The organism is Paenibacillus solisilvae (assembly GCF_042656405.1).
GTDB classification, from domain to species: domain Bacteria; phylum Bacillota; class Bacilli; order Paenibacillales; family Paenibacillaceae; genus Paenibacillus_Z; species Paenibacillus_Z solisilvae.
The window spans coordinates 57,672-115,342 of record NZ_JBHSOW010000130.1; the positions used below are offsets into that span (position 1 = coordinate 57,672).

The window sequence follows — 57,671 nt, forward strand, 5'->3', positions numbered from 1 at the left end:
AACGGAAGACGGTTCAATTTGCCGAAATCATTCGAATCGTTAAATTTGACATACCCGGCTGCGCCGCCCGAACTGCGCCAGCGGTCGTCCATCGCATTCGTTTTCAGCCGGATGATTTCGTCCATCGTCCAAGGCTTCGCCCCTTTTGGCTCAAACAGCTGCCAGCCCTTTCGGACGACCTCGCGGAACCCCCATCCGGATCTGGGCAGCTTTCCCCAATCGAGTGCGTAACGTTTGGAGAGCGTTCTGCCCGCATTGACGTTCAAATACCCCCCGGAATAAGGCGCGATTTTGCTTTTGCCTACATAATAGATGTCCTTCTGTCCATTAAACAGCACGGTTCCGCTCGTGGCGGCTAATGAGGACCGGCCGCCTTGCCGGAGCACGCCAAGCGCCCCGTACTGAACAGCACCGTCCTCCGTTTCGGTGAAGGACGGAATGGAAAATAACGAAATGAAACCCGCATCATCGCCATCCGTCCATTCCGCGTTGACGCACGGTATCGGCAGCCGATGCTCTTCACAGACGAACCCCTCGTTGTCGCCAAGCTTCGGAACGACCCTCTCGGGATCCGAGGACGGATTGTTGTTATAGATCATATGGGGGATCGTAATTTTCTCCCCTTCCCTGGCCTCGAGCGGGAATACGAGACCGACAGCGGCATCGGAGAGCGGTTTCCCGCTGCTATTGGTCCAGTCCGCATTTACATTCAGCATATGATGCTTATCGAAAGTCAGCTCGATCGTGACGGCGAACTGTAATATAAAGCCGCTCAGCCGAATCGCCGAGGAATCGGAATCGACCCGGGGATTCAGCAGCCGGACCGGTTCATCGTTCCACGGCTTTCCGAGCGAACAGATCAGCATCCGATCGAGCGTTCCTGCATAGTACGGCGAAGCTTCTCCTGCCCCCCGCAGAATAAGCTGAATGCCCGCCGGCGTTTCGATGCATTCGGCAATTTTACTCCCATTCAGGCTTTGGATCATGTGGACCGCCATTGGTGTCCTCCTTGTCTTATGGAATTTCTTCAATTAATGTAAACAAGCTTAATAACAATCATTATACGTTGCGGATATTTGCATTCTATAGGCGTTCTTGGTTGAATCTATAGGTGAAATGCGCCTCAAACCTCCGATTTCGGCTCCGTTTACCGATTTCAAGACTTGAATTCCCTATGAATGCGTCCTACAATTAAAAAACGCCGGCTCCACTCGGCTATCGATTGGAAGAGGGTGAGGGTTATGATCGCACGAACCCGGCATTATAAGGGGGATCGGTTTTTCAAGGGAAAAGAAGACATTTATGTAAACCGCGTTACGGAAGCGTTCACAATCTGCGAGCATATGCATGATTTTATCGAAGTGAGCTATGTGGCGGAAGGAAACGGCTACCATTACATCGCTAATCGAATCATCCCGGTTAAAAGCGGAAATCTGTTTATTATTCCCGTCGGAACCTCTCATGTCTTCAGGCCGTCATCGCCGAACCAGAGTGCTAAGCTCATCGTCTACAACTGTCTGTTCCGTTACGCAACGTTCGAGAAATGGAAGCATCTGTTCTTCGGCGGTTCAGACATCGATCGCGTCATGCACAACCAATTGAACCCGGGAATTCCCTATCTCCACGTCTTCGACAGACATGAACGGCTGCAGCCCTTAATCACAACGATGCATAAAGAATTCCGTCAAAAAGATGAAGGCTATGAAACGATTCTACTGGCGATCCTCATTCAGCTGCTCATGATAATAAACCGTCTCGGGAACGAGGCGGAATCGGCCGACGCGAACGGCAGAAGAGGCAGGCAATCCGATATGCTCGGCGACGCCGTGCGCTTTATTCAGGAGCATTATGCGGAGAACATTACATTGAAGCAGCTCGCAGCCCAAGCGTTTATGAGTGAAAGCCATTTTCATCGCTCCTTCAAAAGGTTGACCGGCTTGACATTTACCCAATACTTGCAAAAAATACGGATTGAAAAATGCTGCGGTCTGCTGAAAACATCTGACCAATGCGTCAATTACATCGCCAACCGGATCGGCTACAAAGATATGAAGTTCTTCTATGCCCTGTTTCTGAAAAAAACCGGCATGACCCCGCAGCAATACCGCAAATATCATCAGTCGGCCGAATCTTCGGCGTATCCGGTGTAAACTCGCCGGAGCATGCACAAAGCGGCTGTCCCAAATCTTAACGAAGTTGGGGCAAACCCGTATTGCACTTGTGTGAACAACTTGCAGCGTGCTTAGCATTCGCGGTTTAATTCTGCATTGTGCGCAGCTCCCGGCGCGTGGCAGGCCGATAGGTGTCGGCAGTCAACCTCATGACGCATGGGCATCTATACTGGATTGTTACAGCTATTTCGGGCTTTAGATGTACGAATGAGCGCTATACTGGAAATTTCCAGTTATAAATGCCAAATTGGGCTCCAAAAGGCTCATTTGGGGCGATATAGCTGTATGGAATGCAGTATAGAAACAGTCTTAATCGGATGGAAGTCTTTTAACTGTACGAATTCCAGTATAGGCTGGGGTGTAACAGGTATCTGATGCTAAAAAACAAAGGGTCTGTCCAAAAGCCTATTGGCTCTTGGGACAGACCCTTTGCTGCTTGCAGGGATTAATTTCGATTTCAATTCCGCTACGGCGTTATTAATAGAAGCTTCAAGCTCCCGAAGTGCGGTATCCGCAGCCCGGTTTTCAAGAACGATGTTTAAAATCGCCTGCTTTGCGATCCGACAGTTCAAACTCATATTTTGCTTACCTGGGAAACGGGCGCGTCTTGATCATTATGAAACAATGCCTTCACGTTTTTCCCGTTATAATGGGACGATCCGTTACCGAATGCCTGGTGGATGTCCCCGTTTCAGCGGCGACCGGCTCCCATGCTTGCTGATTTCCAATTGGTGTTCATCGGAAATCAGATACGAGATGACCTGGAAAGGCTCTTCCTTCTGTTTGCTTAACAGGCTTATCGCAAGAAACGAGCTGTCAGGCGCCTTTGGCTTCAACATCGGAAACGCGCGAAAAACCGGATAGGTGACGATATCCCATTGGAATGCCGGATTATCCATGCAGTTCCCGCACACAATTGCCGGTTTCTTTCCATTTATCGATCAGAAAACTAAAATAAATGGCCTCGTTAAGAGGTTCCAGTCGAATATGAGGAAATCTGGCTTCCACCGGTTTTTGGATCATGTTCAAGAAATACGAGTCTGTCAAGCCGTCGACGCAGCATGTTAATGTAACCTGGCGTTCACCGTTCATCATTTACCCTCCGCGTTACGAATGGTTTGAATCCCCCGAGGCCTATTACAGGCCGGCGAAGCTGTGTTTCTCCGCCCATTCCGCATCGACGCGGACGTATTTGATCGCTTTGCGCAAATAGGAGAACGCGATATGAAGCTTCCCGTCGCCGGTTGCAATAATCGACGGGTAGGAGTAGCCGACCTCACGTTCCTTATACTCCAAATCCGCGGTTTGGACGTTGCGAATAATCGGCCACGTCTTCCCGTCATCCTCCGAAATAGCCAGCGTAAGCGGCGTCCGGAGCGTTTTGCGGCGGAAATTGTCCCCCTTCTTCACCCATCGGAACTGGTCCCTTTCAATTGAAGCGTTATTGAAAATTAGCGCAAGCCGGCCGTTCCCGAGTTCCGTCACCTGCATGGAGGAATTATTGTTCGGCAGCACGCTCTTCTCGGGAACCGTCCAGCTCCGGCCGTTATCCGCAGATACGCTCGTATAGATGCGGTCGGCTTGGCGGCTGCGGTACATGGCCAGGAGCGTTCCGTCGCTCCGCTTGACGATATTCATTTGAACGCGGTGCAAACTTTCCGGGACTTCATGCTGTTCCCAGGTGCGCCCTTGGTCCGTACTGATCTGGACGACGCTGTAATGCCCGCCGGGCTTGCAGTAGTAAGCAGGCAGCAGCCAATCTCCGTTTTGCGAAACGACGATTGGATGCCGAAGAAAAATACCTGGGCCTTCAAACAGCACTTCCGGAGTCCCCCATGTATGTCCCCGATCCCCCGAGATGCGGCGGACGACACGGGACGTTTTCTGATCATGCGGCTCATTGGACGTGTGAAGCAGCCATACTTTTCCGCTGCCGGGCTCCTGAAACAGGACGGGATTTTGCTCGGAGCGCTCCAGGTCATTAGCCAGCAGAACAGGCTCGGACCATATGTCCGATCCTGCCGGCAGTCTCGACATGATGACATTCGTATCCGGGTTACCCTCGCCGCTCCCGGAAAACCAGACGCACAGCAAATCTCCATTGTCCAGTGCAAGCAAATTGGCTGAATGGCTGTCCGGTTCATATTTAATCGGGATATATCCCTCCGTTACCTCCGGATCATTCTCAGATGCTGCAATCCTTCCATTAAAACGTTCCACTATATCCCACGCTCCTTTATCTCATCAACGCCGATATTCGGCGAATATTCCATTTATAAACGAATCTCGAATGCATATGTTCCAGAGCCTATTTCTACCTTAGTCTCAGCCCCCGGGAGCTGAACGGCAGCGGTCGTATTAATCGGAATGCGGACCTGCAGCCGGAAACGGCCGTCTTGAATTTCCCATGCGGACACGATCGTTCCGTACATGGACTCGTATTCGGCATACACGCGGGTCAAGCCGCCTCCGGGTCTCGGGGCAATCCGGATATGCTTGAAGCCAGGCTGCAGCAAGTCGGTATCAATGCCCGCCATATAGCGGTACAGCCACTCGCCGACTGCGCCGAACGCATAATGATTGAACGAATTCATCCGCTCTACCGGATGAAAGCCCCGCTCCTTCGACCAACCGTCCCAACGCTCCCACATCGTGGTCGCCCCGCTCTTGATCTGATGAAACCAGGACGGAAACGATTCCTGCATGAGCAAATCGTAGGCCGTGTCTATATAACCGTAATCGGACAATGCAGGAAGTAAATGCGGGATACCGAGAAAACCGGCCGTCACGTGATTGTCCGAAGCCTTCACCTCTTCGACAAGACGGCACGCAGCGAGCCTGGCCGCAGGTTCGGGCAGCAGCCCCATGGACAGTGTCAAGGCATAGGCCGTTTGCGTTCCGCCCTTCAGCCTTCCGCCTGGGTCTGCGAACTTGACGGCGAAGGCTTCTTTAATTCTTTGCGCCTGTTCCCGGAATTTGCTGGCATCTTCCTCCCGTCCAAGGACGCTTGCAATCCGGGCCATCAAACCGGTGCTGTGTGCGTAGAAAGCGTTCGAAATCAACTCCTTAGACGTATCGGCATGGATCGACAGCCAGTCGCCATAGTTGCCTGTCCGCGATTCCGGGATCATATCCCGCTCGCTGATGCCTTCCAGATAACCCATATAGGACACTAGTAAAGCAAGGCTCGTAAATTTCCGTACCTTCGCCTTTTGTGCGCCGGAGCCGAAATGGCTTGTTACTTCATAGGTTTGATACTGGATCCGCTTCTTATAATCGGTCCAGCCCGGAGCGAATTCATGATCGCTGACACGGCGGCCGCCGATAAACAGTCTGTATATGCCAAGAGCCGTTGCATGAACGATGGCGCGCTTGACCGGCTTGCGGATAACCAACGCTTTACGCAAATAGGCGACAGAACGGTAGTCATCGGAATGCGGCACATCCATGCCGATCCATTTCGCCTGCCAATCGGCTTGGTTCAGCGGTCCCATGGACCACGAGGACATCCGGCTCCATTCGGAGGGGACATCCCGCTTATCCCATACGCGCACTTTCCAATAATAATGCGCGCCGGATTCAAGAGGGCTTCCCGCATATTGAACGTGGATGGATTGGTCCGACTCGATTCGACCGCTGTCCCACATGTCCCCCTCATCGCGTTCCAGCTTGTTCGGGCACGTAGCGACAAGTAACCGGTAGGCGGTTTGCAGCTGCTCGCGTTCCTCCGCTTCGAGCCTCCAGCTAAGCCGGGGACGCCGGTTATCGAGTCCAAGCGGTGCATCCGCATATTCCGTCAGCAAGCGGCTAATGTTAAGCGTCATTGCTTCCAAGGACCTCTTCCGTAAGTATTCGAACTTGCGAGATGTCCGTTTCCGGCGCGCATTTCACTTCGTACACTTCCCCCGCGCTGCCGCGGATCACAATATCGGAAGTGCCCGCTCCGCCGGCCTCCATATACAATTGACCGGTATCTGGACGTTTCGTCCGTTCGATCCGGATTCCTGAGCATGCCTGCAGGGAGAAAAGCGGTCCTTGCGCCGGGGTGATGGAGACGTCAGTGAAGCAAACGTCCCGCACGTTTTCCAGCGAGATGCCTTTCTTTGCCTTGATGTTGACATGCCCGAAGCGGATGTTCTCGACCGGCATCTCCGGAAGCCCTTTCATTTCAATCGCTTGATGGGCGCTTGTGCATTGAATATGCTCGATCAGAAAATCGCGGAAAACGGGCGTCTTCTCCGATACCGTCTTAAAGGCCGGGTGATCGGGACCTTCGTGGCTGTAGAACATGCTGAACGTAATCGCATCCTTCGGAATGCCGGTCATCCGGATGTTGCGGATCCGGATTTTCTCCACAACGCCCCCGCGCCCTCTCGCGCTCTTGAAGCGAAGACCCGTATCGGTTCCGATGAACAAACAGTCCGATATGCTTACATTCCGCACGTCGCCGGACATTTCACTGCCGATAACGAAGCCGCCGTGACCGTGATAAACGACGCAATCACGGATGCTGATATCCTCGCACGGCACGCCAAGCTGTCGTCCGTCCGCATCCTTGCCCGATTTGATGCAGATGGCGTCGTCCCCCACATCGAACTGCGAATCCGATACTTCCACATAGCGGCAGGAATCCAGATCGAGCCCGTCGCCGTTTTGCGAGAACCATGGATTCTTCACTGTTATGTTCCGGATGGTCACATGCTCGCATAGCCATGGATGAAGGCACCAGCTGGGCGAGTTTTGAAAGATCGGCCCATCCAGCAGCACGCGCCTGCACCGGTCCAGCTGCAGCAGTGTCGGCCGCAAAAAGTCGCGCGCCTCCTCGAAGGCTTCCAGCTGCAGCACCCCTTCGGCAAGCAAACGTTTGACCGCCCCTGCCCCCTGTATAGCCCTCTCTGACGGCCACCACATCCGGCCGGACGGATCCGTCACTCCGCTGGAAGACGTTAACGCCTTCCACTGGTGTTCCGTCATCTTCATTCGTTTGACCGGCCGCCAGGCATCGCCGGAGCCGTCGAACACCCCTTTGCCTGTAATGGCGACATCGGTCAGGTCTTTCCCGTAGATGTTCGGCATACAGCGTACCGTTCGAATGCCTTCGTAGCTAGTATGAATGAGCGGATAATCGTCGAAATTCCGGCTGAACAGCACAAGGGCCCCCTGCTGCGCATGCAAATTGACGCCGCTCTGCAGCTGAATCGGTCCGGTAAGCCAGATGCCTGGAGGAATATGGACCGTTCCTCCTCCCTCAGAGGAGCAGGCTTCGATCGCCCGGTTAACCGCTTCGGTATTCATCGTTAAACCGTCGCCGATCGCACCGAAATCGACGATAGAATATGGCTTCTCCGGGAATGAAGGCGTTTCCAGCGGCTGATGTGTCTGCGGGCTTGGCCCGGATGCGGACAATCGGTTCAAGACAGTTCCCCCTTCTTATTGAGCAGCTCTATCCGGTAGAAAGCGATCCGCTCCCTTTTCCATGTATAAGTCACATACAGGACATTCCCCATAGCCACTACAGCCGGGTAAGAATATTGCTTCTCGCCCTGATCGAGCAGCAGCTCATGATGCCATGTCAGTCCGTTGTCTTTGGACAGCCGCAGGACAAGCGGAGTACGCGGACCTTTGGTGCTGCCCTCCTCCGGACGTACGGGATTGTAAACGAGAGCCAGCAAGCCGCCATCGGTCTTGACGAGATCGATCCCGCTGTTATTATTGGGAATATCCGTCGCATAGGCCGGACACCACGTATTTCCGCCGTCTTCAGAGTCGCTCCGGTAAACGGCTGCTTCCGTGCTTCTGGTCAGCATATGGACGCTGCCGGGAGCCGATTCCCACAAGGCGGGCTGAATGATCCCTTTCCCGAGCAGGACGCTGTGATCCAGCGGAACCGTTTCGCTGCGGGTCCACGTTTCTCCCCCGTCCTTGGACAGGTCCACGAAGGCGTCCCAACCTGGCTCCAAAGACGCCGGCGCTGCAATGGTGCCGTCCGACAGGACGACCGGTTTGTTTTTCACCGGGCCTCTTCCCCCGACATCCCCTTCAACAAGCTGTTTCGGGTTCGTCCAGGAATGGCCGCCATCCGAGGAGGACATCACCATCGTCGTCCATGCGGAAATGCGTTCACCGATTTTAAAATATAACAAGAGAATTCCATCTTCTCTGCGATACAGGACGGGATTCCAATGCGGCATGCCCTCCCGGTCCGCCAGCTTCAGCGGCTCCGTCCAGATGCCGTTTACTCTCCGGGACGCCCAGATCGCGACATCCCCCGCACCTTCTCGGGATCCGCCAAACCAAGCCGCAATAACTGTCTCGTCCGGCAGCACGACGAGCGTGGAAGCGTGACAGCTGCGGAATGGCCGCTCTTCTTCAAAAATGTATTCCTTCGTTACTTCACCATAAGTTATCATCGCTTCTGCTCCTTTGCCCGGCTTCTTGGAGTTCGCCGGGTTTCCCCCTCCGACACGCCTTGATTGCAGGGGATCGTCAAGTTTCTTCCGTTTCATATTCATTATAACGTGGGTAAAATAGCGGGTTTTAGGCGAAATCCGCTGTATCTATAGGGATATCCTGCACTGCTGCTGCGCATGAACGGGAAAAGCCGGCAGCTGTATGCGGCCGGCTACAATGACGGATCTAGGTTTGGAACACGCATGGAAGGTAATGGCCAGCATCCGATTGTGCTGCGGCCAGATGAAGAAGGGCGAGAGGTGCCGGATCATTGATCAGCACTCTGCCCTTTGTTTCAAAACGTCTCTTGTGATAACGGGAAGCCAGCAATCGATCCGCCACCTGGTCAGCAATACGGATATAAGCATCCCGGCCCGTCGCTTTGTACAGCTCAAGCATACCGAAAATGATGCGGTGATCGGCAGCCGCAAGACCAGAGCCCGGCAGCATATCGCCCGGCATCCCCCCGTCCGGTTCGCCGATATCTCCCAAACCAAGTCCAGAAGCGATATTCTTGGCCATCGTCCAAAGGAACGGATCTCCTGACAGCCGGTACCCCATGGCGTACATCCAGAAAAACTCTGCGCCAGCCGGAATTGCCTTGAAGACCGTTCCTTTTGGGCCGAAATACCCCTTCCTGTCCAGCGTCACACCTTCCAGGCTCCATCCGTCCGTAAGCATCGGGACGAAGCTGTTGTCTGCACTGCGGTAAGCCGCCCGTCCCCAAGCAGCCATTTCCTCGCATGACCACTGCCGGAATCGTCCGCCCTGCGCACCCAGTGCTTCCCCGATTGCAAGCTGGCACCGCTGAACGGCGGGACGCGGTTTAAACAGCGTACTCTCGTATACAGTGTGACCTTCCGGAATCAATGGGGCCAGCTGATATTGCGCCCGGTCGCCTCGGACTGCCGGACCGTCGCACCATGCCGAAGCCGATTGGCTGAATTGGTAGCCGCTGATTCCGACGCCGCTCCGGCGCGTCTCTACATATCGTTCCGCCAGACGCTCCGCCCAATCGAGCGGGGCGGCTTCGCCCGACAATTTCGCCAGCATCGCCGCTCCGTAATACAGGTCGCTGCCCGCGTTGACGAACGTAAGGCCGCTGCCCCAGAAAAAAACACCCTTTCCTTCGTAACCGTTTGCCCACAACGCTCCGTGCGGCGCATCGTATGGTCCGTGACGGTTGAAGTCCAGATTTGTCCAATCAATTATATGGGCATTCCATACCGCTTCGATATAGCGTTTCGTGCCGGCGCGATCGGCGGTCCACATCAGCTCGTAATCCGGATAATGGCATTTGAGCTCGTGCACAAGTGCTTTATCGGCGGCGAACGCCGCTTGCTGCTCTTCCAAATCGTAAGCGGTATGGCCGCCCCAGTAAACAAGACCGTTCCGGTCCGTCTGCTCCCTCAGCATATACCGGCAGACGTTTTCGGCTGTATCTCTATACCCGGATTGTCCGGTTATGGCAGTCAAAGCGGCAAGCGTCCGAAGCCAGTTTTGCTGGCTGGCCGGACTGGACAGCATTGCCGTTTTGTTGACATGATCATAATCGTGCCGTGCAGGCTCCCCGCTATCCGAATCCAGAGCATTGACAAACAACGGCGTCCTGCCGGTACGGTCTGCTGCGCGTTTGAGCAAATAATCCGCATGATCTGCAGCTGCCCTCACCAGTTCGCCCGAACGCCCCCTTGCTATCGACATGCGCTGCCTCCCTCTACTCTCCGACTCGTTTGTTTTGTTTACCTTTCCGTTATAAGGTGGCGGCCAAGAGACATCACCGGATCCCAGCCGTCGCTTCCCTGCAGCGCGGCGGACTTTATGCCTTCGGCTTCCTCTTTCCCAAGCCGCTTGGCCCATGGAGCCCGCCCTACCAGCCGCGCACCCGGACCTTTGCTGCCATACTCGGCAAACGAGGCGGTATTCTCCCGTTCCGGGTCGCGCCAATTGTCCCATCCCTCCGGCCGGATATGGCGTTCCATCCACGAATCGATGAACGCAACCTTGGCGTAAGGTTTCCACGGTCTTCCAAGACAGACGGTATGCTCCGGCGCGGCGCCGGTCAGTCTGCAGTTTAGAAACACGTAGCCGTAAAGCTGTTCCTTCGTCGTGGAAGCCGCCGTTATATAACCGTTATGCCTTCGGATGCTGTGCAGTTCGCACTGCTCGAACACGGCAGTCGCCGAACCGAATATAAAATCCACCGTGCCTTCGATGAAGCAGTTCTCGTAATACTGCCGTCCTTGCCCCGGCGTATACAACGTATCCTGATTTCCGCGAATGCACACATCGCGGAAGACGGCTCTGTCGCCGGAGACGGCAAGCGCGACCGCCTGTCCCTTGTACAAGCCCGCTTGATTGGAAAACGTGAGCCGTTCCGCGTGAAAATCGTCGGCGTATACGAACGTGCTCGCGGAATTATCATTGCCTATTTTTGCACCGTCTGCTCCGATCATGTTCGCGTAATCCGAAGAAACGAGCACGGTGCCCTCCCAGCTTTCGCCGATGAAACTGATCGCATTCCGGCTGACCGGAACGATAATTTTCTCTTCATAGATCCCTTTGCGGATTTCGATCACGGTCCGTTCATCCGAATGTTCCGGAGCCGCCATTACCGCCTCCTGCACGGTTTTGAAATCCCCGCCACCGCGCCAATCCACGACAATCTTCGCCAATCGGTTCATCTCCTTCCATTACAGCCATACGATTACGACTTCAAGAACAATTCGATGACCGGAACGGTCACGTCGGGTTTCTTCACCGGAATCGACAGCATGAGCGTCGATTCGTCCCGGCTCTCGCGGTACGCCCCGTCGATCATGCTGCTTTCCACGACACCTTCTTTGAATTTGATTTCGGAAGCATCGTTAAGCAGCTGGGCGTATTCCACCTTGCCGGCAAATCCCTTCAAATGAATGTTTTTGAACGGCCAGCTGTATACGTGCACGTACATCCGGTTCGTCGACGGATTGTAGGTCAAACGGCAGTCCTGCGGGCAATCGAATGTTCCGGGCGCTTCGGTGCAGCCGTAAATGGAACGGCTGTGGCGCTTCATCCATTTTCCGATGCTCTTCAGCCTGTCGATCGAACGCTCATCGATTTCTCCGCGGGCGTTCGGTCCGATGTTCAGCAGCAAATTGCCGCCTTTGCTGACTGCGTCAATCAGCATTTTGACCAGCGATTCCACGCTTTTCCAAGACTCCTCATCGCGGTAATAGCCCCAAGATCCGCTAAAGGTGTGACATGTTTCCCATACGACCTTCTTTCCGTTCAGCTTCACCCATTCCTTCGGCATATACTGCTCAGGCGTCGTGATGTCCCCGCCGGTTTGAAGCCGGTCGTTGAGCAAAATTTGCGGCTGCAGGGAACGGATCAGCCGAACGAGCTCCTCGCTGCCCCAATCCTCCTTGCCTTTGCCGGGAAGTCCGGCTTCTTCAGGGAACGAGAAGTCGTAAAACAGCAGATCGATGCTGCCAAACCGTGTCAGCAGCTCTTTCGTCTGCGCGTGCAGGTAGGCTCTATACTGCGCGAAATCCCGCCGCTTGCTCTCTTCGATAAACTGCTGATCGAAACGCAGCGGATGCTTCGGATCGACGGTATAATGAGGATGATGCCAATCGATCAGCGAATGGTAAAATCCGATTCGCATGTCCCGTTCGCGGAACGCATCGACCATCGGCGACAGCAGATCCCGCCCCGCCGGTGTATTCGTCGCTTTATATCCGGTATGGGCACTGTCCCATAAACAGAAGCCCTCGTGATGCTTGGTCGTCGCAACCATATATCTCATGCCCGCTTCCGAAGCGAGCTCCGCCCACATATGCGGGTCGTACAGATCGGGATCGAACCGTTTGAAATATTTGCTGTATTTCTCAAGGCCCATCCGTTCACGGGACTGCAGCCATTCATGCCTCGCTCCCATGGAATAGAGCCCCCAGTGGATAAACAAACCAAAGCGGTCTTGAGTAAACCAGGCGCTGTCGCCCGTCGTCTGCAAAACTTCCGGATCATGGTCCTTCATCGTCATCGTCATGGACTCTCCCGACTCCTTCATTTTAACTCCTCCTTCCGGCGGACTGATCGTTAAGCTCCCCGCGTATATAGCCGAGTTCCCGGTAATGGCGAAGCACGCGGTCCAGCTCTTCCGAGGCATCCGCAGGCAGCGGAGCGATCGGCGACCTGCACGGACCCGCTTCCAGGCCCATGCGGTTCAGCGCTTCCTTGAATACCGAAGGCAGCGTCGCCATCCGGTAAGCCTGCGACAACGGTTGAAGCTGGGATTGAGCCGCTTCGGCCGCTTCCATATCACCGCTTTGCCAGTGTGTGTAAATCGATACCATCAGCTCCGGCAGCACGTTGGCTGAGCCGCTGACGCCGCCTTTCCCGCCTGCCTGCAGCGTCTTCAGGAGCAGGGCGTCCGAGCCGGCCAACACGGCGAATTCCGGCCCTGCCGCCGATATATACTGCTCGATCAATTCGAAGCTGCCGCTGCTGTCCTTAATCGCGACAATATTCGGTATTTTCGCCAGCTCCGCGACCGTTCGGGGCTCAATTCTCACACCTGTACGATCGGGAAAATTGTACAGCACGATCGGCAGCGATACGGAAGCGGCAACGCTTCGGTAATGGCCGATCAGCTCGTTCTGGGTAAGAGGCAGGAAGTACGGCGTGATGACCGACAGTGCATCCGCGCCAAGCTCCTCCATTTTCTCGGACAGCTGTACGACTTCTTTTGTACTGATGCCGCCGGTACCCGCATAAATCGGAACTTTACCCTTCGCTTCCTCAACGGCGATTTCCATAATCCGAATTTTTTCCTCCGTTGTGAGAGAGAAAAATTCCCCGTTCGTTCCGAGGCAAAAGAGACCGTGTACCCCGGCGGTCAAATAGCGGCGGATGAAATTCCGAAGCACCCGCTCGTTAACTTCCTGCTTATCCGTAAAAGGGGTCATGAGTACAGGGATAACGCCTTGCAGCAGTGTCATGTAATCCTCTCCTTTCGATTCATTCCTTAAGTTGGCAGCTCTGCGGGTTCACATCCGGAATCGGCGGCCCGCTAAGCAGACGTCCCTCATCGGCAAGCCACCGATCCATATCCGGCAGGTCGAACAAACGCAGCATGCCGGGGATGATAAAACTGAGCGAATCCTCCGGATCATAATCCGGATTGCGGATCCACTCCGCCAGGCTGCGGAAAGGGCGGTCCATCCGGACGCCCCTGATCTGCGGATCGAGCAGCGCGGCCAATCCGGCGTAAACGGCATAGCGTCCGAAGCCATACAGCTCCATGTTCTCGCCGTCCAGATAAGCCGACCCTCTAACGACTTCCGCCGCACGAAGAACATCATAAACGCGCATGGCTGCCATGCTGTCGCCAAGCCACATTAATTCATCCGTATGCTTGTCGAGCACTCCGAACATCTTATAAGGATCGTCGCCCGGAACATCAAGATGCGGCAGTAGCGGCCCGACACCGGTCGGATTGAGCACCATCACCGTTCTGCCCGAATCGCATACCTCTCTTATCCATGCGGCATGCGGCTCGAGACTGTTTGTCCCCCGGTCCCAAATCGCAATCGTTACGGGCCGGCTGCGGTCAGCCACCTGTCCGCCTGCGAACAGCAGAGCATGATTAAGCATGCCTCGCTGACTCCACCAGACGATGCGGCTAACCTGTAACCCGTCCGCCTCCCCGGCGCCCGCATAGCGCGGATTCGGATCGGCCGGTTGTCGTCCCTCCTGTACGGCGGCCCGCAGCCAGTCCATAGACTGACTTCTGCGATTGCTTGCCGGCATGGACAGTCTGGCTGCCTCGAACTGCGCCAGCCGCTGCGCATTTTCGTCATAGACGGTTTTCGCCGACTCCAGCTCCCCGATAACCTGACCGCTGCGGGTACATAGCAGCTGCTCCGGCGGGAGCAGCTCGATCCGGTCATCCGGCATCACTGCGGAGGCGCCCAGCAGATGGGTGGAGAAAAAGCGGGCAGCCGCTCGGATCAGAGGTACGGTAAAACGGTGCGCGTTCTCGTCCTCGGCCAGCCCGAGCCGTTCGCCGTGCCCGAACAATTCCCAGAACCTGCGGTTTACGGCCACCGTATGCCGGGGTCCCTCGATCGGAACCGAATCATACGTCGTCGCAAGCACGAGAACGGGCCTGGGAGCCATGGAGAGCACGATATCTTCATGGTCGAAGCCGAGCGCCGAGAAGCCGGGCCATTTCTGCTCGGCGTCCTGCGTTTTGCCGGTAAGCAGAAAATAGGGCCGGTTCATGATGAAGCCGCCCGGGGCGGCCGCGGCAATGCGGGGGTCGTACATCATTACAAGCGATGTCTGCATGCCTCCCCCGGAATGGCCGGTTACCCCGATCCGGTCCGGATCGACCTCCGGCCGGGTGCATAAATAATCGATCGCCCGCACGGCGTCATGAAGCATATAGCGCGCCAGGCTGTCGCCGAGCGGCAGACACTGGCGGCCGACGTTCTCATGATCCCGCACGCCGGTCATACCAGCATGCTTCGTTTCCGGGTCATACCGGTTGAACCGCTCCCCCTGCCCGGTCGGATCGATGGACATAACGACAAGTCCCGAATGGACGAGGTAGTGGCAGGCGGTTTGGTATTCATCGCAGTGTTTCGCCTTCTCGCGGTGGCCGCAGAGCAGCAGCACCGCGCCCCGGGGCTCCCGAATCCCGTCCGGAATGTACACATTTGCAGTCACATAAACGGATGGCCTCGATTCGAAGATCACATTCTCCATTCGAAAGCCGTTTCCGCGGACTGTTCCGGTAATGCGCGGGTTTAGCGGCGTTCCCCTTTCGGGCATGCCGCCGACGCATCGCTCGATCCCTTCGCGAATAGCCCTTTGGCGTCGTTCCAAGTCCGCGATACTATGAATGCGTTCCCGTTCCCGCTCCCCTTCGAATGAGGCTTTCATGGCTCTTTCGTACGTCCATCTCGGCAGCATGCTTTTCACATCAAAACCCGAAATTTGCATATTTCCCCATTTATTCATCAAAGACGATTCAACTCCTCGCAGCCATCATTGACCGCTGCCGCTGCTGCGGCGCCATCCCTGTGCGGGGAGGGATGATTAAACAGAGCGTGCAGAAATTTGTCCAGTGTCGGATTATGGCCGGCCCACCCGTTCAGAGGCAGTCCGACGAAGGTGACGATGCCGTCTCCGAAACGTTTGGTGGCGACGACAGGAAGCGTTCCTTTCTCCTTTAAAGAGCGCTTGTAATAATAACTGAAAACTAGCGGCTCAAGCCCTTCGCCTTCCAGATGATAATCGGCAATCCCTTCGATCCGGTCCTTAGCGGCGTCATAGAAGTAGGAGAAATCGTCTTCCTGCAGCCATTCCAGCCCGGGCGCGCCGGATTGAACCGCCAAAACATATCTGCTTTTCATTTTGACTGTCTTGACCAAAGTTCCAGCGATGTCCCACATATCCGGTTCTCCGTCGTTTCCCCGGAGGAGGACAACCGCAGCTCCTTGCTTCACCCGCTCCAATATGAGCGTTTTATGGGCCTCGAACAGCGTGCCGGAGGAAACGACAAGAGGTCCGCAGCTGCCGGTCCAGCGCTCCGAGTCAAACGGTTCTGTCAACAGATGAAGACAGGTGCAAAGCCGCTCTGCCTCGTCTCCGAGACAAGTGACCAAAGGCACTGCCCCGTCTTCTGGTGAAGCGATAGCAGCGAACGCTTCGAATGTGAACCGTTCCCGGTTCAAAATTTCCCCCCGCTCGTTCAGAAGACTTGCATCTACGTACAGCTTCCCCCTGCCTGCTGCCGGCTCCGGCACGTCGATCCGGATCGTACCCGCATATTGCGATGACGTATGCGGAACGCCGCAGGCCGGCAATTCATAATGACCGTAATCGCGGACATCATCCCTCAGGGTCGCTATTATGCGGCATCCGTCCAGCGTTTGCGCCGAATCGTTCAGCAGCCAGGCTTCCACCTCAAGCTGTTTACCCTCGTATACTTTCCATCTGTCGCTCCGCAAATGAACGCGAACCGGCTCCAGACAGGATTGATAAACGAAATAGGCGGGCTTGGGTAACCGGTCCACGCCGACGAGCGCCTTCATCCAGCCGGCCGGCCAGGCGTCGATCAGCAGATGGATAGCGGTGGAAACGATATAATCGGCTCTTCTTCTCCATGCATCGGTCATCCATTTTGTCGCCAGGCTTTGATGCTTCTGGCTGACGCGGATCCACTCCGTGATCGTTTGCTGCTCCGCGAACCAATCGCCGTGCAGCGTGTAGGTCTGCGCTTTGACAATATCACCCGGCGACCACGGCTCATGCAAGCCAGTCGGAAGCCATTCCGGCGGGTAACGCTTCATCATGACTTCGAGATTGTCCAGCCCTTCGGTCCCGTATTCGCCGCATCCCGCCTTCCACCCCTCTTTAATCGGAGGCAGGAAGCCTTTGTGCATTTTTCCGACGGTCATCATGTTGTCGGTGTACCACATGTTATAGCAATGAATATCCGGAAGCCCCTCGCGAGTCGGCGGATTGTAATCCCCGTCAGTGTTTTTCACGACGCGGTCCGGGTTTTCAATATAAATCGCCTGTCTGGCTGCGACGAAGAACGCTTCCAACTCGTCCCGGTGCAGGAAGCGGTGTCCTTTCTTTCTTTTCTCCGTCCGCGAAGGTTCATTAATGAGCGATACCATAATGGAGGACGGATGGCTGCGGATCAGCCGTTCCATCTCCGCCGTCTGCCGGACCGCTTCGCAAAATTGGTTGCGGCGGATAAATCCGAATGCCGGCAAATCGCACTGGTGCATCATTCCGAGCATGTCGAAATAGTCGTAAATTTCTTCCTGGACCGGCCGCTGTGTAATCCGGTAAAAGTTCATGTTCGCCATTTTGGCGATGAGAATATCGTCAATTAATTGCTCGGTATTATTTTGCATGACACACTGCTGCAAATGCCCCATCTCGTTCGCGCCTCGCAGTATGATCGGACGGTTGTTAAAATACAGCGTTCCTTTGGGCACTGTCTGCTCGTCCTGATGAAACTTCCGCATGCCGAAATGTCGGTCCCGGCAGTCCGGACATTTGCCGCCGGCCTCGAGACGGACCCTGGCCAAATACAGGAAAGGCGACTCCGACTCCCACAGCTTGAAGGACGGGAGCTCCATCCGGTACCGGAAATAATTTAATCCCGGTCCTGCGTACGCCGCCGAGAAACGGAAAGGGCCGTAAGCGTCCCCGTTGAAGTTTTTCGGCATGATGTCGATTGTAAGCTCCGCATTCTCGATCAGCTTATCCGTCGTATTTACCGCATCAATCCATATTTCCACACAACCCCCGTCAATATCGGGCCTGACGAATAGATCATGAATGTAGAGCGGGGGCCGCTCTTCCAGATAGACGGCGCCATAAATACCAGCTCCTGGCGGGCAGTGGTGCCAGCCGCTTTCCGGATCGTCCCAACCCGGACCGGTCGCCGCATAAATTTTGTCTCCATCGAGCAGGGAGCCGCCTACACCCATCATGGGATAGTCGTTCTGCACCTCGACGATGAGCGTATTGTCCGCCTGAAGCAGTTCCGTCACGTCGAAATCGAAAGGCGCGAAGAATCCTTCGTGACTGCCCAGGCATTTACCGTTTAAATAAACGGAAGCTTTATAATCGATGCCGTTAAATTGGATAAAGACGCGGCTGCCGGAACCGTTCGGGCAGTATTCGAATTCGGTTCGATAATAACCGGTCCATCTGCCCTCTTCATCGGTCGGTCCCCGAAAATCTGGAATCGTTACCTTCTCCCACTCGCCGCTTCCTTCCAGTACACGCTGGAACCGGTTGTCTTCCTCCGCCTTGTAACGGAACATGAATTCGGTCAAATTTTGTTTGCTGCGTCTAATGCCGGGATCCGGCGCCAGGTTTCGCAGAAAAGGGGCATAACGGCTGCGAAGTTCCTGCAGCTGCTCGTGAAAGCGGGACAAGCTTTCTTCATAGGATGCTTCCTTCGGCTTATCCGCCTGTTCCTTCCCCGCCCTAAAATAAACGGTCTCATGCGCTATCGGCGGAATTTCGTAAATGGAATGATCGTAAGCCGGGTGTTCGCGGAAAGCGATTTCGGCGAACTGGTCATGTTGGTGATGCTGGTCCAACCTCTCGTCCTCCTTTTTCTGGTGTTTCGCATCTTCAGCTGCCCAAAAGCGTTTGCACGGCGCGGCCGATACGTTCCGGCTCAAGGAAATACGTTTTTCCCGCGACGGCTTCGAATTCCATAACCGGCCCGTCCTCACGGCTTGCGACGGTCAGACCGTCCGCGGCAATATGAAACGGTTTATGGGGACGCTCGCATACGATCCGGCACAGCCCGTTTCTTGAAACTTGAATGCGGCAGCCGATCAGCTCGCCTTCCGCCCATTCGAGATCAACGGTATATCCGCCGCGCGCCCGCAGCCCCTGAACGCTGCCCTGCTTCCACGCATCAGGCAGCGCCGGCAGCAAATTCAATTCCCCGCGGTGCGACTGCAGCAGCATTTCAGCAATTCCTGCCGCCCCGCCGAAATTCCCGTCAATTTGAAACGGGGGGTGGTTGTCGAATAAATTCGGAAGCGTCGAATCGGACAGAAGCAGCTTTACGCTCTCGTACGCCTTCTCCGGTTCTGAAAGCCGCGCCCAGAAATTGATAACCCATGCCAGGCTCCAGCCGGTATGCGCCGCGCCTTTATCGATACGGCGCTCAAGCGCGCGGCGCGCCGCCTCAGCCAGCTCAGGCGTTTCCCGGACATGAATGATTTCGCCCGGATATAAAGCGAACAGATGGGAGATGTGTCGATGACCGGCCTTCGCTTCATCCCAATCCTCCAGCCACTCCTGGAGTTGCCCGTGTTTCCCGATCTGCGGCAGCGGCAGCCTGCTGCGAACATCCTCCCATTGACGGCACAGCTCCTTATCCGTCGGGACCTGCTTCGCCGCTTCCAGACATGCGCTCAGCAGTGTATAGATGATTTGCGTATCCATGGAAGGACTCATACAGAGGGACCCGACCGCACCGTTGGAACGGATAAACCGGTTTTCGGGCGACGTGGATGGGCCGGTCAACAATCGGCCGTTCTCATCCTCGGTCAAATAGTCCAGAAAAAACGCCGCCGCCTCGCGCATGACCGGAAACGCCCGTTCGCGCAAGAATGTCTCATCCATCCCGAAGCGGTAATGCTCCCACAAATGCAGCGACAACCAAGCTCCTCCCATCGGCCAGACCGACCCCGGGATGAAGTTTCCTTCGATTTGGGTCGAACCCCACATATCCGTATTGTGATGAGCGACGAAACCTCTGCAGCCATACACCTTCGAGGCTGTTTTTCTGCCGTTAACCCGCATACGCTCGATCAAATCGAATAAGGGCTCATGGCATTCGGCCAAGTTGCTCACCTCGGCAGGCCAATAATTCATCTCCGTATTTATGTTTAACGTATATTTCGATTCCCAGGAGGGAGTATAGCTCTCATTCCAAATCCCCTGCAAATTCGCGGGGTTGCATCCGGGTCTGGAGCTTGACATCAATAGATAACGGCCGAACTGGAAATACAGGGCCGCTAGCGAAGGATCCGCTTTTCCGTCTTTGAAGCGCTCCAGACGTACGTTCGTCGGAACGGACTGTGCCCGGACGGCTTCCTGCTCGGTGCCAAGCTGAACCCGGACGCGGCTGAACTTGGACGTATGCTCGCTAACATGGTCCTCCCTTACCTTCTTGAAGCCTTTGCGGGCTGCCTCTTCCGTCTGCCGGATACATTCCGCCTGCGGATTGTCATGGCGAAACGTCGTGGCGGCGGAAAGGTACAGGGTGACTTCATCGGCGTGGCGAACGAGCAGGAAATCACCGATCGTTTGGACCGAGCCTCTCTCGGATACCGCTTTGAGCGCTGTACAAAACGTTATACCGTCCTTCCCGCACTCTCCGTTCATCAATAAAGTATCGCCGGAAAGAGTCTCGGCTCCGGTGTCGAAAGGACGCCTGCTTAATTGAAGCCGAAGGTTTAGTTCCCCTGGCACTTCGCTCGTAATCCGAATGGCGATGACTTGATCCACCGCGCTGCTGAGCATTTCCCGCTCGTAACGGATGCCGTTTAGACGGTATTTGACGCGGGCGATTCCGTGCTCGATATCAAGATCCCGATAATAATCCGCGATCATGCCTTTCTCCCCGTTATGGTAAAGGTTCAAATCCCCCAGCGGTTGATACGGATTGAGCGATTTCGGAATCGACATCATCGCCATCTGCGCCAGCTCTTCCGCTTCCTGCTGCCGGCCTTCCATAAGCAGCCGGCGTACCTCCGGCAGATACCGCTTCGCTTCAGGGTTGTCGCCGTTCTTCACGCTGCCGTACCACACGGAGTCTTCGTTCAGCTGCAGCCGTTCCGCGTACACCTTCCCGAATATCATGGCCCCAAGGCGTCCGTTCCCGATCGGAAGCGATTCCTCCCATATTTTGGCAGGTTTGTCGTACCAGATCTTATTCGCCGAATTTTTTGCGGCTTCTCTTGTTTTGTCCAAGGCCGTTTCACTCTCCCGTTTCTGCGTTTTCAGCCGCAACCCTTTGAATTCTTAATGCATAATAGAGTTTCGCAGGCAAATCGATGCGGAACGATCCTTCTAACCGTTCTCTGATCGGCGTAACCGTCATATTCCATGTGTCGATCAGTTCCGCCTTGTATTTCCCTTCCGGCAGCGAAAACTCGCGGGAAGCGAAACGGTGCGGACCAAAATATTGAAAGTAATGTTCACCGGGAATTTCCAGCGTCGAAGCATCATGGCGGGCGGTGCAGTATTTAATCCCCTCGGGTGATTCCTCCAGCAGCCGTTTCATAAATGCGATCCGCGGGACGCTTTCTCCGTGCAGCGTTCCGCCATGAGACCACCATAAAACAGAATCCGGTCGTGCATAGGTCTCCCCATGCGTCACATAGCCCCCGCGAAACGTCCCTTCCCAAACCCGGCACACCATTTCCTCCGGCGTCAGACTGCCCCACTGTTTATGGATGTTGCCCTCATAGCCGCATTCGTCGACAACGACCGGCTTGGCATAATTCCTCGAGTATGCGGAAACCGCTTTCACATCACTGGTTTGAATGCTGATATGGGTAACCCACGGCTTTCCGTAATCGTAACAAGCTCTGCAATTGTGAATGGATCGTAAATGTCTCCCGTAATCGTAATCCTGAACGATCCGGAAGAAACGGTCCCAATCCTCTTCCGTCTTCTCAGTCATCTGATCGTATTCATTTGCTAGTGACCACCATATGTTGCGGAATGCGGACAGTCTGGCCATGACGTAACGCAGGTACCGTTCATCCTGCTGGGCTGACATCCGGTCGAAGCCCCATCGCCCTTCATCGTAAGGATGGAACAAAATCAGATCCGCCTCGATCCCAAGGTCCGACAGTTCCCCGATTCTTCGCTCCAAATGGGCGAAATAGGACGGATTCATCCGCGACAGGTCGAAGCCCTCCTGCGGCGACCCTTCAAATGGATAGCAGGCGGGTTCGGTATGATTAAACAAATACGTTTTCGGAAACACGCACATTCGAAGCTTGTTGAAAGGGGATGCCTGCAGCGAACGAAGCGTTTTCTCCTGCAGCTCACCGCTTTGCAAATGCCAGACGTAACATGTTGTGCCTACTGGAGAGTAGCGGGTACCGTCCGCATAGTTGAATTTTACCTCGTTCTTGACCCGGACCGGACCGTGATTCCCTTTAGATGGCGGGATAACCTTGAATTCCCCGGTAATTTTATCAAGCGACCTGCAGCTGCTTGAAGTCGAGAAAGTCCATGTCCCTTCCGTCTCCGGCATGAAACGGACTCTGTACGTTCCGCCGCCGTCATAGAAGCCTTCGGATTCATAAACTTGCTCCCCTTGTCTGAACTGGGCGCCGAACCTTATATCGACAAATGGATTGCCTTCTGCCGGACCGTTCAAGCTCAGCTCGAATATTCCCCATCGTTCCACTTCATTCATCATCTTCATGCGCTCTCGCCTCCCCCTGCCCCTGCCCCTGCCAGCTGTGCCGCTTTTCGTATGCGCAGCGCCGTATATGGATTGCCCGGAAGCTCGATCCTGCTTGGTCCGCTGAAGGTTCCGCCAAGCGGAGTGACCGTCATATTCCAGGTATCGATGATCTCGACGGAATACTCCGTCCCCATAGGGAGAGCCAGCTCGTAATAGGCGTGCTGATGACGGCCGAAATAGTTCAAATAATAGTCGCCGTCTTGGGCGGCTTGCGACCAATCGGCGGGACCTTCCTCCATGATCCGGCGCAAGAAAGCCATTCTCTCCGAGCTTTCGCCTTGCAGCGTTCCCCCGGAAGAAATCCAGGCCCGTTTATCCTGATGGGTATACGCTTCTCCGTGGGTAACGTAACCGCCCCTTGTCATCGTTTCCCAGAAGCGGAGTGTCATTTCCTCGCCGGAAATGTTGCCCCATCTTCGGGAGCTGTTGCCTTCATAAGAGATTTCATCGATCACGACCGGCTTACGGTTCGCCATTCTCCACTCCGTCGTCAGCTCGGGATCCCAATGCTGAATGCTTTGATGGGTAATCCATGGCTTTGAGAAATCATAAAGCGGTGAAGATTCATACATTTTGGTGCCGTTGTGGATCGAACGAAGATGCTGGTAAGGATCGCGGCGCTGGACGAATTGAATCAGCCGGTCCCAATCCTCCACCGTCTTGAATTTATTGAAGTCATACTCATTGGATAAGGACCACCAGACGTTGCGGAACGCTGCCAACCGGGCAATGACGTAGCGCAAGTAATACTGATCGGTCTCCCGGTCCATGCTGTCAAAGCCCCAGTCCCCTTTATCGTAGGGGTGGAACAGAATCAGGTCCGCTTCGATGCCAAGCCTGCACAAATCCGCGATACGCCCCTCCAAATGGGCGAAGAACGCCGGATTAAAGCGAGTCCGGTCCGTATCCTCAGGAGTGGTCCCGGTAAAGGCCAGCTGCGGCGGCCTCATGCCGCGGGTCGGAAGTATGCACATCCGAACCTTATTGAAAGGCGAGGACTCGAGCGTTTGCAGTGTCAGTTCTTCATTCCGCTCATCGCCGTGATGGGTCCAGTGGTAGCAGGTCGTGCCGAAAGGCATATACGCCGTGCCGTCTTCATAGGCGAAATGATAGCCGTTCTTCACCCTGACCGGTCCATGATTGCCAAGTGACGGCTGTAAGCAGATAAATTCGCCGTGATGCCCGTCCAGCTCGGGTATGCTGCTTGTCGTTATATAGCACCAGATGCCGATTTCATCGGGCATGAACCGGATGCGGTAAACGCCGTTTCCGTCGTAGAAGCCATCAGGTTCAACAATTCGGTTTTTATACTGAAAGCGGGCGGTTAGATTAACCTCTTGATACGGATTTCCTTCGGACGGCCCGTTTAGGCTGAGCTCGAAAATCCCCCATTTTTCCACACTCGTTGGTTGTTTCAGAAATTCCGTCAAATCAATGAGCACTCCTTTCCGGTTGTAGACGCGCGTTTATAGCCGATAAGAAGCAGCTCCCGCGCGCGATTGCAGGTGCTGCATGCGGGAACCGATGGTTTCATTATACTGCTTCCGATTTCACCGATTATAGGTGGCGGGCACTTATTCTATAGGTGATTCATGCTTTCGCAAGGTTGACGGTTAGCGCCACCCGATAGAGAAATGGGGCGCCGGAAGCGCCCCATTGTGCAAGAATGCGTAAAAACGATACGGCTCGATGTTCAACATAGGTGATATCGATCAATCCCGTGCAATTTGCTTATTGATATTGAGTACCGTCGCCTCCGGCTTCGACAGCCGCTTTCGTTTCCGCAAGCTGCTTGTTGATCATTTCGTTGACGACCCTAAGGGCCGTTGCGCTGTCTTTGGACTGCTCGAAAATATTCGGCTGGAATACCTGCTGCACCGGCGGGTTGATGAATGTAAGACCCGGCTTGCGAGGCGCCGGCATTGCGCTTTTCAAAGCGAATATGCCCGCGGTATGTTTGTCTTTCAGCTGCGGGACATTCTGAGCGAATGCCTCCTGCACCTTCGAATCGTTCAGCGGGCTGATAATCCCCTCTTTTGCTCTAGCTTCCTGGACTTCAGGTGAAAGCAGATATTGAATGACCTGGAAAGCAAGATCCTTGTGCTTCGATTGTTTTGTAATGAACAATCCGTTCACATTGGCCTGATATTTGTTATTCGGCGCTTCCGGAAATACGGGAACCGAGGAAATATCGAAATTGAGGTCCGGATAATCCTGCGACCATTTCAGGACATTCTCGATGACATCCACGGACATCCCCATCTGCCCTTTCGGGAAATCGCCGGTCGTAATGAACTGGTTGCCGGGAATTTCATAGAAACGGCGGATATTGTTTACGATTTTCAACCAGGAATCGGTATCCAAATCGCCTTTGTCTTCATTTGGATCCAGCACGGCCTCGGAAAGCTGATTGTAATACATATAATGGCTCGGATGCTGCTGGTAACCTTTATAGGTGATATCCCCATCCTGACGGGTCAGCTTTTTGGTCAGCTCGTAAGCCTGGTCGTATGTCATGCCGTCCTTCGGATAATCCAAACCATATTTATCGAAAATATCCTTGTTATAGACCAGCACAAAATCGCTCTGCTCAAATGGAAGCGCGTATATTTTGCCGTTCGAAGCCGTTTTGATCCGCTCAAGACTGCCTTGGTCCAGCACGCTTGTATCGAAATTGAATTTTTTGATCAATTCCGACATATCGTACTCCAGGTCGAACTTCTCGATCATCCGGTGCGCATTGCGGTAAGTCTCCTCGAATACGATATCCGGAATCGTACCTTTGGCAATCAAATCCTCATACCGTGTACCGTCGTTCCAATGCACGTGCTTCAGCGTAATATCCGGGAACTTCTTCTTAATGAACTGCCCGATCAGCCGGTCAAAATTCGCTTCATCCTCATAAGTCTTGTTCTGCGCTGTATAAAAAAACAATACGTTATCGTCCGAAGTCGAGCCGGAATTCCCGGTTCCGGTCTCGCTTGTAACTTGGTTTCCACCCTCATTCACGCTTTCGGTGTTCGTATTGTCTGTACAGCCGGTAAGCGCCGAGAATGCCAGGATTGTTAAAAGTGCGTATGCTGCGGTCTTCTTCATTTTCATTAATCCTCCATTTTTAGGTGTAAAGGCCTCTCCGATTTGGAGAGGCCTTCCTACAGAACTCGTCATTGATACGCGGTACCGTCGCCCCCGGCGGCAATAGCCGCTTTTGTTTCTGCAAGCTGTTTGTTAATCATCTCGTTAACAACCCGCAGCGCCGTCGCGCTGTCTTTGGACTGCTCGAAAATATTCGGCTGGAACACCTGCGCTACCGGCGGGTTGATGAATGTCAGGCCCGGTTTGCGCGGCGCCGGCATTGCGCTTTTCAGAGCGAATAATGCTTGAACGTGTTTGTCCTTCATTTGCGGAACGTTCTGAGCGAAAGCCTGCTGGACCGCAGGGACATTCAATGGTCCGATAATGGCTTCTTTCTCCCGTTCAGCCTGCACTTCGTCGGAAAGCAGGTATTGAATAACCTGGAACGCCAGCTCTTTATGCTTGGATTGCTGTGTAATGAACAGTCCGTTCAGGTTCGGCTGATACTTCGAGCCCGAAGCTTCCGGGAATACGGGTACGGACACAAGGTCGAAATTCAAATCCGGAAAATCGGTTGCCCATTTGAGGACGTTCTCCACGACATCCACGGACATCCCCATTTGGCCTTTCGGGAAATCGGACGTTGTGGTGAACTGATTGCCGGGAATTTCATAAAAACGCCGGATGTTGTTTACGATTTTCAGCCAGGTATCTGAATCCATGGCGCCTTTGTCTTCGTTAGGATTGAGTGAAGGCTCGGATATCTGGTTGTACATCATGTAATGACTTGGATGCTGCTGATAGCCTTTATAGGTGATATCCCCATCCTGACGCGTCAGCTTCTTGGCCAATTCGTAAACCTGGTCGTACGTCATGCCGTCCTTCGGATAATCAAGTCCGTACTTATCAAAAATATCTTTGTTATAAGCAAGAACGAAATCGCTCATCTCGAACGGAAGCGAATAGATTTTGCCGTCCGAAGCCGTCTTCACGACTTCCATGCTTGCCGGATCCAATTTACTCGTATCGAAATTGAACTGCTTGATCAGATCGGACATATCGTATTCCATTTTGAACTTCTTGACCATTCTGGAGGTGTTCCGGCGAACCTGCTCGAATACGATATCCGGGATGGTCCCTTTGGCGATCAAATCCTCATAGCGCGTACCGTCGTTCCAGTGCACGTGCTTGATCGTGAGATCCGGAAACTTTTTCTTGATGTACTGTCCAATCAGCCGGTCGAAATTCGCTTCGTCTTCGTAGACCGGGTTTTGCGCAGTGTAGAAAAACAGCGTGTTGTCATCCGAAGTAGTAGCGCCTGTACTTTCATTAGCGGGTGCGTTATTGGTCGTTTCAGGGTTTCCCGCGGTGTTCGGTTCTTCATTAGTAGTATTCGTGTTATTGTTTGTGCAGGCTGCCAGGCTTGTAACGGCAATACCTGCTGCAAGCGCTGAGATGAGTACTTTTTTCATACGTTGTAAGGACCTCCTGTTTTTATTTGACTTACACTGCAACCTTCGGCATAACCGCAAACGCTCGGCCCGACACAATAGAAGCGCTTTCAATGCATCAAACATAAGTTTTCCGTTTTAACGTTTCGGCGTATTCCCCCTCTTTGGAATCTTATCTTATGGGCAATGCGTGACTGCTTAACCTAAAGCTAACATAGCAGCCTGGCGCTTTTATGGGTCTTTTAATCCACCTTTATAGGCTGATACCTTCATCCATCCGTACTTACTTCTCGCCGACCGCCCATTGGACGGCAGAATCGAAGAGCTTCCAGCCGTTGTCGGTCGTATAAATGAGATCCTCCGGTGCCAAATACATAAACACGCGCCGGGCCGGCGCAGCATTGCCGATACCGTTCTTGACGCCCTTGTCGTAAACGGCAATGAGCGCTTTCTTATCGTCATCCGCAGCCGTTGCAATGACGGCGGCATCGCCGGTAGGAACGATAAATTCGAATCCGCCGTTCTCTTTGTATACATCCACACTGCCGCTCAGACCTGATGCTATTGGATGCTTGCTGTCTTTTATGTTCAATTTCGTCCCGAGAACTTTGCCGAAATCGGTGTTTTCCTGCGTCCCCGTCATGTCATTGTAGCTCGTCACTTTAGAAGAAGCGTAAATGACGGGCACGGCCGTATTGTACAGTTTTGTGCCGATATTGCCCGCGCTGCTGATGCTGGAGTTAATATAAACCAGCGAATAGTTTTTTGCTTTTGTATCCGTAATTTCCCGGTCCGTCATTTCGGTCACTTCAAACCCGAGTTTCTTCAAGTGGTCTTTTGTCAGCGTATCGCCGATTGTGTCATTGCCGACATAAACAACCGATTTCTCTTCCGGCGTTTCGTTAGCGGTTGTGGAAGGAGAATTAGAAGAACACGCTGATAATGCGGCAGTCGCCGCCACCAAAGCTGCGAACAAAATAATAAAACGACGTTTCATGGATACGTTTCCCCCAGTTCATAGAATAAGTAACTGCATGATTGATGAAAACTGCCCCCTGGTCCGCCGTTAAGGCATGGGTGGCGATAAGACGATTTTCCCTTCTTCCAGCATGACACGGATCTTATTCTTGCTGCTCATCCCGATCGCTTCCAAATAGGCTTCGGGAATTTGCAGCCGGCCGGCCCTGTCCAGTACAGCGTATTCGATATGCGAGTCTTCCTCAGCCTCAGCGCTCCCCAGCTCGTTCAGCTCTTGCGCATAAGACTTGCGCCTGACCATTTCCGACGACGTTTTGCCGTCGCGGATCGCGACGACGCGGTCCACCTTTTGAGCAAGCTGCGGATCGTGGGTGACAATGACGACCGTCAGACCGAGCGTATGCGATAAATGCCGGAACAAATCGAGAATCTGATTGGCCATGTTCGAGTCGACCGACCCCGTCGGTTCATCCGCGAGCAGCAATTTCGGATGGTTCGCCAGCGCAATGGCGATGGCGACACGCTGCTGTTCACCGCCGGAAAGCTGGCTGAGCCGGTTGCCGCGCCGATGGCTTAAACCGACCGCCTCAAGCAGCTCCAGTGCGCGTTCGCGCTTTCGCCGCCCCTTAAGGAGAATAGGCAGCTCCACGTTTTCCTGCGCTGTCAAATACGGAATGAGATTACGCGCATTGTTCTGCCAGACGAAGCCGACGCTTTCCCGCTTATACTGAACCAGCTCCTGATCCGTTATCTGCAAGAGGTCCTTGCCGTCTACGGTGACCTGTCCAGCTGTTGGCCGGTCAAGTCCACCGAGCACGTTCATCAGCGTTGATTTTCCGCTGCCGCTGTTTCCGATGATCGCCATTAATTCGCCTGCTTCCACCTGCAGGTCGAGCCCCTGCAGAGCGACTACTTCCAATTCGGCCTGCTTATAAATTTTCACTACATTTTCACACCGGATCATCTTAATCCTCCCCCAGCTTAACGGCCTGATGGATACGGATCCGGGACACGGTAAAGCCGAGGATACCGATTCCAAGCACCATCATCGCCGTCACGATCACGTATAACCCAACCTGGTCGCTGGAATTGAACGTCACTTCGAACGGTAAAATTTGCGTCTTCGGATCGAAAGACATTTCGAAGAGCCTCACGAACAGACGGCTCGTCAAATTTCCGGTTAAAACCCCGAGTAATATTGCCGCCCCGGAGATGAGCAGCTGTTCGGCGACCAGCATGCCGAGCAATTGGAAAAACGATATCCCCATCGCCCGGAGAATGCCGAATTGGAGCGTCCGAGCGAGCAGGGAAAGCACCCAGTACAACAAAAACCCGACAAATGTAATGACAATCGAAATCAGGAAATCAAGCGTCATGACACCGTTAATCGCTAGCTGGAACGGGTCGTTGACCGCCGCGATCCGCTCCTGGTTCGCATCCGCAAGCGAAAGGATGTCGTAGCCTTTGCCTGCTATCTCTTGATAGAAACGCTCGCTGGATGAACCCGCCTTCAACTTCAGCCATACTTCATACGGCTCAAGGGAGATGCTGCTCTGGATATAAGAGAGATTACCGATCACCAGATTCGGGATATCCGCCCTGGCGGCGTTCCCTCCATCCTCCGCTGCCGGCTGCGAAGACCCGCCGGCGCCCGGATTCCAGGTCGGCCAATAATCGACGATTCCGTAGACTATAAACTCCGCCGTATTGGCTCCGTACCAGCCGATTTGGATCAAATCACCCGGTTTCAGGCCATGCTGCCGGGCCATCGAGCTGGAAATTAGAACAGCAGTCGGATCAGAGGCGAGCAGGTTTAAATAGGAATTGAACGAATAGTCGAGCAGCCCGTCTCTCAGCCAAGCCGCATTGCCAAACTCATAGGTGTCGATTCCCATCAATTCGATTTTATCCTGTTCCTGCAGCTTCGAACCGCCTGCGTCCTTCCCCTTCGCAGGAGCAGGAGCATAATAGGAGGCGTTTTTCTTGATGAACACCTTGGCTGCATGCTCCACGTCCGGCATCTGCGTAAACGGCAGGAATGATGGCTCGGTGTACTGCGTCTTCTGTGGAGCCGCCTTATTCGATGACGCGGTCTCCCCAGCCGTATCCCCATCTTCGCTATTGGCCCCGCCGGATAATAATATAGGCGGCGCGTCATTATCCCAATGAATTTGCATCGTGATGTCAGCGCCGATCTTGTAATCGATTTTGTCGGCTACATTTTTGTTAATGGTGCGGTTTGCGCTCGCGCTGAAAATACCGGTTGCGATCGTAATGATCATAAACACCATAATGAACTTGAACGAAGCCGACGTCCGTCCGACCTGGATTAACGTATAATAGAGCGACGGCGGCCACCATCGTCTTCCAATCAAATAAATCAAGCGGATGAACCAAGGATAAAGCCGGAGCAGGCATAAGCCCAGCCCCAAAACAAAGAACGCCGGGATGAGAAACAAGAGCGGATCGATCGACATATCCGATGTATTTGCGCCGAGTGAAAGCATCCGGCTCATCCGCGTTTCATAGCTTTGCAAGCCGTACAGCGATATTGCGATCAGAATGAAATCGATATAATACTTGTGCCAGAACGACTGCTTCTGAATGCGTGCCAGCTGCTGCTTATGCGCAACAATGGAGTAACGGGTCGCAAGCAGCACTGGTATCAGCGTCATTACAAGCGATCCTGCCACGGCGATAAGCGCATATTCGAACGCTTCCTTGTTCACCTCGGCATGCAGCTTGGCCCGCTGCACGAACTCCAAAAAACCGCTGGAGGCGCCCAGCACCTTGGTGATCATGACCCCGACATACGGACCGGCGAAAAACGCAATCACGCCAAGCACCAAGCCTTCGATGGTATAGCTGAGTATGATTTGCAAGCGGCTCGCGCCCCTGCTGCGCAGAACGGCGATTTCCGTCTTCTGGCGGTCCGTAATCAAGTTGGCCACCATATACAAGTAAAATCCGAGCATCAGCATGACCGGCACATTCAGCGACAACAGCAGGATCTTGAGCTTCGTTTCCTTCTCCTTGTAGAGGCTGAGGGTCCGTAGAGCCGGCGCATTTTTCGAATACGTGTCGTACTGCCCTTTCATATGAGCGGTAATCCGCCCGTTCTCTGCAATGAAATCCTTCGCCGAACTCAGCGTCATTTTCGTGTAATCGAGGGCAAAGTACCAATAGCTTGCTTTGACGGTCAGCGCATTGCCTTTCGTAAACGACTTATCGAACAAATCCAGATCGATCAGGAAGCTGCTTTTGTAGCCGACCGTGGAATTGTACCAAAACAGATCCGAATAATCGCTTGGTTCGATCACACCGACAGGCTTGACGCGGATCTCCGACTTGACATTGTCGTCTTTAATCGTAAAGACGTTACCGAGAACCAGATTCAACTCCGTCAGCGCGTCTGGAACGACAAGCGCCTCGTATACGCCGCCTTCCGGCTCTTTCTTCGGAAGCCGGCCGTCCTTCAGCTTCACATGCTTCTCCACATCACTGATTGCGGTAAAATTCGCCCAGCGAATCTTATTGACATCCATTCGCTCGGTGTCAGACGGCAAAAAGCTGTAGACAACCGTAGATCTCTCCCGAACGAACTGCTGTACCGGCAGCCCGAAACGGCCGGACGCTTTCTCGCTTAAATAGGCATCCGTGGTGAAGAATCCGGCGTCCTGAGGGTCGTTGCCTGCAGTACCGGGATTATCGGCAGACAGCCAATACGTGCCCGGATACTGTCCGCTGCCGGTCTGCAAATTCTGCAGCTCCTGACTTAGCATTCGCTGCAGAATGGCGTTCGTATAGATCGGCATGCTGCTTGTTAAAGCGACGGTTAAGACGAGGCCGAACAGCAGGCTGAGCTCCAGCCATTTGTTTTTTATCATTTTGCGCAAAATCATAATCAACAGCGCCAATGCGTAAGCCCCCTAACTAGCCAAAATCACTTTTTGCCCTGCGGACAAGCCCTTTCTGATCTCCACCTCGGTATCAGTTACGATTCCTTTCTCCACATCGATCTCTTTACGGCTTTCCCCATCCAGCACCTGCACATAGTCGCGGTCCAAATAGGAGCGCAGCCCCGATCTAGGTATAACCAGCACCTGACTCCGTTTCTCCGTCACGATTGTGATGTCCGCCTGATCGCCGATGTTTACCCCAGGCGGCAGTCCCTGCACGTCGATTACGATCGATTTAGTGTTCCGGGCTTCGATCGCTTGGTTATCGTTTTTCGGCGCCGTTGACGGAATTTGCACCACTTTCCCTTGATAGATTTTGTCCTTTAGCTTGACGCTGACATTCATATTGATTTGAACACCGGCAAGATTGTTCCGGTCTGAAGCTTCATATAGGAGCTTCCTCTCATTAGGGTCTGAAATCGTCACCAATTTCTTGTAGGCCGCAACCTGCTCGCCAAGCTCCATCGGTTCGATATAAGTGACGATGCCGTTGACATTCGATACCAGCCTTGTATGGTCGAGCTGCTTTTTAAGAAGATTCATCTGAATTTGGGCGCTCTCCAGATCGAGCGATTTCGTCTTGACAGACGGATCGTTCTGTCCCTTTTCGGACTTTGCCTGCTGAAGATCGATCTTGATTTTCTCGATGGCGATTTCCTGCAGCTTCACCTCCGCTTCCAGTTCGTCCGTCTCAGTTGAAACCAGAACGTCACCCGCCTTCACCTTGGCGCCCAATTGAACGTTGATCTGTGACAGCCTTCCGCCGGATTCTTTGAAAAACAAATAGTCCATTTTGTCCGATACGAAAGTAGCCACGCCGGTAACCTGTTTTACGATGTCGCCCTTTTTCACTTCCGTCGTCTCAATATTCTGTTTAGCCGGTTTGACGAGCGGCGGCTTCAATTGCTTCTCTTCGGCCGGAAGCAGCGAGCAGCCCGACAGAAACAGCATAACGGCGGATGCGCCGATAACGATCCGGATCCATTTACCTCTCCTCGGCAATTCGACCATCCTCCAATGCATAAACATGATCCACTATTTCCATAATTGCTGCGTCGTGTGTCGTCAAAATAATGGTCAATCCCTCGTACTTAACCAGATCCGTGAACACCTTCATTACCTGAAGCCCCATTTTGCTGTCAAGCTCCGCCGTCGGTTCATCCGATAGAATGAGTGAAGGCTTGTGGGCAATCGCCCTTGCAATCGCGACACGCTGCTGCTCGCCTCCCGACATTTCGAACGGACGGTGCTTCATCCGCTGTTTAAGGCCGACAAGCTCGAGGGCTCTCTCCGCATATTCGCGATGGCAAGCGGCAGGAATTCCTGCGATGCGAAGACCAAACTCGACATTCTCGTATGCCGTCATCATCGGCACAAGGGCAAATGACTGGAAAATCAGCCCGATATCGGTTCGGCGGATCTTATTCCGTTTGTATTCCGTAAGCCCGCCGATTTCCGAATCTTTAAAATGCACCTTACCTTCAGTAGGCCGGTCGAGCGCTCCCAATATATTGATGAGCGTCGTTTTTCCCGAGCCGGATCTCCCTCTGATCGCCACAAGACTCTGCGGCTGAATGGTTAGGCTCGCGCCTTTCAAAACCTGTACGCTGCCAGCGCCGTGTCCGAATACTTTCGTAATTCCATCAGCCTTTACAAGCGGACTCCCGATAAGAGATCGTTCAGCGGTCGTCATTCGCACTCCCCCTCATCTAACACATTTGATCGTTCCGTATGGGTAACACACTCCTTTCCTGCTTGCCATCAGTTCAAATGTATATCGAATGTATGCTTTACTTGTAGGCGGTTTATTTCACATTTGTAGGCTATTTTCACCACTTTTTTCCTATTCGACAAGCCCTGTTCTTTCCACACCCTCAATGAACCAGCGCTGGGCGAACACATAGAGGACGATCGGCGGCAGGATCATCAGGAAGGTTGTAGCCATACTGATCGGCTCGGTGAAGATGGACGGTCCGCTAAGTTCGGCCTGATCCCGGATCATGGACGCAATGCGCGAGATGCCAAGCGAGAGCGGAGGCGTTCCGGCATTGGCCAAATACATGCTCGGTAAGTAGAAGTCGTTCCAGGTCCAAACGAAGGAAAACAGGAATACGACCAGAATTGCCGGCTTGGCCAGCGGCATCATAACTCTGAAGAAGACTTTGTAGACGCTTGCGCCATCGATTCTAGCAGCTTCCTCAAGCTCCTTCGGCTGGGTCGAGAAGAACTGCCGGTAAATGATGATGAACAGCGCGCCTTTAAGCCCAAGCCCGAACAGGGCGGGAACAATGATCGGAATTACCGTATCCAAAACGCCCAGCACTCTGGCGAAGACCAGATTCGGCAGAATCGTTAATTGGAGCGGCACGATAAAGGTGATCAGCAGAAAGAAAAACAGAACCGATTTGAAAGGCACTTTCAGCCTTGCAAAGGCATAGCCGGCAATCGCGCAGGAGCATGTTTGCAGCAATGCCACGGAAACGGACAGCAGCATGCTGAGTCCGAAGGCCTTCGGATATTTGAGCCATTCCCAGGCATCCTGAAGATTGCCGAAATAAATAACCCGCGGAATCCAATTTACCGAAGGGTCCAGCAAATCCGGTCCGTCCTTAACCATGGTCGTGACCATGTGCAGAACCGGCTTTAAGTAAATGTAAGCCGCATCAATCAGAATCAGATAGATGAACACTTTATATAAGAGCCCTTTGTCGGCCTCCCTGCCGAAAATTGAATACCGGACCTTGCTTAACCAACTTACAACAGCGGACATTTCCGTGCGCTTTGGTCCCAAACGCGTGGAAATGTCCGCGCGTTTGGTCCGCAAACCGATCTTGGCCAGCATTTTGTCCATCCTGCTTCACCTCTTTCATCATTTTTGGCCGCTAAGAGGCCATCCGCTGCGATCTCGTCGCCCTGCTGAATAGAATGAAAATAAAACTCAAAAAGACGCTGATGATAATAAAGTAAATCCAGATGAGCGCACTGAACTGCCCGTACTCGCTGTCGCGCACCCGCATAATAATCGGGTTGGTGGGAAACGTGAACAAGTCTACGACCGTATAGATCATGTTCAGGAAAATAAACGGCGTCATCGCCGGAAGCGTAATCTTCCAAAAAGTCGCCCACGGTCCCGCCCCGTCGATACGCGCCGCCTCATACGCCGAATTGGAAATCGTCTGGCGTCCGCCCAGGAAGATCAGAATTTGAACCCCGGAGTACCATAATATCAAGACGAAGGAATCAAGTATCCATATGAGCGGATTCGCCCACGTCCCTGGCAAGTTCCCGCTGATCAGTCCGGACACGTTAAATTTGGACATAAAGCCGAGGGCGCCTTCGCCCTGCGTCAGCAGCTCGCTGACGACCTGTCCCGTGGACAAAATGACCGGCAGGAAGAAAATGGCGCGGAACAGCGAACGGCCGACAAATTTCTGGTTCAAGACAATCGCGATCAGCAAAGCGAATATGACGATAACTGGAACCATAAACAACGTCTTCTGGAGGAACGGGATCAAATCGTTATACAGCAGGCTGCCGTCCTCCAGCAATATATCTTTGTAATGCTTCAGCCCGACGTAAGAGCTTGTCATCCCCGTCGCCACCACATTTACTTTGCGGAAGCTCATGTATAGGGAAAATCCGAGCGGAAAGCCCATGAACATCAGAAAGCCGATAAACCAGGGAGCTATGAATATCGTCCCTTCGACATATTCCATCATGGCCGCTTTGAGTTTTGTCGCTTTATTCATGGCTTCGCCGCCTCCTTGTCCAAGAGGATGAAGTTTTTCGCCGGGACTTCCAAATCGCCGTATCGATAAGGCTCCGTATTGTAATTGACGATAATCCGCTTGCCGCGCTCATATTCCGTTTCCTTCACATTGTGGTCGAGCGTCCTGTGTGCGACGATGAATTGGTCCTGCACGTCGCCAAGCGTTTCGTTGAAGCGTTTATACTCTTCCGCCGCATACGAGGTCCAGTCTGAAAACTTCGTGCTGTAGAAACGGATGCCGTAAGCGCTCAGGAAATCGCTTGTGTCCGCATGGGTAAACACGAAAGAAGGGACGGCTCCGTATTCGATTTCCCGCAAAAAGCCGTTGCCGTTCTCATCCCGGTTGTTCGAATAATCAAACGAATACGTAATCAAGCCATGCGTCGCGATTTGCGCGAACGGTACCGCCTCGTCCGCGAACAAATCGTAAGAATAGTCCGATACCATATTTTGAATATGGTGAACGTAAGGCAATGCATAGAAATTCGACCTTAAGCCCTGCACGCCGCCCAATTTGCTCTGAATGGTTTTCAGGATATCGACTTGAACATCCTTCGCTTCATCCCGTGACGATCCGTATTTAGTATTATAATCGCTGAACAGTTCCTGTCCCGTGCGGCCCACGACAAGGCCGTCGATGCCCAGCTTCCTGTAACCTTCCATGTCGCCTTCGACCGATTTCAAATTGAATTTATCGCTTACCGCAGAAACATTATCCTCGTTGTACGGCATGCGTACATCGATGGTTTGACCGGCCAAATTCGTCACGGCGGCAAATTTCTTCTCAAATCCTCCCGCGCCGGTATTGTTCAAGGCGTATTCTGTATCCAGATATACCGGAACGCCCAGGCTGTGGGCATAGTCGACGAACGACTTCATTCCTTCGTCGCCGCCGATGCTGGGATCGGCCGGCAGCGTTCGCCCGTATTCGCTGTAGCCCCCCTTCTGCCATCCCGTATACGTGACAGACATGTTCGCAATTCCAAGCTCGTGCAGCGTTTTCACCATTTGCTCCGCTTCCGAGGTCGTTGTGCCCTTGATGTACCGGCTGGCCAAGGTTCCCTTCTCTTGATCGCCGCCGACAACGGTCAAGTAAAGCGGTACGCCGGAAGTTCCGGCATCCATCTTCTTCAGCCCTTTTTCTTCCATTAAATACTGACGGTACCGCTCTGCCATCCCGACATAATCCGAATTCGCCTTGTCAAGAATGTAGTACCGGACGACCCGGTCGCCGCCGAACAGCTCATCCCGGTTAAAATCAACGAAACCGGAGTCTGCGAAATTTTTCCTTGTATATTGAAGGAAGCTCGACCTGAAGTTCATCTGTGCCGTTATCCAGTTGTAATTGCTGAATACGCCCGATGGCGACGCAACGATGCTGGCATACGCCTCGCCGTCATTCAGGACGGCAAGAAACCCTTTATTGCCGGATTTCATTCCGAAGACTGGCATTGAAACCGGATTCCGGTTGTTGTCGAGTCCCTGATAGACCATATCCGATCCGTACACGCTCTCGTCGTACACCTTGTTGACATTCAGCTCGTTATCCTTGAAATTGATGAGCGCCCCCGGTCCGTCCGGGATAAACAAATAGCCTTCCTGTCCATCCGTATGGGTCGCGCCGAAAAACGGATACAGCCTGACCCAGATGAGTCCCAGCTTGTTCTCCTTAGTGCCTTCCCGAATAATTTTCGTCTCTACGTAATCGCCGTCGATGGTAACCTGAACCGGTATGGTAAAGCCCGCCTCAGGAAGCTCGAACGTCAGTTGAAAACCTCCGGGAATCGTCTTCAAGTCCTTAATGCGGTCGACGCCAGGGGTAAAGCTCAATTCCTTCGGATTCAGGATCGGTTCCGAGAAATCGACGTACTGAATCATAATTGGAGAGGCCAGATGCTGTTTCCAGGTCTTGGATATCTTTTCCTTCGACCAATACTTAGGATCAGGATAGGAATAATAAACCTCATTGTCTCTCTTGTCCTCCATAATAAAATGGCCGGTTGCGGCATTCATCTTCAGGCGGAGAACATCCGACTCCGCAACCTTGCTGAAGCCGCTCAAATCGGGCAGTGTGGGATTTTTATCGGTTTGAACGGGACTAGGGCCGTTATCGGTCGACACCGGCGCCGCATCCACCGTCGTTTTCCAAGTAAATCGAGTATTGGCGGCAATCAGAATAACGGCAATAACAATCAGGACGGCTGCGATTACGGCGGGCAGAGACCGTTTAGTGAGCAGCAATTTGATCCACTTCATCGCAAAGTCACCTCCTGGAAGATTTCATATAGGAAGGAGAACAAATCGCTTGTAAGTCCAACCGTAATAAAGAGAAGAATACCGATGACAATCATCGTTACCAGGGTCAGCCCAATATTGATGAGCGTTTCGCCGACGCTGTAATTGTGAATCCACTGCGTATTCCAGAACATCAGCAGGCCGATCCAAATGACAAGGCCTTCGGAAATGAAATTGTAAACCGACGATTCCGATAAGGTCATGACGTTCGACAGCATGGCAAGCGGAATGCCGATCAGGATGTATGGAACAAGTGCGTAAGCGCTTCCTATAAAGATATCCCGGAACCTGCCCTCACCCCGGTAGATCGAGCTGACCAAATAATTCGCAATGACCCACATGATCCACACGACGAAAAACTGAGTAAATACATTGTATACGTTGACAAAATGAACGAGTTGAAACGAGAAGCTGGTGACGTATTCGCGAATCAAGAGGGCGGAATAAGTCCCGGCGATAATAATCGCTGCGCTCCAATACGTTCCTTTGCCTTCATACCGGATGGCGGTGAATCCGTCGACCGGATGGCGGAGGATATAGAACGCATGCTTGAAATGGGTAATGAGCGGGTTTTGCGAACGTTCCCGGCTGCGCCACTTGGCCTTTAACCGCTTCGTTACGCTCCACTTCTCCATCGCAACCATGAGGAAAATGCCTACCAATATAAGACTGGCGATCCATGAAAAGTTTTTCTGGAACCACACCAACCGGATTTGCCAATAGGATTCGGAAAATCCATCTTGATCTCCCGCAGCTTTAAACAGCCTTTTCGCTTCGGCGAACTGCTCCTTTTTGAATGCCGCCTGCGCCAGGCCTTGAATCGCCGGGGTGAAATCGGCGTTCAGCCGGAGCACCTCCTGCCACAGCTTCTCGCTATCCTCATAGAAGCCCGACAAGGTCAGCTTGTTTGCTTCAACAACCTTCTGCCCAAATTCCGACATCCGGAATTTCTGAATAATATTTTCCTGATCGTCCAGGACGAACAATTCATTCTTGGAGTTGAAATCGAGCGCAACCGGGCTTTTCATGAGCCCGATCTGAGAGGTGCCCGCAGCGGACGGTCCGCCCCAGAAGTAGAGCAAATTTCCATTGCCGTCGTAATGGCTTATATATTTGAACTGCTGGTCGACAACTGCGATATTGCCGTCGCTGTCGACTGCAACATCGATCAGCTGCGGGGTCTTGACGGCCGTTGGCGCGAGCCCTCTCGTATCGAACGGACGGTATTCCCCGAACGAGCCCTGCAAGCTTCGCAGCATGTTGTCCCCGCGGGAGTTCAATTTCTTCAGCTGGTTGCTGGAAATCGATCCTCCGGTAACCGTGTAGATGAACCCGTTGTTGTCGCTTGCCAGACTGTTGATTGTTTCCGGCCTTTTCAGCACTTCTCTGGCGTACATTTTCTCGGTATACAGCCATCGTTTTAAAGCATCCATGGCGGACAGCACCGTTTGGTTTGTCCCGAAATACCCTTGAAGATTGCCGTTTGGATCGAGCACTAGCAGTCCCTCATAACTCCCTTGCGAAGCGACATACAGAAATCCGCGCTCGTCGACGATCAGCTTAACCGGTGTAAAGACGAACGTGTCGGAAATAAATTGCGATTGCGGTTTAATGAATTCCTTGACGAGCTTTCCGCCCTGATCCAATTTGACGATTCTCCGGTTGCCTGTATCGGCGACGAAAATTTCACCCTCCTTGGTGACGAACACCCCTTCGGGCTTGTTGAGCGGACTTTCCGCAACGGTTATGAAGCGGACGAGTTTGCCGCTGCCGTCCAGCTGTACGATCCGGTTGTTTCCCGTATCCGCGATGTATATCTGGTTTTTGTCATCAATAAAAATGTCTTTCGGATGAGACATGGACGATACCGTCTTCACCGATGGATCGTTCGGATCGGTCATATACAGATCTTCTCCGATGACATCGATTGGAATGTAGGCTGGCTGCAGCCATACAAGATTCCCGGTGCTGTTCTTCGTGAACGTGTCGTACTTGACGTCGGCCTTAGCTGTCAGTGGAAGTAGTGCGGTGCTCAAGATGATCAGCGAAAGGAACAACCACAGCCCGCCGCGTTTATATTTCATGCTTTAGACCTCCGTTTGCTCCGCATCACTTGATGCCTGAGTGAGCCATGGTTGTGATGACCTTGCTCTGAAAGAGCAGGAAAATGATAAGATTCGGCAGGAACATGATCAGCCCGGCTGCAGCTGCTGCACCTTGCCTTGCCACATTATTGGCCATATTGGATGTCAATGTGGAAATAAAGAATGGAAATGTCTTCATGGTCTCATCCTGCATAAAGAGGCTTGACGTTTCCGTATTTCCCCATGCGTCCTGAAAGGCGATGATGCTGATCGTCGCCACCGCGGGCATACAGATCGGAATGACGATCTTCAGAAAGATGGTAAATTCCTTCGCTCCGTCCATCTTGGCCGCATCCAGCAATTCATTCGGAAGCTGGTCGATAAACTGCTTCATCAGGAACACGCCGACCGGTACGGCAACCATTGGGAGAATATGCCCGAAATAAGTGTCCATGACGCCCAAATGGCTGACGACCAAATACCTTGGAATCGCGACCGTTTCCGGGGCGAACAGCAGCGTCACAAGAATAGAACCGAATACGATCCGGTGTCCGGGAAATTTATGCTTGGAGATCGGATATGCGCACATCGCGCTTACACCCGTGACGAGCACGACAGTCAGAATGGCCACGAACACGCTGTTGAAAATATATCGGGACATCGGAATCGCCGAGTTTTTCGTAATCGCCCACAATTCGATGAAATTTTGCATCGATGGATTTCGCACCCACAGCGTCGGAGGATAGGTGAACAGCTCCTGGTAAGGCTTGAGGGCGTTATTAAAAATGTACACGAGCGGCATCAGCATAAAAATACTGAGAAGAATGAGCAGTAACGCCGATATCTTTTCCGTTGGAGTCAGTCGGAACGGCTTTGATTTTCTCTTCCAAAGCCATGAAATCCGAATCGCTGACGTCGTTTTCATCATTCATCCTCCTTCGTTCCGAACAAACTCCAACAAAATTTGTTGGCTACATACATCAAGAGCAAGAGGAAGACGGATAAAGCCGTAGCGTAACCGAGTTCCATGCGGATAAAGCCGTAATCGTTAATATGGTTGACGATCAAATGCCCTGAGTATTCCGGCGTCGGGTTCATGCCGGAAAGCTGGCTGCCGATTCCCCCTGCCTTAAACGTGCCGACAATAGCCATTACCGCGCCGAACAGCATCTGCGGCTTCATCGACGGAATCGTAATGTACCATATTTCCTCCAGGCGGCTTCGGATTCCGTCCAGCTTGCCGGCTTCATACAGCTCGGAGTTCACGTTCAGAATACCGGCCAGCATGGCCAGGAAACCGATTCCCATGCTGGACCACAAGGTGACGACAATCATCGAGGTCATCAAATATTCCTTGCTCGTTACCCACAATTGCGGATCACTGATCAAGCCGAGCTTAAGCAGGAAGCTGTTCAGATAACCGATGCGGTCCCCGGAGAGCATCGGCTGCCAAACGATGGCCATCGCGATCCCCCCCGTCAGAGACGGGGAGTACATCGCCAGCGCAAACCATTTGCGCGACGTTCGCGGCAGGATCGAGATCAGCCAGGCAAGGAAAAACGCAGCCATATAACCGCCGGGACCGACGATGACGGAGAATTTGAATGTATTGGGCAGTGCGTATTTGATAAAGAGCAGGTCCTGTGAAATCATGTACCGGAAATTGTCCCATCCGACAAATCGCGGCGGCTGCAGCGAGTTGAAATACGTAAAGCTGAGACAAAAGGCGGCGACAACCGGTATCATGATAAAAAGAATAAAGCAGATCATAAATGGCGTGATGAATAGATAAGAAATGCGGTAGGACCAAATCATCTTGAGGAGCGTCTGCGTCTTGCGCGCCGTATTATAGGCAGCAGTTGCATCAAGGCTGTTTATCGGCTTCGATTCCGCTTTTAACATACGGCTCCACTCCTTTCCAAGGTTCCGTCACCACCGGCAAATTTAATGATTTGACGGTTTTGCCGTTTGCGTCGATGAATTTAAATTCCTGTAATTTCCGGGTCATCTCCCGCTCGATGTCCTTGACGGCGGTCTCCAGCGAGCTTCGGGGATTGATGCCGTCCAGTACGGAACGATTCCATGCGTTTTGCAGCTCACGGGCCAAATAGTAGGAGCCGGGGACGTTCGGAACTTCCTTAAACCATCTCCACTGCTCCAGAATGCTGGCCGAATCTTCCGCTTTCCACGGGAGTGTCATAAACGCTTCGATATTGGAGGTATTCCAACGGAAAGCTTGTCCGTTCAGCATCTCGATATCGTTGCCGAACCTCTCCTGCGCCTTGGCGGATGTCCACCATTTTAGAAATTCCCAGCCTTCGTTCGCCATTTTCGTGTTTTTGAATATGACGCCGCTTTGGACGCCGCCGCTCATCCAGCGGGCAACAGTACCGTCTGCCTGCATCTTGCCCGGTATCGGAGCTATACCCCAGAGTCCGTTCAATTCCGGTGCGGCAACCATCAGCTGAATGTATGCGGTTATATCGGATATTCCCATTGGGACAGTGCCGCTGCGGAACGATTGGAAGAAGCTGGCTAACTGCTGGTCCGCCGCATGAACGTTGTACAGATCCGTCCACTCTTTAAAACCTTGAAACCCTTTCGGCGTTGTCAAAGCGGTCTTCAATCCGTCCTGCTCAAAAAATTCGGCGCCGTTCTGATAGAAGAACGCGGCGTTAGAAACCGGCGGCAAATTCAAGTTGTTCTGCTGCAGCGTTGGAAGCATCTTATAGACGTCATCCCATGTATTTGGAACCTTCAGTCCCAAACGATTCAAGATATCCTTGCGGTAGTACAGCATTTCGAACGTTTGCGTTTCCGGTACGCCGTAATAACCCCCGTTGTAATAGAACGGAATCCATGTCCCGGGAGCAAACCGCTCATACATTTGATTGAAATCGGGGAATTTCTTCAGGTCGTACAACCCGCCCCTGACGGCATATTCAAACGGCAAATCCTGCGATAATCCAAGCGCGACGTCCGGCGCAATTCCGGCTGCATTCATGAGAACGAGCTGGTCTGAGCTCGGCAGCAGATTCACTTTGACCTTGATCCCCGATTCCGGGGTAAACATTTCATCGGCCAGCTGCTGAATCAGATTGACGTAATCCCTTCCCCGCTGCACCCAAACGTTCAGTTCTCCTTTATCCCCGTTGCCCAGCTTAGCCTTGGGCTTAAAGGTATACAGAAAGTCGAATAAGCCTCCTTTAAACTCCTGGAAAAAGCTTGCCTCCATCTTCGGAACATCTTCGTTTGACGGGACGATGTACAAACGGTCGAGCTGCAGAGGCTGCGTGCTTAGCTGCTGCAAATAATCGGCGAGCTTGCCCTGCATGCTCGTCAGCTTGTCGGCTTCATAAGCAATATGGTTGATGTTGCCCAGAAGCTCCTGCATATCCTTCTCGACGGTCGCCATCCCCTGCGTCAGGGCATCCGATCTGCCGTTCACGGACACTAGACGTTCCTCAACTTCGCGGAGCCGATCGTAAAGGCCGCGGAATTGGGTTACAAAATCGGGCAAATCGCGTTCGATGTTCCACGTCCGGTTCGGGTCCACGGCTCCGCCGGTGAGCGCGCCGATATCAAGCACCCGATCCTTCAGTCCGGATATAATATTGTCCAAATCGACCATAATCGGCTTCAGAGGAGCTTGTGTTACGCGCATTGTCAGCGTGTTCGTACCCTTCTTCAGCTCGAATTCATACGGCTCGCCATTCTCGTTCTGGAGCGTAGTTCCTTGCCAGCCGGTCGCGTAAGGAAACCGGTAAGCTTTCATTTCTGAGAACGGCACTTGCCCGTTGACGGAAATGGCCCTGAATGTCGAACGGTTCGATGAATAGGATTGCTGGAAGCGCATCGCGATTTTATACAAGCCGTTTTCCGGAACGTCGAAGGTCCATGACACTTCTTGATTGCCTGTCGACCAGCGCTCCCCGTTAATTGCGTTATAGATTACTTTCCCTCTTTCGTAAGGGGTGGAGGCGACGTCGTTATCGTAAGAAAGCGAGATGGAAGAATCGTTCTTCCAGGCCGCCTTCTCCGCCTCGATCTCGACCGGATCGCCGGATACGGCCGCCGCTTTCCCTGTCCGCTTGCTTGCGACGGTTTTATAATCGTCGATTGGGTCCGGGGCTTGCAGCTTGATTGACTCGATGGCAAGCGGATCGCTGCCCGACAGCCGCAGCACATGCTTGCCAGCCGTTAAATGCCACAGCAGCGGACTTTCGTAAGTGCCTCCCGAATCCCGCAGCTGGGCGCTCATCCAGTCGCTGACATCCTGTGAAGGCGGGCGGATTTCATCGCCGTATTGATCCTTCTTAGGCGGCATTTCGTCCTGCCATTTACGGTACAGTTGAACCGATCTGGATTCCAAATAGGGGCTTGTCTGATCGAACATAAGATTCAGCGTGATCGGCTTGCGGTATTTTTCTCCGATGAATGGATGATAGGAAATGTCGATCGCATATAAGCCTTCCTGTTCGACATTGATATCATATTCAATCCATTCGTCGGATTTCGCTCCCCATACGAGCACGTTGTCTTTGTTTTCGTAAGATCCAACCGTCGTATTCGCGTTCTCCGATTTCCCGGAGTACGCCGGTCCTTGGACCGTTATTTGACCGTGCTCCGCAGAGATTCCCTTTTGCTTCCACTGCTCAAGCACTTCGGAATAAAAGGGCTCACCGCTACCCGCTGACTTACCCCCGCTGTCGCCTTTGAGATCGGCTTCGACCGCTTGAGGCAGTGCGTCATCCTTCGTTACGGAAGCGTTCTCGCCCGGCGTTTTGGGTAATGCGTAGCCATGCATGGCCGTGCCGAACAGAAACAACAAAACCATCACGATTCCGATCCGATGCCGGGACCGCAAAAACGTTTTCACTTTTCATCCCTCCACACGGTCATCGAGGTGCAGTAAATTTTCTCCTGTATCCAGATCGAAAAAGAGAGCTTTCCGCATATCAAGCGTCAGAATTACCTTCTCGTTTTCCTGGCTGCCCTGGTCAATGTTGGAGCGGGCAGTCATCAAATTTGCCGCCCCGATCTCGGCATATAAATATAGATCCGCTCCCATAAACTCGCTGAGCTTATGAATGCCCGGGATTTGCGAATGCGGGTGCGTCTCGCTCATGGCAGGATCCAAATAAACGTGCTCGCTTCGAATGCCGAGCATGACGGTCTTGTTGGCCTTTCGCTTATCGATCAGTATCTTCGACTGGCTTTGGGGAATGGCGAGCGAATATTGCCGGGTATGGAATTCAAGTGTACCGCCAGAGGTCTCGAGCAGCTTGCCTTCAACCAAATTGATCGGTGGAGCCCCCATGAATCCGGCCACGAACATGTTCTTCGGGCTGCTGTATATTCGCTGCGGCGTATCGACCTGCTGGACGATCCCGTCCTTCATCACTACGATGCGGTTTCCCATCGTCATTGCCTCAACCTGGTCATGCGTCACGTAAACCGTCGTAACGCCGAGCTGCTTGTGAAGCTTAATAATTTCCGTCCTCATTTGCACCCGCAGTTTAGCATCCAGGTTAGACAAAGGCTCGTCCATCAGGAAGACCGACGGATTGCGGACGATCGCCCTTCCGAGCGCAACACGCTGCCGCTGCCCGCCGGACAGCTGCCTCGGCTTGCGTTCCAGGAAATTTTCGATTTCCAGTGTGCGCGCCGCTTTTTTGACAGCCAAATCGATTTCGTGCTTGGGCAGCTTGCGCATGCGCAGACCGAACGCGATATTCTCATAAACGTTCATGTTCGGATATAAAGCATAGTTTTGAAATACCATGGCGATATCGCGGTCCTTCGAAGGCAAATGATTGACCAGACGGTCGCCGATATAGATTTCGCCGGAGGATATATTCTCGAGCCCGGCAATCATTCGCAAGGTCGTCGATTTACCGCATCCGGACGGGCCAACCATGACAAGAAATTCCCCATCCTTAATTTCCAGATTAAAATCTTTTACGGCGTAAAGCTTATCCTTGCCGTAACGCTTTTCCACGTGATTCAGTATAATACAGCCCACATTGGCACCTCCCGATTCCATTTTTATGTTAACGTTTTCAACTTTCATCGTATGGTACTCATTATATATTGGCCTCTTGATCGGATTATAGGTGCGGTTCGCACATTCTATAGGCGGTTTACGCTTTTGCAATGGATTTATTCGATTTTATACTCCTGGAAATTTTGCCGGTATTTCCTTGGTGTAACTCCGGTCTTCTTGCGGAACAAGGCGTGAAAAAACTTCATGTCCAGATATCCGACAAGGTTGGCGATTTCATGGATGGAGATATCCGTCGACTCGAGCAGTTCGCAGCATTTTTGAATCCGGATGTTCTGCAAATATTGGATGAATGTCAGCCCTGTTGATTTTTTGAACTGACGCTGAAAGTGGCTCACGCTCATATAGAAATGATCCGCCACATTTTGGGCCGTAATGTTTTTGGAGTAATGATTCTTAATAAAATGCATGACATCGTCCAGCTTATCGTTGGGTGAGGGCATGTATTCTTTTTCCATCTCCAGACGCTGCAGCAAAATCACCATTTGGATCAGGGTTGTACTCAATATGATTTCGCAGCCTTGGTTGCGTTTCAAATATTCCCAATGCATGTTATGGATCATGTTCTGGAGCGTGCTGTGCTTGTCATGAAACTGCAGCCATCTTCCTTTTCGCTCCTTCGGATAATGGATCAAGCGAATCGTTTCCGAATTTTCGGCGAAATAATGACTCCAGTTCTCCATCGCCTTGTTCCGGAAAATACAGTTGTACACAACAAGTACCTTGTCGCGTTCCGGGGAGGAAGGGCGGAATACATGAGAGGTGCCGATTGGAATGAGAAACACGTCCCCCTGCTTGACCGGCAGCACTTTATCCTCGATGTAATGAAAACCGCAGCCCTCTCCGACAATACTGATCTCGACAAAATCATGGGTGTGCTGACCGAGGGAAAACGCTTCCTGCTCCCGGTTGACGTAAATATCGATATCGAGGTCAAAGAAGCTCTCGCCCTTAAGCTCCGCCACTATTCCGTTCACGCCAATCTCCTCCTTCAGCTCTTCACCGCAATTCACTCAAAGGCAGCTCGAATCGGCAAAGCCGCTGACTTACGAAAGCTTGACTGCCGTTTACATACAATCGGTAGCCTTCTTCAATTCCGGTTTCATCCGGGGCGCTCCCTGGCTTGCGGTACGTAAGGCGAAGCTCCGCTCCGGCCGCTTTAACCCGGTCCAGGCAAAAATAATCGAGTCCGGCGTCGATCGGATCGAGGACGATACGGTGCTCCTCGATGGATAATCCGGCAATATGAGCAATCAGCAGATCGATATAAAACGAATGATTGTACTCCTGCTCGTCGCTGAGCGGCTCGCCCGTTGCGCTGTTGTAATGCTCGACGAGCCCGGGTTGGTTCAAGTCCCTATTGAAGAAGTGAAGGAACGAATATTCGCGCAAATAACGGGTGAACTGACCGTCATACCGGTGACCGCTTCGCTTGCTCTCCTTAGCCAGTGCGTCAAGGACAATCGAATTCGTATACGGCCAAGTCGGCCCGTCCCATACGCAGCCGTTTCGGCCTTTGACGAAATGCCCCATCCATCCGCCGTCTTTCGAATAGGCGGGACAGTCGGCAGAGACAGACGGAAACGGGCTGCCCGTGTTAAACTCTCCCGTATTGAACAAATGGGCGATGAGCGCATCATGCTTGCCTTCGATGATTTGCGCCCAAGCCGGATAGAAGCCGACGATATTTTTCACCAGCGCTTTTTCGTCGGTTTCATGATGAAGATCATAAAAGAATGCGCTTTCATCATCCCACATTTTTGTCAGGATATCCGCTCTGATGCCTGCGGCCTGCTCATGAAACTCCTCCGCATCCGGATCGCCCAGTTCCTCGCACAGCTTGGCTACGGCAAGCGCATTTAGATAATGGTATACCGTCCGGTCAACGCGTTTAACATGCGTATAGGTTTCAGGATCCTTGGGATTGCGCGGATACTGATGAAAATACCAATAGCTCGGCTGGTATTCCTTGCCCGTGCGGGTATGGCGGTATTCGATCATCAACTCGTCGCGGTCGCTGCCGTGTGCCCGCTTCCAGGCGGCGATCTGCGCTTTCAAGCCCGGCAGCAGCGCAGTCATCGTCTCCTTGTTCCGGTGGACCAGATACAGCTGATAAGCGGCCCAACAGGAGAAATTGGCGAAAGCGTGCATAACGGTGTCGACTGTCATGCAGCAGAACATGCCGTCCCCGTTCGGACTTTCCTTCATGTTCAGCAAAGAGCCTTCGCCGTATGTTGGATCGTGATGCCATCTGGCATCTATGAGATGCAGCGGGACGGACAGGTTGATCAGCTTGCAAAATTCCCAGCCCCCTTTGCTGAAAGGAGCCTTGCTTTTCTTATGCGATCTGCCCTCGTAGAACAAAGGGAACTGCAGATTCCCGTACTTCGGGTCGGCTAAATTGTGACGCAGTAAAAACCAGCGGTATGTCCACGTCTTGTTCAGCAGCGGATCGCTGCAGCGAAAACCCGGGATGTGATCGAACCACTGATTGTAAGCATCGATATAATCGGCGACAGTCTGCGAATGGGAACATCCGCTGCGGGCATACACGCTTGCCCTCCGCGAAAGTTCATCCGGCTGGTCTTGCCCGCTTATTCCGAGTGCTGCAGCAATCATGAAGGATTTCGTTTCCCCCGGCTTCAGGCGGACTTCCCGGAATAAGTCTTCATCGCTCGAAACAAGTGCGGCATCAATATTAAAGCTAAGGTGTTGGACCCGGAAATTGCCGTAAAGGCCGCCGTAAGTTTTATGAAAAACATCACCGTACGTTTCCAGCCTCAGAACAAGCTCCTCATCGCCGCGGTTGGACCACGTCTGGAAGGAGACAGCGCAATCGTCCCATGTAATAAACTTCTGTTCGCGGAACGATAACCGGTTATCCTCATATTCCATTCCCAAATGGCTTGGGTACCAGTCCGTCTGGCACGGCTCGAAGCTTTCGGTTGTGGATGCCGAAACGGTATAAAGCAGCGGGATGTTGACCTTATGGATATAATCGAACCTGCCGCTGAAACCGGGCTTCGGCTCCAAATAATCAGCCCAAAGGCGGGCTCCCGTCGAACCGAGCAATAAAGCGCCCGGCAATGTGCGAAGCGCTTTTCTTCCCGCACTGAGCTGTTCATCGATGCGGTATGCAGTCATGATGAATCCCCCCATTTCGTAAATTTGAATATCGTGCATATCTGTCAAAATCAGTATATATCACTGAGTTGACCGATCATTGGTGGATTCTGCCCGAACTATGGGGGAATTCTGCTTTTCAAGTCCGTATTTGTCGGCATGTCAGTCCTTCCCCGCCCTATATTTGCATGATCGCTTGCCCCCGATAAACACATCCGCCCCTGCCGGATGCCGGCAGGGGCGGAAAAAGAAGCAGCGACCGATTATTGAACGGACACGAAAGTCGAGTAGGTTTTTCCGCTTGGCGCAACCGCCGTCAAGGTGAAATCGATAATATTGTTATCCCCCGCATTGCCGCTGCCGGGCATATACACGATTCGATTGCTGCTGTCGATATAAATTTTATCTTTGATATCTGCAGACGTATTTGTTCGGTAATGAATGTCTCCGATTAAGAAAGATATACCGAATAAATCGTTATACTGGATTATTTTATCGTTTGCAAAGCTGTCTCCGAACTGGTCGGTTACGGTAACCTTTTTCATCAGATTTCCATCCCAGGGCAGAAGGCCGTTCAGAAGGCTGCTGTCGACAACGTTGGCAGACTTGTCGACTTTCAGCTCTTGAATCGTCGGACGCTCGTATTTAACCTCCACTTCCTTACTCAGCATTTGAGCCCCTGTCGGCGTATCAAAAATGACGGTAACCGTCGCCTTGCCGGCATTCAGTCCGATAATCCGGGATGCGTCGTCATCGCCGATCAAATCCGGGTCGGATGCTCCGATCTGCCTAATAATACCGGATGGGAGGGCTACTTCTCTGCCCAGCTGATCCTTAGCGCTGATTTCGATTTCCCTTGCGAACATATCTCTATTCTGGAGCAGATAGGTCGCATCGATGACCGTCGGTATTTCCCTGTGCTCGTAATAATATTTGCCGGCTGCGAACAACGTATCATCCAGATCCATTTCGTAAGTTAGCGTCTGGGTTCCTCCGAATACCTCTGCGTTGGCTGATGCCGAAGACTGAATGCCGAGGTTGGCGCCGGATGCGTCCACTCTTACGAGCGATGCGCTAAGCCGGTAAGTTCCTGTTTTCTTCGGATCGGCGACAAAAGTAACCCCTTTCCCGGAGCTATTGTTAATTTCGCTCCTGACTGTAGAGTTCACATCGCTTAGGACAGCCGCTCCCTTGGTTGTAACCGCCCCCGCTTCACCGCCGGTTCTCTCCAGCTTGTAATCGACTTTATATTCGGGAAGCGCTGAATTGAACTGATCACCGTACTGATCCAAAACCTTGAATTTCATCTGCTTTTCGGTCCCCGGAAGAAGCATGATGCTGTTGTCACCGTCCAGCTTAATGGATGAGGGCACCCGCTCCTTCGCTTGTTCGACATTGATGTTCAACTGCGCATTTTTGCCGATATACGTCAATATGACGCTGACTGCGGCCTGACCGGCGCCTGTGACACGGGCAATCCGGATCTTGCCCCTGTCCGGACCTGTCGCCTGTATAGCCGTTTTACGACTTACGTTCGGATTTACGCTGTAATCGGTCCGGGTCGGCGGGTCTGCTTCCAGCACCAGCTGGTCGGAACCCACGACCTGAATGAGGCCGGCCGTCTCGGCATCGACGATTTGCGAAGGCGAAAGGGCGTTCCCCCCCTCATCTTTGACAACAATCGGAATGTAAGCGTCCTCATCACCGACCGTCAGCGTATCCGAAAAGTCGATTTCAACCGAAGCAGGCATGCTCGCCCCCGCAACCTTCAACGTTACCGATGCCGTCTGGCCGTATATCTTAGAGAACATCATTAAATTCACTTCTTTACCGAGCTTCACATCCGGTGAAACCTCCAGCGTCAAGTCGGGATAACCGTCGTTGTCGTAATCGAATAGCTTGCCCATCGACGGGTTTTCGATAAATACGCCAGGTTCTGAGAAAGTTGAGGTGATTCCTCTGTCTCCTTTTATTAAATCGGGATCGCTGATACGAAAGCCGTACTGGTCGAAGACGGAAAATAAAAGGTAGGCCCTTCCTCCGGGCTTTAACGTATTATCAGACCCGAAAAATTTAAGATCGCCCGGTTCGATCTTCGAAACGACCTGCGGATCGCCGACTGTAAACAGCTTGCTGACCTGCTTGGTGTCAGCTGTCACCGGATTTAAAAATAGTAAAACAGAAACGGGCGTGCCTTTTGGCTCACGGCTCAAATTTAGCTGGAAGGCCTGCTTGCCTGCCAATGGGATGGCTTTGATACTTGCCGATCCCGTTTCAATCCGAAAATTGCCTGCCGTCCAATCGGACTGCTCGCCGAATTGATTTGCCGCTTTAAACTCGATGGTGACTTTGGATTGCGGCAGTATATCCGAAGATCCGGCAAACTCCAATGTCTCGAGCCGTTCATCCTCAGCGGTAAATTCAGCTTCCGCTTTATCGACGGTACCCTCGTCCAATCCGGACAGTTTGACTTGATATTTCCCTTGGACAAGCTTATCGTCCAGCGTAATCGTAGCTGACTTTTTATCTTCCGCCCATTCGGTATCGCAAGGCAGGTCCGATCCGTCTTTCGTTACGCCGAGCTTTGCTTTCTCGGTGTCAACCACTTTATTCAGCTTGACCGACACTTTCTTGACGCCGGCTGCCTGCGCTTCAAGGATCGATACTTTACCCGTTTCTTTACCTGCGAGAAACAGATTCCGTGCCTCGTAAGCGGCTAATGCCAGCTCATACCGGGTGACGGGCGCCGACCCTTCGAATGCCGCCCCGCCGTCTTTGTTTGTGAGCAGTTTATTTTCCAGCGCAAGCGCGACATAAGGGCGCGCCCACTGGTCAACGGTCTGGTCATCGATCGGCTGTGCCTGCAGTGCCGCATCCTCCAAACCAAGTCCCCGGATCAGAAACGCCGCCAGCTCTTGACGGCCGACCTCCCCTGCCGGATTGTAACGGGTTCCTTCCGCATCGTATCCTTTGGTCAATTTTGCCACTTTCAGAGCTTCGATGTACGGAAGAGCATAGCCGTTTGCATGATCCGGCAAGACATCCGAGAAGCTGGAAGCTTTCAGCTGAAGATCGACCGGCAATTCGAAAGCCAGGGCGGCCACTTTGGCCATCTGTGCACGGTTCATTTTTAAATCCAGTCCAAACCGATCAGCTGAAATGCCATTGAATATGCCCGATTTGATCAAGACGTCGAACTTATCCTTCACTTCGGCCGGAAGATCCTTCAAATCAGTGAAACGGTCGGCCGCATTCTCCACCGTCCCCTCTTCCGCCGGAACTGTTTCCTCCGCCATCGCAGCGGGGGAACAGAACGCGTAAAACAAAAGCAGAAGAGAAAGAAACCCGTATATTCGTTTCATCATTCACACTTCCTTCATGGTTGTTATAGAATATAAGCGCTTACATAAGTTTAATATACGTTAACCTTCAAACATAACATCCCTCCCTCTTGTATAGGATAAATTGTATATGTCGGGTTCAGCATATTTATAGGCTGTCTTCATCCTCATTATAGGCGATTTCACGCTGCCCGCTTTTTTTCCCGCTTTTATTTAGCAGTATGCTCCTTTCGGCGTAAGCTCCGCTGCTGCATGAAGCGCCGCAAGCAGGCTCCGCTCATCCGCTTCGTTCCGGCCGGCGATATCGAATGCCGTTCCGTGATCGACAGAGGTTCGGATGACGCCGCCATGTAGTCCGACGGTGATATTGACACCGGCTTCGATCCCAGCACTTTGACAGGCGCATGGCCCTGATCGTAGCAGCAGGCAACCACGATGTCGAAATCACCCCGCGCAGCCCGGAAAAACAGCGTATCCGCGGGGTATGGGCCCATCGCGTCGATTCCCTCTGCACGGCCTCGTTCGATTCAGAATTCTCAGTTTTTCCCGGCGGTTTGAAATTGATAGTGCCTGGCAGGTTCACTCATGTAAATTCTCTCCCGACTATGCAGGCAGCCTTGAGCGGCATGTCCAGCCTTTTATTCGTGCGGACTGTCGCCGCCCTGCTTGTGGATCGCTATCGTCTCTTGGATGGCTTTATCCATCGCTTCATTGGCGATCCGAAGAGCAGTTTGGTTGTCTTTGGATTCTTTGGCAATCGAATCCCACACCAGGTCCGTGTTGGCGTATATATAGGTCAACCCCGGTTTGCGTGCAGGAGGCTTAGCGCCTGTCAAATAAAAGATCGATTGAAAATGCTTCCCGTTCCATTCCGGTATGCCTTTCCCGAATGCCTGTTGAACCGCCGGATTTGTGAGTGGAGATAGGACCCCCTGTTTGGACAGCTCGGTTTGAACTTCCGGCGACAGCAGATAAGCGATGACTTGGAAGGCAAGATCCTTATGTTTCGATTGCTGCGTGATGAACATGCCGTTTGTGCTGGGCTGGAATTTGGATGTAGGCGCTTCCGGAAATACGGGAATGGAAGAAATATCGAAATTGATGTCCTTATTCTCATTGACGATTCGAAAAGCATTTTCCATCGTATCCACGATCATGGCAGTATTGCCTTTGACGAATTCATTCGTTTTCACCAATTGATTGCCGGGGATTTCATAGAATCTTCTAATATTGTTTACGATTTTCAACCAATTGTCGGATATCATGGCTGACTTTTCTTCATTCGGGTCTAGCGCAGGCTCCGAGAGTTGATTAAACCTCATGTAATGGGCGGGATTCATCTGAAATCCTTTATAGGTGCTGTCTCCCTCCTGACGCGTCAATTTTTTGGCCAATTCATAAGCCTCGTTCCATGTCATACCGTCCTTGGGATAGTCCACGCCGAACTTGTCGAACAGATCCTTGTTGTAAATCAGCACATAATCGTTCGTATTAAAAGGCGGCGAGTAAAGTTTTCCATCGGATGTATTAATGGAATGCTGCATATCGGACGGGTTCAATGTGCTGGTGTCGAAATTGTATTTTTTGATCAGATCGCTCATGTCGTATTCCAGCTTGAACTTTCTAATCTGCCGGTATGTGTTGCGGCCGACATCGTCGAATACGATATCGGGGATGGTTCCCTTTGCAATCAAATCCTCATATCTCGTTCCGTCGTTCCAGGCGATATGTTTGAGGTTGATATCCGGGAACTTCTTTTTAATGAATTGACCGACCTGCTTTTCGAAAATGGCTTCGTCGACATAGAACGCGGGCCAGGCCGTAAAGATGAACAGCTCGTTATCAGGCGTATCTACGGTTTCCTTTTGATTTTCCACTACCTCTGAATTGTTCTTGCTGTTATTATTTTCTGTGCATCCGATAGATCCGATCATTGTCAGTGATAATACAAGCGCTAAACAAATCCTGTTCTTCATCGTTTAATAAACCTCCAATTATTAGATCTTCTTAGAGAAAAGACGAATGAAAATAGATGCTTTGGCGCTGCAATCATCTGCAGAATGGACTGGATTTCACATCATTCACCCCCTGACATTATGAGAATCAAGCTCGCCCCCCAATATTCCGCAAGCCCAGATGTCTAAGGCAGCCTATTAAAACATATACGCTCTGGAAGTAAGAACCAATAGGCATTCCGCGCATAATGTAGGCGTTTTCAGCCATCATGTACGGCGTTACCCGGCCCAGCGGCTTATTGTCGAGCTGAATTCAAGCCGCCCGGCGGGTATCTGAATGAGTGGGGAGCGGCCGGTTTTCCAGGTTAAGCTAGGGGTGAAATGATGTAAGCGGCACCTGCTTCCGTCCTGAATTCAACTACCGACGGTTCGACGTCCAGAATCTCGACGGCTCCCTCATTTACCTGCACAGGCGTCCCCTCCCTGATCCGGCACACATTCCCGTTTATCGACTCGATTACAGCTCTCCTCAGCCTTCCGCTGCTCCATTCCATGTTTACGGTGAATCCCCCGCGCGCCCGAAGACCGCGGATCCGGCCCTCCGGCCACGTCCCGGGAAGCGCCGGAAGCAGGCTCAGCTCGCCGGCGTGACTTTGCAGCAGCAGCTCCGCAATACCTGCCGTCGCTCCGAAATTGGCTTCGATCGTAAGTGGATGAAAGGTCAGCTTCGGATGACGATGCGCATTGAAGAGGTTGGGGAACGGATTTTTGAGCAGCTTGGTCAAATAACGGTGCGCCATCTCCGGATCTTCAAGTCTGGCAAACAGGCTGATGAGCCACGCGAAGCACCAGCCGATCGCGTCTTCCTTCTCATGCAGCAGTCTGCGCTCAATCGTTACCCTGCAAGCGTTCGCGAGCGTAGAATCGGCGCGCTTGTCAATCTGATGCCCGGGATGCAGGGCATAGAGATGCGCCATGTGACGATGTCCCGGCTCCGCTTCCTCAAAGTCTTCGAACCACTCCTGAAGCTGGCCGTGGCGTCCAACCGCAAGCGGACGGAGCTTGGCGCGGGCGGCAGTCAGCTCCTTGCGGAGCTCTTCGTCGGTATCAAGTATGGCGGAAGCCTCGATACAGTGTGTAAACAGCTCCCAAATAAGCGAATTGTCCATCGTCGAACCTAAGCTGACCGCCGACTTCCTGCCATCCGGTCCAATAAACGTATTTTCCGGCGACGTGGACGGATTCGTGACTAAATATCCTTCCGAATCCGGCACAAGCCAGTCCAGGAAAAACAGAGCGGCTTCCCTCATGATCGGGTAAGCCCGGCCTTCGAGGAAAGCCCGGTCGCCGCCGAACCAATAATGTTCCCAGAGGTGCTGGCACAGCCACGCCCCCGCCATCGGCCAAAACGCCCAGCTCGCCGGACCCTGCGAAGGGCCGCCGGAAGGCGTTGTGATTCGCCAAAGATCAACGGAGTGGTGGCTTACCCAGCCTCTGGCCTTATAGTGGACGCGCGCCGTCTCCTTCCCTGACGAGCGCAAATCCTCGAGCATATCGAATAAAGGCATGTGACATTCCGCCAGGTTGCATGTCTCGGCAAGCCAGTAATTCATCTGTGTATTAATATTGACCGTATAATTGCATGCCCAAGGCGGCCTGGCCCGGTCGTTCCATATTCCCTGGAGGGTAGCCGGCTGCGTGCCCGGCCTGGAGCTTGCAATGAGCAAATACCGGCCGAACTGGAAAAACAGCACGGCCAGCTGCTCGTCGGCTTCGCCATCCCGCAAAGCTTGTATCCGTTCATCCGTCGGGAGCTCCTGCAGCCCCGGCGCGTTAAGCTCCAGCTCTACTCTGCCGAACAGCTCCCGATAATCCGCCAGATGCCGTTGAAGCAGCTCGTCGTACGAGTATTCGGCTGCCCGCGCAAGCCATTCCCGGCAGAGGCCGGCGGCATTTTCCCAAAGCCGGTTCCCGTGCGCCTCCACACGCCCGCCTTCCGGTAACGCGCGAAGCTGCACCTCGAACCGGACGCCTTTTTCCTCCTCATAGATGACCGGTTCCGTGCTTTTCGCATGAAATGGATCGACGCGGCTCGGGCTTTGTCCGGACAGTATGATCATATCTGGCGCTCCCTTGCGCGTGCTGTGATTAAGCAGACTGTCCAGCGACGCCTGCAGAGATACTTTGCCCGGCTGATCGGCCGTCATCCGAACGACCATAATCTGATCGACCGCGGATACGAAGGTTTCACGGGAATACCGGACCCCGTTCAGCGTGAATTGTGTCCGGCAGACGGCATCGTTCAAGCTCAGCTCCCGCCGGTAATCGGAAGCTTCGCCGTTCCCGTCGAGCTGAATATACAGATCGCCCATGGATTGGTAGGAAGCCGTCCATGGACCGAGCATATGCTCTTCGATCATTTGCTGGGCTTCCGGGTACTTCCCTTCAAAAATTAGTTTTCGCGCGCCATCCAAGTATTCTGCCGCTTCATGGTTGTTCGGGTCGTAGGGGGTGTCCGGACCAAAGCGTATCCTCGTTCAGCAGGATACGCTCACGTCCCGTTCCGCCGAATACCATTCCCCCCAGTCTCCCGTTTCCAACAGCCAGCGCTTCCACCCATTCGGAGGCCGGCTTGCGGTACCACATGGTTAAATCGTTATCGCTCATCGCGCGGACCCGCTCCTTTACGAATTTGTTAGACCTTCAAGAATAAAGACGCCATGCGCAGGGAGTGCCGCTTCCCCGCTTAATCGCATGCCGGTAAGCAGCTCCATAGACGGCTCTTCCCCGATTTGAACGGTTGACGGCTATCGTTGTGATTGAGCAGAAACGTAAACCTCCGCCCGTCCCTCTCCCGTACGCTCGCTTCTACACCCGGCGGTGTCTGGGCAATCGGGACGATATTTAGCTTGTCTGCCAAATGT

At 52.9% G+C, this 57,671-nt stretch carries 38 protein-coding genes and 2 pseudogenes (2 of these 40 cut by a window edge); 1 reads left to right on the forward strand and 39 read right to left on the reverse strand.

Annotated features, from left to right (window positions below; all coding sequences use genetic code 11):
* A protein-coding gene (locus ACFPYJ_RS31745; RefSeq protein WP_379192355.1) for a YyaL domain-containing protein crosses the window boundary here: on the reverse strand, positions 1-998 show its 5' end (the start). Its footprint begins 1,084 nt before the window's first position; the window shows 998 of its 2,082 coding nt (coding positions 1-998); the start codon lies at positions 996-998; its stop codon lies beyond the left edge, outside the window.
* Between the two features lie 243 nt (positions 999-1,241).
* Between ACFPYJ_RS31745 and ACFPYJ_RS31750 the strand changes: the two genes are divergently transcribed.
* Positions 1,242-2,150 (forward strand): helix-turn-helix domain-containing protein, encoded by a 909-nt coding sequence (locus ACFPYJ_RS31750; RefSeq protein ID WP_379192357.1) that lies wholly within the window; start codon positions 1,242-1,244, stop codon positions 2,148-2,150.
* A gap of 683 nt (positions 2,151-2,833) precedes the next feature.
* On the opposite strand, the gene ACFPYJ_RS31755 is transcribed toward ACFPYJ_RS31750, so the two are convergent.
* From ACFPYJ_RS31755 to ACFPYJ_RS31940, 38 genes and pseudogenes are all read right to left on the reverse strand, one after another.
* The gene (locus tag ACFPYJ_RS31755; protein ID WP_379192359.1) at positions 2,834-3,070 is read right to left on the reverse strand and encodes a hypothetical protein; all 237 of its coding nucleotides are present in this window, start codon (positions 3,068-3,070) and stop codon (positions 2,834-2,836) included.
* Positions 3,063-3,263, reverse strand: coding sequence for a hypothetical protein (locus ACFPYJ_RS31760; RefSeq protein ID WP_379192361.1), 201 nt, complete (start codon positions 3,261-3,263; stop codon positions 3,063-3,065). Before ACFPYJ_RS31760 ends, ACFPYJ_RS31755 begins: the two co-directional genes overlap by 8 nt.
* 45 nt (positions 3,264-3,308) lie before the next feature.
* The gene (locus ACFPYJ_RS31765; protein WP_379192363.1) at positions 3,309-4,391 is read right to left on the reverse strand and encodes a sialidase family protein; all 1,083 of its coding nucleotides are present in this window, start codon (positions 4,389-4,391) and stop codon (positions 3,309-3,311) included.
* A gap of 53 nt (positions 4,392-4,444) precedes the next feature.
* A complete protein-coding gene (locus ACFPYJ_RS31770) occupies positions 4,445-5,995 on the reverse strand; it encodes an alpha-L-rhamnosidase-related protein (RefSeq protein WP_379192365.1) in 1,551 nt (516 codons plus the stop codon).
* Positions 5,985-7,586, reverse strand: coding sequence for a glycoside hydrolase family 28 protein (locus tag ACFPYJ_RS31775; RefSeq protein ID WP_379192367.1), 1,602 nt, complete (start codon positions 7,584-7,586; stop codon positions 5,985-5,987). Before ACFPYJ_RS31775 ends, ACFPYJ_RS31770 begins: the two co-directional genes overlap by 11 nt.
* Positions 7,583-8,677, reverse strand: coding sequence for a sialidase family protein (locus ACFPYJ_RS31780; protein ID WP_379192370.1), 1,095 nt, complete (start codon positions 8,675-8,677; stop codon positions 7,583-7,585). The genes ACFPYJ_RS31775 and ACFPYJ_RS31780 overlap by 4 nt, the downstream gene beginning before the upstream one ends.
* Positions 8,678-8,807: 130 nt before the next feature.
* On the reverse strand, positions 8,808-10,325 hold the full coding sequence (locus ACFPYJ_RS31785; RefSeq protein ID WP_379192372.1) for a hypothetical protein: 1,518 nt from the start codon (positions 10,323-10,325) through the stop codon (positions 8,808-8,810).
* A 38-nt stretch (positions 10,326-10,363) separates the two neighbouring features.
* Complete coding sequence (locus ACFPYJ_RS31790; RefSeq protein WP_379192374.1) at positions 10,364-11,296, reverse strand: pectinesterase family protein; 933 nt, start codon at positions 11,294-11,296, stop codon at positions 10,364-10,366.
* Positions 11,297-11,328: 32 nt separating this feature from the next.
* The gene (locus tag ACFPYJ_RS31795) at positions 11,329-12,675 is read right to left on the reverse strand and encodes an alpha-L-fucosidase (RefSeq protein WP_379192376.1); all 1,347 of its coding nucleotides are present in this window, start codon (positions 12,673-12,675) and stop codon (positions 11,329-11,331) included.
* A gap of 1 nt (position 12,676) precedes the next feature.
* Entirely contained in the window at positions 12,677-13,606 is a 930-nt protein-coding gene (gene dapA, locus ACFPYJ_RS31800; RefSeq protein WP_379192377.1) for a 4-hydroxy-tetrahydrodipicolinate synthase, read from the reverse strand.
* 19 nt (positions 13,607-13,625) lie between these two features.
* Positions 13,626-15,632, reverse strand: a complete 2,007-nt coding sequence (locus ACFPYJ_RS31805) for an alpha/beta hydrolase family protein (protein ID WP_379192378.1) — start codon at positions 15,630-15,632, stop codon at positions 13,626-13,628.
* Entirely contained in the window at positions 15,632-18,745 is a 3,114-nt protein-coding gene (locus ACFPYJ_RS31810; protein WP_379192380.1) for a glycoside hydrolase family 2 protein, read from the reverse strand. Before ACFPYJ_RS31810 ends, ACFPYJ_RS31805 begins: the two co-directional genes overlap by 1 nt.
* Positions 18,746-18,779: 34 nt before the next feature.
* Positions 18,780-21,140, reverse strand: coding sequence for a glycoside hydrolase family 95 protein (locus ACFPYJ_RS31815; RefSeq protein ID WP_379192382.1), 2,361 nt, complete (start codon positions 21,138-21,140; stop codon positions 18,780-18,782).
* Positions 21,141-21,147: 7 nt separating this feature from the next.
* Positions 21,148-22,611 (reverse strand): DUF5060 domain-containing protein, encoded by a 1,464-nt coding sequence (locus ACFPYJ_RS31820; RefSeq protein WP_379192384.1) that lies wholly within the window; start codon positions 22,609-22,611, stop codon positions 21,148-21,150.
* Positions 22,608-24,083, reverse strand: coding sequence for a DUF5605 domain-containing protein (locus ACFPYJ_RS31825; protein WP_379192386.1), 1,476 nt, complete (start codon positions 24,081-24,083; stop codon positions 22,608-22,610). The genes ACFPYJ_RS31820 and ACFPYJ_RS31825 overlap by 4 nt, the downstream gene beginning before the upstream one ends.
* A 301-nt stretch (positions 24,084-24,384) precedes the next feature.
* Positions 24,385-25,749, reverse strand: a complete 1,365-nt coding sequence (locus tag ACFPYJ_RS31830) for an ABC transporter substrate-binding protein (RefSeq protein WP_379192388.1) — start codon at positions 25,747-25,749, stop codon at positions 24,385-24,387.
* A gap of 68 nt (positions 25,750-25,817) precedes the next feature.
* Entirely contained in the window at positions 25,818-27,200 is a 1,383-nt protein-coding gene (locus ACFPYJ_RS31835) for an ABC transporter substrate-binding protein (RefSeq protein WP_379192390.1), read from the reverse strand.
* Between the two features lie 262 nt (positions 27,201-27,462).
* Entirely contained in the window at positions 27,463-28,176 is a 714-nt protein-coding gene (locus ACFPYJ_RS31840) for a hypothetical protein (protein ID WP_379192392.1), read from the reverse strand.
* A 69-nt stretch (positions 28,177-28,245) separates the two neighbouring features.
* Positions 28,246-29,121, reverse strand: coding sequence for an ABC transporter ATP-binding protein (locus ACFPYJ_RS31845; RefSeq protein WP_379192394.1), 876 nt, complete (start codon positions 29,119-29,121; stop codon positions 28,246-28,248).
* 1 nt (position 29,122) lies between these two features.
* Entirely contained in the window at positions 29,123-32,074 is a 2,952-nt protein-coding gene (locus tag ACFPYJ_RS31850; RefSeq protein ID WP_379192396.1) for an ABC transporter permease, read from the reverse strand.
* Positions 32,075-32,086: 12 nt separating this feature from the next.
* Complete coding sequence (locus tag ACFPYJ_RS31855; protein ID WP_379192398.1) at positions 32,087-33,118, reverse strand: efflux RND transporter periplasmic adaptor subunit; 1,032 nt, start codon at positions 33,116-33,118, stop codon at positions 32,087-32,089.
* Positions 33,102-33,809, reverse strand: a complete 708-nt coding sequence (locus ACFPYJ_RS31860; protein ID WP_379192400.1) for an ABC transporter ATP-binding protein — start codon at positions 33,807-33,809, stop codon at positions 33,102-33,104. Before ACFPYJ_RS31860 ends, ACFPYJ_RS31855 begins: the two co-directional genes overlap by 17 nt.
* Before the next feature lie 150 nt (positions 33,810-33,959).
* On the reverse strand, positions 33,960-34,886 hold the full coding sequence (locus ACFPYJ_RS31865; protein WP_379192466.1) for a carbohydrate ABC transporter permease: 927 nt from the start codon (positions 34,884-34,886) through the stop codon (positions 33,960-33,962).
* A 112-nt stretch (positions 34,887-34,998) separates the two neighbouring features.
* A complete protein-coding gene (locus ACFPYJ_RS31870) occupies positions 34,999-35,865 on the reverse strand; it encodes a carbohydrate ABC transporter permease (protein ID WP_379192402.1) in 867 nt (288 codons plus the stop codon).
* Entirely contained in the window at positions 35,862-38,141 is a 2,280-nt protein-coding gene (locus ACFPYJ_RS31875; protein ID WP_379192404.1) for a DUF5696 domain-containing protein, read from the reverse strand. Before ACFPYJ_RS31875 ends, ACFPYJ_RS31870 begins: the two co-directional genes overlap by 4 nt.
* The gene (locus tag ACFPYJ_RS31880; protein ID WP_379192406.1) at positions 38,138-40,264 is read right to left on the reverse strand and encodes a YIP1 family protein; all 2,127 of its coding nucleotides are present in this window, start codon (positions 40,262-40,264) and stop codon (positions 38,138-38,140) included. Before ACFPYJ_RS31880 ends, ACFPYJ_RS31875 begins: the two co-directional genes overlap by 4 nt.
* A gap of 25 nt (positions 40,265-40,289) precedes the next feature.
* Complete coding sequence (locus ACFPYJ_RS31885) at positions 40,290-41,189, reverse strand: carbohydrate ABC transporter permease (protein WP_379192408.1); 900 nt, start codon at positions 41,187-41,189, stop codon at positions 40,290-40,292.
* Positions 41,189-42,166, reverse strand: a complete 978-nt coding sequence (locus tag ACFPYJ_RS31890) for a carbohydrate ABC transporter permease (protein WP_379192410.1) — start codon at positions 42,164-42,166, stop codon at positions 41,189-41,191. Before ACFPYJ_RS31890 ends, ACFPYJ_RS31885 begins: the two co-directional genes overlap by 1 nt.
* Positions 42,129-45,143 (reverse strand): extracellular solute-binding protein, encoded by a 3,015-nt coding sequence (locus ACFPYJ_RS31895; protein WP_379192412.1) that lies wholly within the window; start codon positions 45,141-45,143, stop codon positions 42,129-42,131. The genes ACFPYJ_RS31890 and ACFPYJ_RS31895 overlap by 38 nt, the downstream gene beginning before the upstream one ends.
* Before the next feature lie 3 nt (positions 45,144-45,146).
* Complete coding sequence (locus tag ACFPYJ_RS31900) at positions 45,147-46,289, reverse strand: ABC transporter ATP-binding protein (RefSeq protein WP_379192468.1); 1,143 nt, start codon at positions 46,287-46,289, stop codon at positions 45,147-45,149.
* A 137-nt stretch (positions 46,290-46,426) separates the two neighbouring features.
* Entirely contained in the window at positions 46,427-47,305 is an 879-nt protein-coding gene (locus ACFPYJ_RS31905; protein WP_379192414.1) for a helix-turn-helix domain-containing protein, read from the reverse strand.
* A 22-nt stretch (positions 47,306-47,327) separates the two neighbouring features.
* A complete protein-coding gene (locus ACFPYJ_RS31910; RefSeq protein WP_379192416.1) occupies positions 47,328-49,472 on the reverse strand; it encodes an MGH1-like glycoside hydrolase domain-containing protein in 2,145 nt (714 codons plus the stop codon).
* Positions 49,473-49,714: 242 nt separating this feature from the next.
* Complete coding sequence (locus ACFPYJ_RS31915; RefSeq protein WP_379192418.1) at positions 49,715-52,816, reverse strand: hypothetical protein; 3,102 nt, start codon at positions 52,814-52,816, stop codon at positions 49,715-49,717.
* Between the two features lie 189 nt (positions 52,817-53,005).
* A pseudogene (locus ACFPYJ_RS31920) lies at positions 53,006-53,319 on the reverse strand (4-hydroxythreonine-4-phosphate dehydrogenase PdxA); the annotation flags it as partial.
* Between the two features lie 111 nt (positions 53,320-53,430).
* Positions 53,431-54,768, reverse strand: a complete 1,338-nt coding sequence (locus ACFPYJ_RS31925) for an ABC transporter substrate-binding protein (protein WP_379192421.1) — start codon at positions 54,766-54,768, stop codon at positions 53,431-53,433.
* Between the two features lie 344 nt (positions 54,769-55,112).
* Complete coding sequence (locus ACFPYJ_RS31930; RefSeq protein ID WP_379192423.1) at positions 55,113-57,221, reverse strand: glycoside hydrolase family 95 protein; 2,109 nt, start codon at positions 57,219-57,221, stop codon at positions 55,113-55,115.
* A 13-nt stretch (positions 57,222-57,234) separates the two neighbouring features.
* The gene (locus tag ACFPYJ_RS31935) at positions 57,235-57,414 is read right to left on the reverse strand and encodes a glycoside hydrolase N-terminal domain-containing protein (RefSeq protein WP_379192425.1); all 180 of its coding nucleotides are present in this window, start codon (positions 57,412-57,414) and stop codon (positions 57,235-57,237) included.
* A 17-nt stretch (positions 57,415-57,431) separates the two neighbouring features.
* A pseudogene (locus ACFPYJ_RS31940) lies at positions 57,432-57,671 on the reverse strand (beta-galactosidase); it runs 1,807 nt beyond the window's last position.

What these genes read in the sequence shown, in the direction of transcription:
- ACFPYJ_RS31935 (WP_379192425.1), bottom strand. Translation starts at nt 57,414, where the DNA reads ATGAGCGATAACGATTTAACCATGTGGTACCGCAAGCCGGCCTCCGAA.
- ACFPYJ_RS31785 (WP_379192372.1), bottom strand. Translation starts at nt 10,325, where the DNA reads ATGTCGATAGCAAGGGGGCGTTCGGGCGAACTGGTGAGGGCAGCTGCA.
- ACFPYJ_RS31820 (WP_379192384.1), bottom strand. Translation starts at nt 22,611, where the DNA reads ATGAAGATGATGAATGAAGTGGAACGATGGGGAATATTCGAGCTGAGC.
- ACFPYJ_RS31915 (WP_379192418.1), bottom strand. Translation starts at nt 52,816, where the DNA reads ATGATGAAACGAATATACGGGTTTCTTTCTCTTCTGCTTTTGTTTTAC.
- ACFPYJ_RS31925 (WP_379192421.1), bottom strand. Translation starts at nt 54,768, where the DNA reads ATGAAGAACAGGATTTGTTTAGCGCTTGTATTATCACTGACAATGATC.
- ACFPYJ_RS31890 (WP_379192410.1), bottom strand. Translation starts at nt 42,166, where the DNA reads ATGTTAAAAGCGGAATCGAAGCCGATAAACAGCCTTGATGCAACTGCT.
- ACFPYJ_RS31875 (WP_379192404.1), bottom strand. Translation starts at nt 38,141, where the DNA reads ATGAAGTGGATCAAATTGCTGCTCACTAAACGGTCTCTGCCCGCCGTA.
- ACFPYJ_RS31805 (WP_379192378.1), bottom strand. Translation starts at nt 15,632, where the DNA reads ATGAATAAATGGGGAAATATGCAAATTTCGGGTTTTGATGTGAAAAGC.
- ACFPYJ_RS31860 (WP_379192400.1), bottom strand. Translation starts at nt 33,809, where the DNA reads ATGACGACCGCTGAACGATCTCTTATCGGGAGTCCGCTTGTAAAGGCT.
- ACFPYJ_RS31795 (WP_379192376.1), bottom strand. Translation starts at nt 12,675, where the DNA reads ATGAAGGAGTCGGGAGAGTCCATGACGATGACGATGAAGGACCATGAT.
- ACFPYJ_RS31880 (WP_379192406.1), bottom strand. Translation starts at nt 40,264, where the DNA reads ATGAAATATAAACGCGGCGGGCTGTGGTTGTTCCTTTCGCTGATCATC.
- ACFPYJ_RS31755 (WP_379192359.1), bottom strand. Translation starts at nt 3,070, where the DNA reads ATGGATAATCCGGCATTCCAATGGGATATCGTCACCTATCCGGTTTTT.
- ACFPYJ_RS31830 (WP_379192388.1), bottom strand. Translation starts at nt 25,749, where the DNA reads ATGAAGAAGACCGCAGCATACGCACTTTTAACAATCCTGGCATTCTCG.
- ACFPYJ_RS31780 (WP_379192370.1), bottom strand. Translation starts at nt 8,677, where the DNA reads ATGAAACGGAAGAAACTTGACGATCCCCTGCAATCAAGGCGTGTCGGA.
- ACFPYJ_RS31865 (WP_379192466.1), bottom strand. Translation starts at nt 34,886, where the DNA reads ATGTCCGCTGTTGTAAGTTGGTTAAGCAAGGTCCGGTATTCAATTTTC.
- ACFPYJ_RS31840 (WP_379192392.1), bottom strand. Translation starts at nt 28,176, where the DNA reads ATGAAACGTCGTTTTATTATTTTGTTCGCAGCTTTGGTGGCGGCGACT.
- ACFPYJ_RS31910 (WP_379192416.1), bottom strand. Translation starts at nt 49,472, where the DNA reads ATGACTGCATACCGCATCGATGAACAGCTCAGTGCGGGAAGAAAAGCG.
- ACFPYJ_RS31885 (WP_379192408.1), bottom strand. Translation starts at nt 41,189, where the DNA reads ATGAAAACGACGTCAGCGATTCGGATTTCATGGCTTTGGAAGAGAAAA.
- dapA (WP_379192377.1), bottom strand. Translation starts at nt 13,606, where the DNA reads ATGACACTGCTGCAAGGCGTTATCCCTGTACTCATGACCCCTTTTACG.
- ACFPYJ_RS31770 (WP_379192365.1), bottom strand. Translation starts at nt 5,995, where the DNA reads ATGACGCTTAACATTAGCCGCTTGCTGACGGAATATGCGGATGCACCG.
- ACFPYJ_RS31760 (WP_379192361.1), bottom strand. Translation starts at nt 3,263, where the DNA reads ATGAACGGTGAACGCCAGGTTACATTAACATGCTGCGTCGACGGCTTG.
- ACFPYJ_RS31835 (WP_379192390.1), bottom strand. Translation starts at nt 27,200, where the DNA reads ATGAAAAAAGTACTCATCTCAGCGCTTGCAGCAGGTATTGCCGTTACA.
- ACFPYJ_RS31870 (WP_379192402.1), bottom strand. Translation starts at nt 35,865, where the DNA reads ATGAATAAAGCGACAAAACTCAAAGCGGCCATGATGGAATATGTCGAA.
- ACFPYJ_RS31750 (WP_379192357.1), top strand. Translation starts at nt 1,242, where the DNA reads ATGATCGCACGAACCCGGCATTATAAGGGGGATCGGTTTTTCAAGGGA.
- ACFPYJ_RS31845 (WP_379192394.1), bottom strand. Translation starts at nt 29,121, where the DNA reads ATGATCCGGTGTGAAAATGTAGTGAAAATTTATAAGCAGGCCGAATTG.